The sequence below is a fragment of the Diplocloster modestus genome, from assembly GCF_019042245.1.
Taxonomy (GTDB): Bacteria; Bacillota; Clostridia; order Lachnospirales; family Lachnospiraceae; genus Diplocloster; species Diplocloster modestus.
Window position 1 is genome coordinate 1 of the sequence record NZ_JAHQCX010000027.1, and the last position, 57,671, is coordinate 57,671.

Sequence of the window (57,671 nt, forward strand, 5' to 3'; positions counted from 1 at the left end):
AAAATGATACAAAATTTTTAAATTTTAGTTAGACCCTCATAGATTGAATACCCTATGAGCTTAACTAACTGACATTGGCCGTGAATAGTAACAATAAAACAGGAAATGGACCAGAAATTGAAAAAAACACTTTAAAAGTCAGCAGGATTTGATATAATGTACATAATATGTAATATTTTGGAGGTTAACGGATGAGTGACTTGTATTTCGAACATATTGTTAAAAGAAAGACCCCAACGCTGTTGGTAGTGGCAAAGGGTGTTATGCTGGGCATAACCGTAGCGGCATTTGTAATGGGCGTGCTGGCCTCACCGATCTTATTAATTGCCGGAGTAATTCTTGGAATTGTAGATTATTTTGTATTTCCCCGCTGGGATGTAGAGTTTGAATATTTATTTGTAAATGGTGAGATGGATGTGGACAAGATAATGTCCAAAAGTAAGAGAAAGAAGATGGGTAGTTTTGAACTCTCCAGAACGGAACTGGTAGCCCCGTACAATTCCCATGATTTCGATTCCTACCGCAGCAAACAGATGAAGACCCTGGATTTCTCAAGCGGTATTCCGGATCATAAAATATATGGAATGGTGGTGGAGGGCGATCAGGAGCTTCTGAAGATTCTGTTCGAACCCAACGATAAGATTCTTCAGGCCATGAAGAGTATGGCCCCCAGAAAAATTATAATCTAATATAGTTTCCTCCTTTTCGAAATCAGCCGTCAGAATCGGATAGATCGGAGAGGTGGAAACTTTTTTCATGGAAAGGTGCCTGATTTTCAGAGGGCCCTGCCGCAGTTCCAATCCCTGCATGCCGCAGTTCCCGCCCCAGAAAATGCAGTTGACAGACCATGGGTTTTTTGCTAGACTAGGGAACAATAACATTAAGTATAAAATTACCATATAGAAGAAAGAGAGGAAATGAAATGGGTAAAATCATTGGAGAGGGAATAACATTTGATGATGTGCTGCTGGTTCCGGCATATTCACAGGTGATTCCCAACCAGGTGGATTTGACGACAAAATTGACAAAATCCATACAGCTGAACATTCCGATTATGAGTGCGGGGATGGATACGGTGACCGAGCACCGGATGGCCATAGCGATGGCGAGACAGGGTGGTATCGGAATTATCCATAAGAACATGAGTATCCAGGATCAGGCTGAAGAAGTGGACAAGGTTAAGAGGTCTGAGAATGGGGTCATAACAGATCCCTTTTATTTATCCCCGGAACATACACTGGAGGATGCCAATGATTTGATGTCGAAGTTCAGAATATCCGGCGTGCCGATCACGGAGGGAAAGAAATTGGTCGGGATCATTACAAACCGGGATCTGAAATTCGAGACCGATTTCTCCAAAAAGATAAAAGAGTCCATGACGTCAGAGGGATTGATTACCGCCAGGGAAGGGATCACTCTGGATGAGGCGAAGAAGATCCTGGCAAAAGCCAGAAAAGAGAAACTGCCGATCGTTGACGATGATTTTAACCTGAAGGGTTTAATTACCATTAAAGATATAGAAAAACAGATCAAATATCCGCTGTCAGCGAAGGATTCCCAGGGGCGGCTGCTATGCGGAGCGGCAGTTGGCATTACCTCCAATGTGCTGGAGAGGATTGATGCGCTGGTGGAGGCCAAGGTGGATGTGGTCGTTTGTGACTCCGCCCATGGGCATTCGGAGAATGTGCTGCGTTCTGTACGGATGATCAAGGAGAAATACCCGGATCTGCAGGTGATCGCAGGAAATGTAGCTACGGGAGATGCGACCAGAGCATTGATCGAAGCCGGCGTGGACGCCGTAAAGGTCGGAATCGGTCCTGGCTCTATCTGTACTACGCGTGTGGTCGCAGGTATCGGCGTTCCTCAGATCACTGCTGTGATGGACTGCTATCAGGTGGCTAAGGAATACGGTATCCCGATTATTGCCGACGGCGGTATCAAATACTCCGGTGATCTGACGAAAGCGATCGCTGCCGGCGGCAGTGTATGCATGCTGGGCGGTATGCTGGCAGGCTGTGATGAAAGCCCCGGTACCTTTGAATTGTATCAGGGAAGGAAATATAAAGTGTATCGCGGTATGGGTTCTATTGCGGCCATGGAAAAGGGCAGTAAGGACCGTTATTTCCAGGAGGATGCCAAGAAACTGGTTCCGGAGGGCGTGGAAGGCCGTGTCGCATACAAGGGCACGGTGGAAGACACCATCTTCCAGCTGGTCGGCGGATTGAGGTCCGGTATGGGATATTGTGGCGCTGGAGATATTGAGACGCTGAAAGAATCCGGGAAATTCGTCAAGATTTCTGCAGCATCCTTGAAGGAGAGCCATCCTCATGATATTCATGTGACCAAAGAGGCCCCGAACTATAGCATAGACGAGTAAACAAAAAGCGGTGACAGACAGCAATATCAGCTTGATATATTATATATAGAAGGAAACAGTAAAAGGAAGTATGACCTGCAGCCTGTAAAGTACAGAGAAAATCTGGCTTTGGCTGCAGGTCTTTTGCTTCGATCGGTGAGTAGAGATATAGCGGGCAGTTGACGTCACAGGGAGAAACGATTGACGAATTCAGAAAAAATTAAGGAAATAGACATATTTTGCACGATGAATTTTACCGGTTTATCCGCTATAATAAAAAATAGTAACGCTCGAAAATACCTCGCTGACTATTTTTCATGCATCGCACGTAAGTGCCTAAATACAGGCACTAAGTGCTCATAGCGATAAAAAAATAGTAACAATAGAAAAGGGGAGCCGCTATGCTGCCGGAAAAAGAACTCTATAAGAAGCAGACGAGGGTGATGCTGTATGAAAACGCCCGGACAGCCAAAAAACAAAAGAAGCGCAAAGAAATGCTGCTGCATGCGCTGTCGGCTATAGCAGTGTTGGCTGTAGTTGTCACAATCATTGTGGCGGTTACGAAGTGGCTGACTCCGGTGGGAGATGCTCCTGTGACAGAAAGCCGGTCTGAAGGGAAAATGACGAAGGCAGTGACAAAGAGACCGAACCTGGATGTACAGCTGCTTACTCCAAATCCGTATTCCAGGCCTCAGACCCCTACGGATCCGATTACCGGTATTGTGATCCACTATACCGCGAATCCGGGAACTACGGCTCAGAATAACAGGGACTATTTTGAAGGCCTGAAGGATTCCGGGGAAACGAATGTCAGCAGTAATTTTGTAATTGGTATGGATGGGGAGATCATTCAGTGTGTACCCACCTCGGAGATCGCCTATGCGTCCAACGACAGGAATCATGACACGGTTTCTATCGAGTGCTGCCACCCGGATGTGGACGGGAAATTTACGGAGGCTACTTATGATTCGCTTGTTGAGCTTACCGCCTTTTTGATGGGGAAATTTGAACTGGGCATCAATGATGTGATCCGGCACTATGATGTGACGGGAAAAGATTGTCCGAAATACTTTGTCGAGGATGAGGATGCCTGGATAAAGTTTAAAAAAGATGTTGTATCTTATATAGAAGAAAATGGAGTTGTTCCAACCGCTTCACCCGCATAAAACCTATAAAAACCTTCCGTCTCCGGCAGATCCGGGACGAAAGGTTTTTTGAACTCTTATAGAAGGAATATCTAATCCAGATTCAGCTTTCTGGAAATCAGATAGTTGGAAAGCAGATAGAAAATTATGATAAAAACCAGGGTCTCTACAATACTTAATGCCATAATGCTGCGATAGTATTCAAATGTCATAGTCTGCACCGGTAATCCCTTCAGAGTCGACAGGCCGAAAACCAGCATGGAGATGACGCTGAAAATCTGGCTTATCACATAGATGACGAGATAGGCAAGAAAAGAACCTAAAACCTTGTGCTTATTCATCAGCTGGCCGATGCAAATGGATGCATAAAAGGATAAGAATAAATAAATATTAGCAATTAACATATACAGGCATAATATCAATATTGAAATCATTTCGTTTCCGCCGCCCAAAAACATGGTGGAAAAGACCGCTTTCAGTTCTGCCCAATCAGCGGCAGATATATGATTCAGCCATGGCTGATTTACCAGAAGAATAAAGATAGAAAAAATAATAAAAACACAGTCCAGTATACTCCATAACACCGCTACAATTAATTTGGAGTTCAGATGCTGGGAAGCTTTTACCGGAAGGGTATGCATCAGATATCCCTCGCTGGTAAACAGATTCTTGTAAAAGCGCATCACCAGAACCACAATCGTGATAATACCGATGGCAATGATTCCAAATATATATAACATTACCATCAAGGTTCCGACAATCGGAGCATTCTGAGGCAGCTTCAGAGCGATGGACAGCCTTCCGAGAACGGTAACCACGAGAAGTGCCAGATGTAGGGGAAACAGGATTTTAGATACAGAGATCAGGTCATATTTAATTAATTTTCCTAACATTTGAATACCTCCCGGAACAGGGTGTCCACAGATTTTCCCTGTTTGAATCTGATATCATCCACCTCGGTAGTTAACCGTATCTTACCGTTCTGAATAAACACCACATCATCCAGAATATTCTCAATATCTGAAATCAGGTGGGTGGAGATAAGGATGGTTGAATCGGTGCGGTAGTTCTGAATAATGGTCTGCAGAATATAATCTCTGGCCGCTGGGTCCACACCGCCGATGGGCTCATCCAGACAATACAGGTCCGCATCCCGGCTCATTACCAGAATCAGCTGTACTTTTTCCTTAGTCCCTTTGGACATGGTCTTTAATTTATCATGTGTGTCGATATCCAAATGATGAAGCATCTCTTTGGCACGGCTTCTGTCGAAATCCGCATAAAAATCTCCGAAGAAATCAATGATTTCGCAAACCCGCATCCAGTCGTTCAGATAAGTCCGTTCCGGCAGATAGGATACCATTTTTTTGGTCTCTACCCCGGGAGCCTTCCCGTCGATGAGTATCTCACCGGACGTGGGGGACAGAAGACCGTTGATCAGTTTGATCATCGTGGTTTTTCCGCTTCCATTGGGGCCCAGAAGTCCGACGATTCGTCCCCGTTCTATATTCAGATCGACCTCAGAAAGCGCGGCCTTGTATTCATAAACCTTGGTCAGTCCGTGGCATTCGATAATATTGCTCATGTTAACCTCCTGTGACGCGCAAGCTGCGTCCTGTTCAATTTTTTTCCTCCCCCAGTACCTGCTGAATAAATTGGAAAGTCTCTTCCTTTTTAAATCCCAGATTATTCATTTTTTCCAGAAATAATGAGATCTGCTCTTTGGCTAGTTCTTGTTTCATATTTTGTATCATTTCCCGATCCTCCGTTATAAATCTGCCGCTGGTACGCTGGGAATAGAGTAAACCGTCACGTTCCAGTTCAGATAAGGCTTTTTGCATTGTATTGGGATTGACAGAAGCCTGCGCGGCCAGTTCACGGACAGAAGGGAGTTTGTCGCCTGCGTGGTAAATGCCGGAGACAATGTCCGTTTGTATCTTTTCTATAATTTGAGCATAAATAGGGCGATCAGAATTCAGCATCCATGTCATTCTTACACCTCCTTGTGCGTGTGGATTAACTGTATTATTAACTTAATACAATAGTACATTTGAAATGAAATTTTGTCAATAGGGTTTTTGCAATTTACTGGATATGTTTGGCAAACATGTGGAAGGTGGCAAGGAAGAAAAAGGAAAAATCGTCAGAATGGGGATTGTGGAAGACAAAAGAACATATTATAATAAAGAATAGTAGCGCTCGAAAAAGCCTCGCTGACTATTTTTCATGCATCGCACGTAAGCGGCATAAAACAGCCGCAAAGTGCTCATAGCGATAAAAAATATATGTTTTAGAAAGGAGGAAGCCAGATGATTAAGGATGATTACATTCCATTTACCATCGGAAGGCAGAAGCACATCGCGCTGATCGCCCATGACAGCAAGAAGGCGGAGCTGGTAGAATGGGTGGAAGAGAATAAGGAAATCCTGAAGAACCATTTCCTGTGTGGTACGGGTACCACGGCCAGATTGATTTCAGAAAAGACGGATCTTCCGGTCAAGGGTTATAACAGCGGGCCGCTGGGCGGTGATCAGCAGATCGGTTCCAGGATTGTAGAAGGAAATATAGACTTTGTCGTATTTTTCTGGGATCCCTTGGAGTCACAGCCCCATGATCCGGATGTGAAGGCGTTGCTGCGTATCGCAGTGGTCTATGATATTCCCATTGCCAACAATCGGGCGACAGCGGATTTTATGCTGACATCCAGGTATATGAACACAGAATACGACCGCATGGTGATCAATTATAACAAAACCATCCAGGACCGTATGAATCAGTTCAAAAAATAAGAGAACTCTGTAAGCAGAAGCTTTCAGAGTTCTCTTATTTTCCAGAGTTATATTATCGGGACTGCTGTAAGATCTTGTCCAAAACTTCCGGGTCAAAGGTGCCGGAACGCAGCATTTCGATTTCATATTTGTAGGGAGGAAATACGGTCTTTTTGTCATCGGGAAGGGGGACCCAGGGCGTTTCCAGGATTTTGGGAATGTCCAAAAAATCAGAATGATGGACGATACGATGCAGCGCATCGAAACCAATCGTGCCGAACCCCAGATTTTCATGCCGGTCTTTGGCTGCACCGGCTATATTTTTACTGTCGTTAATATGAAAGACGGCAATCTGATCTTTCCCCAATACTTTATCAAACTGATCGATGACCCCTTCAAAATCATGAATAATGTCATATCCGGCATCGTTGGTGTGGCAGGTGTCGAAGCAGACCCTTAATTTATCGTTATACGTTACCCCGTCGTAGATCTGGGCCAATTCCTCAAATGTTTTACCGATCTCGGAACCTTTACCGGCCATAGTTTCCAGAGCGATCCTACACTTGGTGTCCGCGCACAGCACTTCGTTCAGTCCTTTTACGATCTGATTGATTCCAGTCTTTGTACCTGCACCTACATGAGCGCCGGGATGCAGTACCAGAATCCGGCTTCCCATGGCCTCGCTGCGGCGCAGCTCCTCGGCCAGAAAATCCACTGCCAGCTCGAAGGTTTCCGGCTTTACGGAGTTACCGAGATTAATAATATAAGGGGCGTGGATAATGATATCATCGATCCCGTGTTCCTTCATGTATTCCCAGCCGGCTCTGATATTCAGTTCCTCAACAGGCTTTCGCCTCGTGTTCTGAGGCGCTCCTGTATATACCATAAACGTATCCGATCCATAGGAAACGGCTTCTCTGGCAGAATTTAAAAACATATCCTTGCCGCTCATACTTACATGGGAACCTATTTTCAACATTCGTTTGCCTCCATACGTACATCCAGGTACTCAGTCTTTTTTTACAAATTTAGATTTGGGCTGTTTGCAGATCGGACAGACATAGGACTCCGGGAGTTCTTCAAAGGGAACCTCGCCGTCATACACATATCCGCACACACTGCACACATAGGTGGCTTTTGAACCGGCCTCCTTTTCTTCTGGAATATAGGTCGGCGCATTCTTCGGACTCTTGCCCTTCACCACTTTATGATAATAGGAATAGGTCATAGCAGGTACGTTCATAAGCAGATCCCCATCCATGATCTCAGCCAAAAACACCGTATGGGTACTGGTTTCCATGGTATCGATGATCCGGCAGGTCAGATAACCGCAGGCATCAGAGACAACAGGGAGATCATCCTTCATTACATGGTCTACGGCAGCAAACTTATCTGCATTTTTTCCGGACTGAAAACCGAAAGTGCCGATAATACCCGGATCGGATTCCTCTGAAAGGATAGACACTGCAAATGTTCCGTTTCGTTTCATACAAGAATTTGTATAATTATCGTGATTCATACTCACTGCTACGGTAGCAGGAGAAGAAGTGATCTGCATAATACTATTTGCGACACAGCCCGTAGGACGGTCTCCATCCAGAGTAGAGACAATATAGACCCCATAAGACAGATTGTGAAATACATTAACGTTCATAATACTTCCTCCTTATTTTATAATAACAGTAATCATTACTGAAATTATAACATAAACTGGAAAAATAGCAAGAAGTTTTCAAAGTTTTTAACATAAATTTTATTATACAGTATTTTATCAGATTTATGCCGGGCGATCAGCACTTTTTTATTGCTGTATCGTTAGAAATTAAAGAACCTGGTTGAAAAAAAAGGTCATTCATATTATAATCTTGAAAGATGTGGTAAATAAGGCCAAAGGGCCGTCAAAAACAAGAATTACAGGAGGAACCTATGAAAAAAATCTTAGATCTGATTACAGAAGAACTTTCGGGAGCATTTGCCGCCGGCGGATATGATGCTTCCTATGGAAAAGTGAATCTGTCCAATCGCCCGGATTTGTGCGAATATCAGTGTAATGGTGCCATGGCCGCTGCGAAAAAGTACAAAAAGGCTCCGATTCAGATCGCGGAAGATGTAGTGGGACAATTAAAAAACAGCGCTGCATTTTCGATGGTCGAAGCGGTAAAGCCCGGATTTATAAATATGAAGCTGAACGGTGAATTCCTGATCAACTATCTGAACCAGATGAGCGGGGAAAAAGACTTAGGTTTTGAGAAAACCGCCCATCCCAAGACGATCGTACTGGATTACGGCGGTCCCAATGTGGCCAAGCCTCTTCATGTAGGGCATCTGCGCTCTGCGATTATAGGAGAGAGCATCAAGAGAATCGGCCGTTTCGTGGGACATAACATGATAGGGGACGTTCACCTGGGCGACTGGGGACTTCAGATGGGACTAATCATCACCGAACTGAAGAAACGGAAACCAGGACTGGTATACTTCGATCCCTATTATTCAGGAGAGTATCCGGCGGAGCCGCCGTTTACGATTAGCGAGCTGGAAGAGATCTATCCGGCTGCCAGCGCCCGCTCGAAAGAAGACGCGGCCTATAAGGAAGAGGCTATGGAGGCTACTTACCAGCTGCAGCACGGTAATCAGGGATATATCGCCTTATGGAATCACATCCTGAATGTATCCGTATCAGATCTGAAGAAGAATTATGAAAAATTAAATGTGACCTTTGATCTCTGGAAAAAGGAATCCGATGCCCAGCCCTATATTCCGGACATGGTTCAATATATGAAAGACAACGGTTATGCCCGTATAAGTGACGGCGCGCTGGTGGTAGACGTCAAAGAGGACAGCGATACCAAGGAGATTCCGCCCTGTATGATCCTGAAATCCGACGGCGCTTCTCTTTACAATACGACAGACCTGGCCACCATTGTAGAGCGTATGAAACTGTTCCATCCCGATGAAATCTTATATATAGTAGATAAACGCCAGGACCTTTATTTCACACAGGTATTCCGCTGCGCGAAAAAAACAAAGCTGGTGGAAGCGGATACCAAACTTACGTTCCTGGGATTCGGAACCATGAACGGCAAGGACGGAAAGCCGTTTAAAACCAGAGAAGGCGGCGTGATGCGTCTGGAAGACCTGATCGGAGATATCAATAACCAGATGTTTAAAAAGATCAGCGAGAACAGAAACACAGCCGAGGACATCGACGCCCAGGAGACAGCCAGAATCATCGGACTCTCCGCGATCAAGTATGGGGATCTGTCCAATCAGGCTTCCAAGGACTACGTCTTTGATGTGGAGCGCTTTACCTCTTTTGAAGGCGACACCGGCCCGTACATTCTATATACCATAGTGCGGATCAAGTCTATTCTGAAAAAATACATGGCGCAGGGGGGAACCCTTGATAACCTCACAATCGGAGAACCCGCAAATGAGAGCGAAAAAAATCTGATGCTGTCCCTGACCGGATTCATCCAGGCGATCGAGACTGCCTATGCGGATCACGCGCCCCACAAAGTCTGCGCGTATATCTATGAACTGGCCAATGCCTTTAACTCCTTCTACCACGAAACCAAAATCCTGGGAGAAGCAGATCAGGCCAGAAAAGAAGGAATGCTGGCTTTACTGCTCCTGACCAGAAACGTACTGGAAACCTGCATCGACCTGCTGGGTTTCGAAGCCCCGGAACGCATGTAGACATTCTTAACAAAGGAAAGGAATCATCAAAATGATACCTGGAAGCAGGAAAGAACTGGCAAACCTGGTGACGGAAACCACACTGGAAGTCTATGAAGATCTGACTCCCCAGTTAATAGAGAGGCTGGAACAAGTGAAGCACAGCAAAGAGCTGAGCGAGGCACAGAAAAACGATGAGGTAATGCTGGACATGATGGGATTTGTAAAATCCTGCACCAACGAAATCATCATCGATGTTCTGGCTCAAATATTCGGGCTGGAATAAAGCCAAAGACCGACAGGAAATCTGAAAATAAAGAATAAAGAATTGAAAATAGAAGGACGCAGGCGGGAACTAAATTTATCATCCCGCGTTGCGTCCTTCATATTTAATATAAAATACAAAACATATGACCAAAAAGTAAGCGTACAAATCGATAAGGTAAGCGTACAAAACGATAAAAAATTAATTGTTGGACATTTGTTTCACATACTGCAAAGCCTTCTTCACCGGTGGAATAGACATAAGTACTATTGTCAAAAGGGCTTCAGCCCCCATATACGAAGCATTATACAGAACAGAATACACAACCGGATGCATCGTTTCAGGTGCATAAGAAGCGAAGAAAATGATACCTGACAGAGCCGAGCAGAAAAACCGGCCGAAGACGCCCACGAGATACCCCAAAAACAGGCCATGTTTCTTATTACTGAACAGCCCGGAGAGTCCCAGAACCCCAAAAGCCAGAATATAATCCAGCAGAAGCTGCGGAAGCGTCATAATATAAGGATCAATCAGCATCTGCAGCAGCCCATAAGCCACACCGGTCATCAAGCCAACCTTCACACCATACCAATAACCGATCAGACAGATAAACATCATACTGAACAAGGTAACCGAACCACCCATGGGCATATCAAACAATTTCAGCATAGAAGTAACCGTAGCCAAAGCGATCGCCAGCGCAGAAAAGACAAGCTGCTTTGTCTTAATTGCATGCTGCTGTCTTTTATTCTTACCGATCAGTCCAATAGCCGCCACCAGAATAAGCAAAACAGCAAATAAAGCCACATATCCGGCGGTAGTCAGTTCGTAGATCATGGTACCGTAGCCATCATCCACAAGATTTGCAAAAAAACTCATAAAAAAACCTCCTTCGTGTAAAAACGTACAGGAGGAGTCCACTTTGGTGCTTCCCTACGCCGGTATTAACCGGATCAGGTAATGAGGGTTCATGCATAAAATGCATTGTCTCAGCCAAATGCTCCCCTAGCCGTATATCACTATCTACGGCACTATTATAGGGACTCATTCAAGATTTGTCAATATATCATGCTAAGTTCCCGCCACCAAGTTTCCGCCACCCCTCAAAGCAAGGTATCATTTTCAAGACCAATATGGTATGATGAAAACAAATTTATTTTCGCAGAAGATAGGATTGGCTGAGGAGGAACTTTATATGTTTGATATTATTTTGTATGATTTGGACGGCACTTTGACAGATCCGAAGGAAGGAATAACGAAAAGCGTGCAGTATGCGCTGAAATATTTTGGGATTGAGGAGGAGGACCTTTCGAAGCTGGAACCCTTTATCGGTCCGCCGTTGAAAGAGCAGTTTATGGAGTATTGCGGTTTTGATGAGGATAAAGGGGAAGAAGCGGTATGGAAGTACAGAGAGCGGTTCTCAGTGAACGGGTGGAAAGAGAATAAGATATATCCCGGTGTAGCCGATATGCTGCGGAAGCTTTCCCAGGAGGGGAAAGTTCTGGCGGTGGCATCTTCCAAACCGACTCTCTTTGTGGAGAAAATATTGGATTATTTTGAGATTACCGGATATTTTACGGAGATCGTGGGCAGTGAGATGGACGGCAGCAGGACTCGGAAAAGTGAGGTGATCGGGGAGGTGTTTTGCCGGCTGCAGATCGACGAGAAGAATAAGGACAGGGTTGTGATGATCGGGGACCGGAAACATGATGTGATCGGAGCCGTGGAAGCAGGTGTGGCCTCTATTGGGGTTACCTACGGATATGGCGGTTATGAAGAACTGGCCGGAGCGCATGCGGATTGGATTGTGAATTCGGTGGAAGAGCTGACACAGCTTTTATTAAAATGAGGAGGAGCGGATGGGAAAAGAACCGGTATACGTAAGAATCTGGAAGCTGCTCTATCCGCTGGGAATCAAGTATCTGGCGGAAGTGGTGGTGACGCTCGCCGGGGCTGGTATATTCGCAGTGGCAACGCTGGCTGCAGGGGAGGATGCCGGCCGCGAATATGAGCTGGTCAGGGAATACAGCAATGTGATCCTGCTGGTTAGCAATGTATTGCTGCTCCCGGTTATGTGGATGATTTTTCGGCGGGATGAGGAGCAGGGACTGCACGAAAGGGCCATGTATGGGAAAATTTCCGGTTTCTGGGTTGTTTTGCTGGCGGTCTGCGGTTGTGTCGGATTCAATGGACTGATCGCTTTCAGCCCTCTGCCGGTCTGGTTTCCCCAGGGGAAGGAAGTCCTGAGTACTCTTTACGGAGGGAATAAATGGATTGTGCTGCTGAATGTGATCGTGGCGGCCCCGCTGGCAGAAGAGCTGTTGTTCCGGGGTATTGTGTATAGCAGATTGCGGGAATACACCGGGCGTTTTAATGGTATATTATGCAGTGCTTTTATTTTCGGATTACTGCACGGGAATGTTCTGCAGTTTGTCTATGCGTTTCTTCTGGGGCTTATTTTCGCTTACCTGTATGAGGTATATGGCTCCATTAAGGCGCCGGTGGCAGCGCACTGCACGGCAAACCTGTTTTCCGTTCTAATGACGGAGACGCCGCTTGGGCGTATTCTGGAGAATCCGGCAGTTTCTTATCTGGCTGTCGCGGCCGCATGGGTGACAGGAGCTCTGGTTTTGGTGATGATGCGTGGCAATAGAAGTAAAAAGGAAGGAGAGTGCTCTATGGCAAAAGGACGCAGGAGAATGGAAAATGACAGGCTGCTGATCGAGGTGGATGATCTGGGAGCGGAACTCACCAGGATATATGATAAATATAATAAAAGAGAAGTAATCTGGGAGGGAGATCCTGCTTATTGGAAGAGACACGCGCCTATTTTGTTTCCCTTTATTGGAAAGGTGAATGGTAATGTCTATCGCTATCATGGTAAGGAATATCCTTCCGGACAGCACGGATTTGCCCGGGATTTACCATTTGAACTGAAGGATCAGGGGCCTGATTTTGTCAGCCATACACTGGAAGCCAACGATGATACGATGATGGTCTATCCGTTTTTGTTCCGGCTGAAGGTTACGCATACTTTAAAAGGCAACCGGCTGAAGGTGGCGTGGAAGGTGACGAATTACGGGAACAGCACGATGTATTTCAGTGTTGGCGGACATCCGGCATTTCAGCTGCCTGTAGATTCGGCTTTAGGCTGCGCCGGCTGGAAGATTCGGCTGGGGGAGGGTAAGCGCCCTGTGTACCGGCTTCTGAACGCAGAGGGGTTGTGTGATATGAGTAAGACGTATCCACTGGAGCTTTCCGATGGAGTGTATACCATCGATGAGCATACCTTTGCCCGTGATGCGCTGATCTTCGAAGGGCAGCAGATTAAAAGAGCGGGGATTGAGTTCCCGGACGGTACGCCGTATGTGAATCTGATCTGCGAAGATTTTCCGTATCTGGGAATCTGGTCGGCCCAGGGGGCCCCGTTTATCTGCCTGGAGCCCTGGTTCGGCAGATGCGACGATGCTGGATTTACCGGAGAGCTGGCGGAAAAGGCAGGTATACGGAGCTTGGGGTTTGAGGAAAGCTTCCGGGCGGAATATACGATTGAGATATGCTGATGTGTGGAAAAGAATAAAATGAGAAACGCCCCGGCTATGGGGCGTTTCTTACATTTTTATGAGGGGGGAGATAGTGAGTGTGTGATCAACTATCTAAATATTATTATAAGAGGTAAATATGTTTAAAGTATGACCAGAGTATAAAAGAAAAAGAAAATTTCTAAAAGATTTCTAAAAATTAAATAAATTGATTTCAAGATCTGAATCAACTATACTAAGACTATAACATGAAATGAGGAAGTACAAAGCATGCCATTTTTAAGGACAGATAAAAAGGATCGCGTATATGATGAAAATTGCGGTAATTGATGACGATGTATATATTGGTGATATGCTGGAAGAACTGCTGCGGCGGGAAGGCTACCAGGTCCTGCGGGCGTATTCCGGCACGGAGGCACTGCTGCTCCTCACGAAAACCAGGCCGGATCTGATTCTGCTGGATCTGATGCTGCCCGGCCGAAGCGGAGAGGATGTGCTTTCGCAGATCAGAGGGATACCGGTGATCATTCTGAGCGCAAAGGCGGATGCCCAGGATAAAGTGAAGCTGCTGCTGGGAGGAGCTGTGGATTATGTTACAAAACCATTTGATACGGGAGAGCTGCTGGCGAGGATTTCGGTGCAGCTTAGGAATGCGGCGCTGTATGTGAGCCATCCGGTCCTGACCTTTGAAGATCTGACTCTCCATGTGGATACACATCAGGTTCAACACGGGGAACATATGATCAGGCTGACCAAGACGGAATATGCCATTTTAAAACTGCTGCTGCAGAATCCGGTGGTGGAGACGCCGTCGGTCTATTTGGAGTTGACTGCCCAGGAAAATATCAGGGAGCAATACCGTGTTTTGGGGCTGCCGGATTTTGCCGGGGTAACAGAGCTTCTGAAGCTGGTGGGACTATCCGATACCGGTAACAAAAAAATCAAGAATTTTTCGCTGGGTATGCGCCAGCGGCTGGGAATCGCGATTGCCCTGGCGGGAGATCCTGACTTCCTGGTGCTGGATGAGCCGGTGAACGGCCTGGATCCCCAGGGAATCATAGAGATCCGGGAACTGATCCTGAAGCTTAACCGGGAACATCAGATAACATTTCTCATCTCCAGCCATATTCTGGATGAACTTTCTAGGCTGGCTACTCATTACGGCTTCATCGACAACGGACATATGGTAAAGGAAATCAATGCGGAAGAACTGGAGGCAGCCTGCCGCAAATGTATGCGCCTGAAAGTGACGGATGCCGCCGTTCTGGCACGGGTGCTGGACCGTATGGGGCTGGAATATACGATTCTGGATGATGGGCAGGCCGATATTTTCGGCAGCGTAAATATCACTAAGCTTGCGGTCGCCCTGGAGGCGGAACATTGCGAGATCACCTCGCTTCACGAACACGACGAGTCCCTGGAGAGCTATTATGTGAGCCTGATGGGAGGTGACAGCCGTGAATAAGCTGTTAAATGCTAATTTCAGCAGGCTTTTCAAAAGCAGAATACTTTTTGTATGTGCCGGTTTTATGGCAGTCTATGCAGTTGCGGCCTGCCTGTTCTGTAATTATTACGGAATAGGAGTCGCCGTTGACATGCTGCTTCTAAGCGGTTATGGACTGGGAGGCGTGATTACGGTAGCCGGTTTTATTATGGCAGTCCTGTGCAGCATTTTCATAGGAACGGAATACAGTGACGGTACGATCCGCAATAAACTGGTTGTGGGACATGGCCGGATGCAGATCTATCTGGCTAATTTTATTACCTGTGCCCTTGCCGGTATCGTGTTGAATCTGATCTACGGTATCCTCATCTGCGCCGTCGGGATACCGATATTCGGCGGTTTTCAGATTCCGCCGGATACTCTGCTCGCTATGATTCTGGACGGATTGCTGGTCATGGTTTCCTATGCCGCTATTTTTAACCTGTTTACCATGCTGCTGGGAAACAAGACGACGGCATCCGTCATCAGCCTGATCGGTGTGGTGGTTATCATGTGTCTGTGCGCCTATCTGATCCTGCGGCTGGCGGAGCCCGAGATCACAGAACTCTACAATATGGTCGATGGGGAATATGTAGTGACCAGAGGACCAAACCCTTATTATATAGAAGGTTTTAAAAGAACCGTGAGCCAGTTTGTGATCGACCTGATGCCTTCCGGCCAGTCACTTCAACTCTCCAGAATGAGCGCACTCTATTACTGGCCGCTTTTGTTATACTCCCTGGGGGTGATCCTGGTTACGAATACGGTGGGAATTCTGGCATTTCGAAAAAAAGATCTGAAATAAAGGAGAACCTATGGATATCTGGTTATATGCCCTGTGCGGGATACTCACACTGATCATCGCGCTGCTGCTCCTCTATATCCTGCAATTGAAAAAGGCGGTAAATGAAATCTGTGAAGAGTTTGACGACAGGGTAAAAACCGATACGAATATCCTGATCGATATTTCCAGCAGCGATTCCAGTATCCGGCATCTGGCAGCAGCCATCAATCAGCAGCTGCGGCTTTTGCGCAAGGAACGCCACCGTTATCAGCACGGAGACAGGGAACTCAAAGAAGCCATCACCAACATATCCCATGATCTTCGTACTCCACTCACCGCCATCTGCGGCTACCTGGATCTTGCAAAACGGGAAGAGACAAATGAGCAGGTATCCCGTTACCTGAATATGATACAGAACCGGACCCAGGCACTGAAACAGCTGACCGAAGAGCTGTTCCGGTATTCTATCATCATGTCTGTCAGGGAGGACAATCCTGAGGAAGCGGTCAGCATAAACGCAGTCCTGGAGGAGTCCATTGCCGCTTTCTATGGAGCGTTCAGGAAGAAAAATATCGTTCCGGTGATTTCCATGCCGTCCACAGAGGTCATACGCAGCATGAACCGAAGAGCCCTGTCCAGGATTTTTGAAAACATTATCAGCAATGCGATCAAATACAGTGACAATGATCTGAGGATCACTATGGATCAAAACGGCAGTATTTCATTTACCAACACCTCAAAGGCCCTGGATTCCATATCGGCAGGGAGACTGTTCGACCGGTTTTTTACCGTTGAGAACGGACGCGGTTCAGCGGGGCTTGGGCTGTCTATCGCAAAGATCCTGACCGAACAGCTGGGAGGGAGTATTCGGGCTGTGTATGCTGGAGATCAGCTGACGATTATGTTAGATTTTGCAGTGCGGGACTGAGGTGCAGCGCAGGCCGGGTTCAGGGATTCTTTCCCGTCGGATTTGAAGTCCGCCGGGGGAAGCGTCTTTTGAATCCGGCTTTTTTGTTTTTACTTGGAATATACGGTAAACGGGTTTTCCGGGCATAAAATCGGTCTAGGAATTCTTGTTTGGGTATGGTATCCTATGTAAGGATAACACATAAAATAGTAGAAAGATGCCGGAGGCGTTTAAATGATAGAGTTAGATAAATTGTTGGAGAGGCTTGAGTACCGCTGCGAGACCGGGGTCACGGATGTCCGGGTAAGGGCGGTCCGTTATGATACCAGAGAGATTGAACCGGGAGATTTGTTTGTGTGCATTAAGGGAAACCGGGCGGACAGCCACGATCTGATCGGGGAGATTGTAAGCAGAGGCGCCAAAGTGATTGTGGCGGAACGAAAGATCCAGGTCCCGGATGGGGTTACGGTGATCCAGGTCAGGGACAGCCGCTATGCACTGGCGCTGATTTCGGCTTCTTATTTTGGTTATCCGGCTGAAAAGATGAAACTAATTGGTGTCACCGGGACGAAGGGGAAGACGACGGTGGCCTATATGCTGCGGGAAATGTTGAAAAATGCGGGGTATCAGACCGGTCTGATGGGGACGATCGTGACCGCTGTGGGAGATGAGGAGCAGGCCGCCGGGAATACGACGCCGGAATCCTATCTGATTCAGGAACTGCTGGCGAAGATGGTGGAGGCCGGCTGCGGGTATGTGATTATGGAAGTGTCGTCCCAGGGCCTGAAGCTTCAGCGGACGGCGGGGATTTTGTTCGATATCGGTATTTTTACAAATCTGGGGCCGGACCATATAGGACCGGCGGAGCATAAGGATTTCGCGGAGTACGCACAGTGTAAGAGCAGACTGTTCCGTCAGTGCCGCGTTGGTGTGGTAAACGGTGACGATGAATATCTGGATCTGATCCTGCGCGGACATACCTGTGAGGTGGTTACCTATGGAATGGGGCCGGAGAATGCGTATCTTGCATCAGATCTGGAGCTGTATCAGGAGGATGGCGCGCCTGGTATCCAGTTTCAGGTGAGCGGCCGGCTGGAATCGCGGATGAAGGTGGATATTCCGGGCAAGTTCAGTGTCTATAATGCGATGGCAGCCATCGCGGCCTGCGCGCAGCTGAAGCTGCCTGCAGATGTGATGGGCAGGGCGCTTAAGACGGTGAAGGTGAAGGGCAGAGTGGAAGTTGTTCCGGGCCCCTGGGACTTTACGGTGATGATAGATTATGCGCACAACGCGATGAGCCTTCAAAGTCTGTTGACGACACTGCGGGAGTATGAGCCCCACCGCCTGGTGTGCTTGTTCGGATGTGGGGGGAACCGCTCGAAACTGAGGCGTTATGAGATGGGGGAAATGTCAGGAAAACTTTCGGACTTTACGGTAATTACTTCAGATAATCCCAGATATGAGAAGCCGGAGGAGATTATTGCGGATATCAGGACCGGTATGGAAAAGACCGACGGCGCTTATATAGAGATTCCGGACCGCAGGGAGGCGATCGCCTGGGCATTGCGCCATGGGCAGAAGGGAGACATTCTGATTCTGGCAGGGAAGGGACATGAGGATTACCAGGAGATCTGCGGGGTGAAGTATCCGATGGACGAGCGGGTCATTATCCGGGAAATTATACAGCAGGGCGAAAGCGTGTCATAGGGAACGTGCAGCAACATGGATGTACAGCAGAGTAAATGAGGTGAGCAGGTGGCGGTTTATGCCGATGTGATAGTTGATATAACGAATGAAAAACTGGACCGGACATTCCAGTACCGGGTACCGGAAGAGATGGAGGAAAGAATCGTTCCGGGGGTGGAAGTGGAGATCCCGTTTGGCAGAGGAGACCGGCTGATCCGGGGATATGTGGTGGAGACTACGGACCGGCCGGCTTATGATCCTGTGAAGATCAAAAGCATCAAACAGATCGTTCCGGGCAGGGTTCCCATTGAGTCCAGGCTGATTGCACTGGCTGCCTGGATGAGGGAGCGCTATGGTTCCACCATGATCCAGGCGCTGAAAACGGTAATACCGATCAAAAAGGAGATAAAAGCGCAGAAAAAGCGTCTGATCCGGCTAAACCTGTCTGCAGACCAGACACAGGCCTATCTTGATGAACTGAATCGAAAACACTGTACGGCAAGGGCCCGGCTGGTGCAGGAGCTTATACATCAGCCGGAGCTCAACTATGAGCTGGTGACGAAGAAGCTGCATATTACCCCGGCGGTGATAAAGGCTCTGGAGGAACAGGGAATCCTGTGTATACAGACAGAACAGTTATACCGGAATCCGGTGCGGCCGGCAGAGCGGCAGGAGAAACGGGTAGTGTTAAATGACCAGCAGCAGGCCGTCGTTGACCAGGTAACAGAAGACTGGGGGCGCGGATTTCGGCGTACCTATCTGGTGCATGGGGTGACGGGCAGCGGTAAGACGGAAGTATATATGGAAATCATTGCCCGTGTAGTGGCCGACGGGCAGCAGGCCATCGTTCTGATTCCCGAGATCGCGCTTACATTTCAGACGGTTCTGCGTTTTTATCAAAGGTTCGGAGACCGGATATCGATTATGAATTCCAGACTGTCAGCGGGAGAGCGGTATGATCAGTTCGAGCGGGCGAAAAATAAGGAAATCAGCGTGATGATCGGTCCCAGATCCGCGCTGTTTACCCCATTTCCCAACCTGGGTGTGGTGATTATAGACGAGGAACACGAACTGACCTACAAAAGTGAAAATGTACCCCGCTATCATGCCAGGGACGTGGCCATCCACCGGGCTGAGACGGAAGGGGCTATGGTGGTGCTGGGGTCGGCGACGCCCAGTGTGGATTCCTATTATAAAGCCCTCCGGGGAGAATTTGGCTTATTCCGGCTGACGGACCGGGCAAAGAAAAATGCGCTGCCCCACGTATACGTGGAAGATCTGCGGGAAGAACTTAGAAGTGGGAACCGGTCGATCTTCAGCGCCAGGCTTCAGGAACTGCTCCAGGACCGGCTGCTGAAGAAAGAGCAGGTAATGTTGTTTCTGAACCGCAGAGGTTACGCGGGGTTTGTGTCCTGCCGTTCCTGCGGACATGTGATGAAATGCCCCCACTGTGATGTCTCATTGTCCATGCATAATCATGGCAGGCTGGTCTGCCATTACTGCGGCTATGAGGAGCCGGCGGTGAAGAAGTGCCCTGAATGCGGTTCCCCGTATATCGGCGGTTTTCGGGCCGGAACGCAGCAGATTGAGGAGCTTTTGAAAAAGCAGTATCCAGAGGCGGGAGTTCTCAGAATGGACGCGGATACGACCAGAAATAAGGACGGGCATGAAAAAATCCTGGCTGCATTTGCGAACAGGGAGGCGGATATTCTGATAGGAACACAGATGATTGTGAAGGGGCATGATTTTCCGGCGGTGACACTGGTCGGAGTGATCGCGGCGGATCTGTCGTTGTATACGGGAGATTATCTGAGCAGTGAGCGCACATTTCAGCTGCTGACGCAGGCAGCAGGGAGGGCTGGCAGAGGAGATGTGCCCGGTGAGGTTGTGATCCAGACTTACCAGCCGGAGCATTATGCGGTGGTGACGGCTGCGGCCCAGAATTATGAAGAGTTTTACCAGCAGGAGATTCTGTACCGCACGATTTCCGGCTATCCGCCGGCTGCCCATCTGCTGGCCGTGCTTTTGTCCGGGGCAGACCAGGAAGAACTCAGCCAGGCTGCCGATGTGTTGATCCAACAGGTGCCCCGGGATCTGGAGGGACTTACGGTGATCGGTCCGGCGGAACCTGCCGTGGCCAGGATTAACGATATCTATAAAAAAGTGATCTACCTAAAACATAAAAAATATGATACACTGACAGAGGTAAAAGATCATCTGGAACGGTTTGCGAAGGAGCAGCCGCTTCTTGAAAAAATAAATATGCAGTTTGATTTTAATCCAATGCATGCAGGTTAAGGAGTGAACGAAATGGCAATTCGGAAAATAAGAGTAATGGGCGATGAGGTACTTACGAAAAAGTGCCGGGAGGTCAAAGAGGTGACCCCAAGAATCCGGGAGCTTATCGATGATATGTTTGAAACCATGTATTCAGAATACGGTGTCGGACTGGCCGCCCCTCAGGTAGGGATCTTAAAGCAGATCGTGGTGATTGATGTGGACGACGATAATCCGCTGGTTATGATCAATCCAAAGATCCTGGAAACGAGCGGGGAACAGATCGGTGACGAGGGATGCTTAAGTCTGCCCGGACAGTACGGCCAGGTGACGAGGCCGGATTATGTCAAGGCTATGGCTTATGATGAAAATATGAAACCTTATGAGATAGAGGGAACCGGACTTCTGGCCCGGGCCATCTGTCATGAGACGGACCATCTGGAAGGAAAAATGTTCGTGGAGCTGGTGGAAGGGGAACTTCACGGCCCGGAAGAAGAGGAGTGAAGCGGTAATGAGAGTTGTATTTATGGGAACGCCGGATTTTGCGGTGGGAACGCTTGAAAAACTGTCGGAGGCCGGATACGAGGTGGTGGGTGTGGTCACACAGCCTGATAAGCCCAAAGGCCGAAGCAAACAGCTTTCTGCTTCCCCGGTGAAGCAGAAAGCATTGGAACTGGGCATACCGGTCTATCAGCCGGTACGGGTGCGCAATGCGGAGTGCATTGAGGAAATCCGCAAATTTCAGGCAGATGTATTCGTGGTGGCGGCGTTTGGGCAGATCCTGCCCAAAGAACTGCTGGAGATGCCAAAATTCGGCTGTGTCAACGTACATGCCTCCCTTCTGCCGGACTATCGGGGAGCGGCGCCGATCCAGTGGGCGATCATCGACGGTCAAAGCAAGACCGGCGTGACCATCATGCGGATGGATGAAGGTCTGGATACCGGGGATATGATTTTGAAACGGGAGGTTCCCATTGATAAAAAGGAAACGGGAGGCAGCCTCTTTGATAAGCTGAGTGTCGTAGGAGCCGGGCTGTGTGTGGAAGCGCTGCGTCAGCTGGAAGCCGGGACAGCGGTATTCGAAAAACAGGATGAGAGCCATACCAGTTATGCGAAAATGATGAAAAAAGAGCTGGGGAATATAGACTGGAATAAAGATGCCGCTTCCATCGAGCGTCTGATCCGGGCATTGAATCCCTGGCCCAGCGCTTATACCAACCTGGATCAGGCCGTTTTAAAAATCTGGGATGCGGAAGTATTAGATGAGACTGGCGATGGAAAACCAGGTGAAATCATAAGAATAGAAAAAGATGCGGTCTGTGTGCAGACCGGCAATGGTGTGCTTTCTATAAAAGAGGTACAGCTGGCCGGCAAAAAACGCATGGCTACAGATGCGTTCCTGAGAGGTTATCCGGTAAAAGAGCATGTAGTCCTGCCTTCCTGAAATATGAAGTGAATGCTGATCCATCCCGATTGACCTATTGGGGACATGTCCAAATCAGTCTGGGACATGTCCATTCCAGTTTGGGACATGTCCAAACGGATTGGACATGTCCCCATTCAGTTCAAATCAGAAATGTTTCCTGAAAATTCTATGAAATATTTATGAAATCCAGGATTTTAGGGTATGACTGTTGTATAATAAAAAATAGTAGCGCTCGAAAAAACCTCGCTGACTATTTTTCATGCATCGCACGTAAGGCCCAAAATACGGGCACAAGTGCTCATAGCTATAAGAAAAATTCATGGAAGTAAAATTAAAGGAGGAAGTTTACATGCCTTTTTATTATTTTTGGGACCCAACTTATATATTAGTAATCATAGGTCTTATCTTATCTCTGTGGGCGTCATCCAGAGTAAAATCCACCTATGCCAAATACTCCAGAGTCCGCAGTATGTCCGGTATGACCGGCGCAGATGCGGCCGCCAGGATATTACACGCGGCGGGTATCTATGACGTGCAGATCCAGCACGTGTCCGGAAATCTGACGGATCATTATGATCCGAGAAATAAAACGCTGAACCTGTCGGATTCTGTGTACGGTTCGCCTTCTGTAGCGGCGGTGGGAGTAGCTGCCCATGAGTGCGGGCACGCCATCCAGGACGCTAAGAGTTACGCTCCATTGAAAATCAGAGGCGCGTTTGTCCCGGTTGCGAATCTAGGCTCCGGGCTGTCCATGCCGCTGATTCTGATCGGACTGATCTTTGGGGTAAATTCTCAGTGGGCGATACTGGTGGACATCGGGATTATCTTGTTTTCTCTGGCGGTTTTGTTTCAGCTGATCACTCTGCCGGTGGAATTTAACGCGTCCCGCCGTGCGATACAGATGGTGGAATCTACCGGGATACTGTCCGGAGACGAAGTGGATGGTACGAAGAAAGTGCTGTCGGCAGCTGCTCTGACTTATGTGGCCAGCGCCGCCGCTGCTATGCTTTCTCTCTTACGTCTAATCTTACTGTTCGGAGGAAGAAACCGTGACTAATGCGGTAAATATAAGAGAACTGGTGCTCGGAATTCTCATGGAAGTCACCGGGAAGGGGACTCACAGCCATCTGGTGATCCGTGACGTCTTATCCAAGTACCAGTATCTGGGAAAACAGGAGAGATCCTTTATCACCAGGGTTTCCATTGGAACCCTGGAGCAGATGATTCTCATAGATTATATTATCGATCAATTCTCCAGTGTGAAAGTTAAGAAGATGAAGCCGGTGATCCGGAATATATTAAGGAGTGCGGTCTATCAGTTAAAATGGATGGATAGCATTCCTGATTCTGCTGTGTGCAATGAAGCGGTAAAGTTAACGAGAAAAAAGGGGTTTCAGGGGTTGTCGGGATTCGTAAACGGCGTGCTGCGAAGTATAACCCGGGGGCTGGCAGAAATCCGGTATCCCGATGAGAAGGAAAATCCGGCGGAATATATGGGCATCCGGTATTCCCAGCCATTGTGGCTGACGCAGATGTGGCTTGCGCGTTTTGGACCTGAGACCACGGGACAGATCCTGCGCGCATTCCTGGATGAAAGCCCGACCTGTATCCGCTGCAGCACCGGGAAGATCCGCGCAGAAGAATTGGCGGATAAGCTGAATCTACAGGGGATAGAGACAATACCTTCTCCTTATATAAAGGAGGCCATGGAAATCCGGGGTTATGATCATCTGGGCGCTCTGCCGGAATTTAAGCAGGGACTATTCCAGGTGCAGGACGTAAGCTCTATGCTGGCTGTCCGTATTGCGGCCCCCGCAAAAGGGGACATTGTATATGACGTCTGTGCCGCGCCGGGCGGAAAGAGCCTGTATCTGGCGGAATTGATGGAGAATACCGGCATGGTGACGGCTAGAGACCTGACTCCCTACAAGGTGGGATTGATCGAAGAAAACATCCAGCGCAGCGGCCTTACGAATATCCGGGCGCAAGTGTGGGATGCCTGTGTTTTGGATGAATCCGCGGTGGAGACGGCGGATCTGGTGCTGGCTGACCTGCCTTGTTCCGGACTGGGGGTCCTGGGAAGAAAGCCGGATATAAAGTATCATATGAGCCCCGGGCAGATGCAGGAGCTTTGCAGGCTTCAAAGAGAAATTCTAGGCACGGTACATAACTATGTAAAGAAAGGCGGGGTCCTAGTTTACAGTACATGTACCATAGACAGAGAAGAAAATGAAGAGAATCTGGATTGGTTTTTGAACAAATTTCCATTTCATCTGGAAAAAATCGATCCTTATCTGTGTGAAGAGTTAAGAAACGGTACCACGGCCCGGGGATATCTGCAGCTTCTTCCGGGTGTGCACCGGGCAGATGGATTCTTTATGGCGAGGTTACGAAAAGATGGAGAATAGAGGGAAGAAGGAAAATAAGGGGAAGATGGATATTAAATCCCTGAACCTGACGCAGTTGACGGAATACATGGAGGAGCTGGGCGAAAAATCTTTCCGGGCGCGGCAGGTGTATCAATGGATTCATGAAAAGCTGGTTACGGATATAGACGAGATGAGTAACCTGTCAAAGGAGCTGCGGGGTAAACTCAAGGAGAACTGTGAGTGGACTTCCCTGGAACTATTAGAAGAGCAGACATCACAGATCGACGGCACGAAGAAGTTTTTATTCCGGCTGCCAGACGGTAACGTCATCGAGAGTGTCTGGATGCAGTATAAACACGGCAACTCCGTGTGTATCTCCTCCCAGGTCGGCTGTAAGATGGGCTGCCGGTTCTGCGCATCGACGATCGGCGGGCTGGTCAGGAATCTGACGCCTGCCCAGATGCTGGATCAGATCTATCGCATACAGGCGCTCACCAAAGCCCGGGTGTCCAACGTGGTCGTCATGGGGACCGGTGAACCGCTTGATAATTATGATAATCTGCTGGCATTTCTTAAGATATTGACCGACGAACACGGGCTTCATATCAGCCAGAGGAATATTACGGTTTCCACCTGCGGGATTGTTCCGAATATCTACCGTCTGGCGGAGGAAAAGCTCCAGATTACGCTGGCCCTTTCCCTGCACGCATCCAGTCAGGAAAAGCGGCTGGAGCTTATGCCGGTGGCGAACAAATACGCCCTGGATGAGGTGTTAAGGGCATGTGATTATTACGGGGAACAGACGGGCAGAAGAATGACATTTGAGTATAGCCTGGTGGGCGGGGTCAATGATTCCAAAGAAGACGCTGCCCGGCTTGCCAAACTGGTCAAACCGCTCCATGGACATGTAAATCTGATACCGGTCAACCCCATCAAAGAGCGGGATTATGTCCAGTCCGACCGGACTGTAGTGGTGGATTTTAAAAATAAACTTGAAAAATGTGGAATAAATGTTACTATTAGAAGAGAAATGGGCAGAGATATTGACGGCGCCTGCGGGCAGCTGCGCAAACATTTCATAGACAGACAGGAAGAGAAAGGTGGGGGAGAAATGTGAAAGCATTTGCAATCACTGATGTCGGAGAGATACGCCAGACAAATCAGGACTATGTATTTGCAACAGAACATCCGGTTGGAAATCTTCCGAACCTTTTTGTAGTGGCCGATGGCATGGGAGGCCACAACGCCGGAGACTTTGCGTCAAAGTATACTGTGGAACGGCTGGTCTACGCGATCAGACATGATGAGGATACAAATCCGGTCAGGATATTGAGAAAGGCTATCGACTTTGCCAATCAGGAGCTGGTAAAGCGGGCCAGGGAAGACGAGACCAAAAACGGATGCGGGACTACGCTTGTGGTTGCCATCGTGCTGAAAAATTATCTGTATGTGGCCAATATTGGAGACAGCCGTTTATATGTGATCGGTGACGACATCCGACAGATTACCAGGGATCATTCCCTAGTGGAAGAAATGGTGCGCCTCGGGGAACTGAACAAAGAAGAGGCCAGAAATCATCCGAAACGAAACGTGATTACACGGGCGATCGGGGCGGATGATAGCGTGATTATAGATTTTTTCAGCCGGAAGCTGTCATTGGGGGATTTGGTGTTGATGTGTTCGGACGGTTTGTCTAACATGCTGGAGGATGAGCAGATCCGGCAGATTATGAGACAGCCGCTGGATATAGAGGCGAAAGCTTTGGAACTGATTCAGAAAGCGAACAGAAGTGGCGGCAGAGATAACATATCTGTTGTCATTATAGAACCAGAAATAGAGGAAGCGGAAGGCTGAACGTAAGTTCATCCATCCCTAATCCTGTATGCAAAAGAAGATTTTTGGAATCTTTTTTTGTAGAATTTATCGCGAAGTAAATGCGCAACTGGAGGTAAACATGTTAACAACAGGTATGTTTGTCGGCGGCCGCTACGAGATCATAGAAAAGATCGGAACCGGCGGAATGGCTGACGTCTATAAAGGAAAAGACCGTAAATTAAACCGTTATGTCGCAATCAAGGTGCTGAAGAATGAGTTCAGAGGCGACACCACGTTTGTGGCCAAATTCAAGGCGGAAGCTCAGGCGGCCGCGGGGCTGGCGCATCCGAACATTGTAAATGTCTACGATGTAGGGGATGAGGACGGGGTCTATTATATCGTTATGGAACTGGTTGACGGGATTACCCTGAAGGAATACATTGAGCGTAAGGGCCGTCTGTCCTCCAAAGAGGCGATCAGTATCGCGATTCAGGTGTCCATGGGATTGGAGGCAGCGCACAATAACCACATTATACACAGGGATATCAAGCCGCAGAATATTATTATTTCTACGGATGGAAAAGTAAAAGTCACGGATTTCGGTATTGCAAAGGCTGCGTCATCCCAGACGATCAGCTCCAGTGCCATGGGTTCCGTTCACTATACATCACCAGAGCAGGCCAGAGGCGGTTACAGTGATGAAAAAAGTGATATTTATTCCCTGGGTGTCACTATGTATGAGATGGTGACCGGCCGGGTGCCTTTTGACGGTGATACGCCGGTAGTGATCGCTGTGAAGCATCTGCAGGAGGAGATGATATCTCCCAAGTATTTTGCGCCGGAACTGCCCTTCAGCCTGGAACAGATTATTATCAAAATGACGCAGAAAAGCCCGGACCGGCGTTACAACAATATGTCGGAAGTGATTCAGGACTTAAAGCAGGCACTGGTCAGTCCGGAAGGGGATTTTGTAAAAGCGAGCCCCATAGATCAGACCGCCAAAACTGTTATGTTCACCAGAGATGATGTGAAACAGATCAAGAGAGAAACCGGAAGAATTCATGTGCAGCCGGAACAAATCTATGACGATGATGAATATGACGACGAGGAATACGAGGATGACGAATACGAATATGAGGATGATGACTACGAGGATTCCGACGGAGACGATGAGGACGACGATGAAAAAGAAGTGAATCCGAAGCTGGAAAAAATCATGACCATCGGAGGTATCGTAGCAGCAGTGATCATCGCGCTGATCGTGTTGTTCCTGGTGGGCAAGATGGTCGGAATCTTCTCCTTCGGTTCCAATAAGGACAAAGACAAAGAAAATCAAGAACCGCAGACCACTGCGTCTGCCGAGACTGATCAGGTAGAGATGCCGAAGTTAGTGGGAATGCAGGAGGAAAAGGCCCAGGCAAAACTAAAAGAAATGGAGCTGGGATATAAGACGACCTACAAGGAATCCAATGATTATGAGGAAGGCGAAGTCATGGAGCAGAGCGTAAAGTCCGGCGACATGGTGAAAAAACATACGACCATTCAACTGACCGTATGCAGCGGGGAATCGTATGTTCAGCTTATTGATGTCAGCGGTCTGTCGGAAGAGAAAGCGAAGCAGAAGCTGGAAGACGAAGGTTTCAAAGTTACCATTGAGGAGGGCTATAGCGATGATGTGGAAAAAGGAAATGTCATCAGCACGGATCCCAAAGCCGGTTCCGATGTGAAACCAAACCAGTCTATCCGGATGACGGTCAGCAAAGGGAAAGAGATTCGGGAAGTAGTGATGCCTAATTTTACGAACATGACGATGGAACAGGTAGACACGTTGATAACGCAGAATAAATTGAAATGGGGAACAGTCACGGAACAGTTTAATTCCAGTGTGGAAGAAGGACGCGTGATCAATCAGAGCCCCAGTCAGGGCACCACAGTAACGGAGAGAACCGAAGTAAATGTAACAGTCAGCAAGGGACCGGAACCTACGCCTACCCCGACACCGGATCAGGAATGGGTGAGCGTCCGGGTTCAGTTAAATGATGATGTGGGTGCTTATACAGGCGGTGCTGCCAGAATGGTGGTAGAGCAGACTTTGTCGGACGGATCCAAACGGACGGTTGACGTATTTTCCAACCAGACCTTCGGTATTCCGTTCAGCTATGTGCTGGAGCCGGTGAAGGGAGCCTCGGGCATCTCTAGCGGTAAGGCATATCTGTACGAGACCGATCCGGCCACAAACGAGGAAAAGAAGGTCGGGCAGTGGACGATTACGTTCCAGCCAAATTAAGAAAATCAGGTGGTGAAACGCAGCTGCATGCAGGGTAAGATAATCAAAGGAATTGCAGGATTTTATTATGTGCATCCCCAGAACGGGGATGCACGGCTTATGCCAGGGGGCAGAATCTACGCGTGCAAAGCCAAGGGCATCTTCAGAAAGGATCAGATGAAGCCGTTGGTAGGGGATAACGTAGTGTTCGATATCACCCATGAGGGCGACGCAGAGGGAAATATCACCCGGATCATGCCGCGCAATAATGAGCTGATGCGCCCGGCGGTCGCTAATATCGACCAGGCTATGGTGATTTTCGCTATCAGTAAGCCAAAACCTAACCTAAACCTGTTAGACCGTTTCCTGATCACGATGGAGCAGCAGGGGATCGATACGGTGCTCTGTTTCAATAAAAAAGATATTGCCACAGAAAAGGAATTGTTCCTGCTGCAGCAGACCTATGCAAAATGCGGATATCATATCGTATTTACCAGCGCGAAGGAAGGCGAGGGGCTAAGTCAGGTAAAAGAGCTGCTCTCCGGCAAGACCACTGCGGTGGCAGGGCCCTCGGGTGTCGGCAAATCATCCCTGATCAACATACTCCAGCCTGAAGCGTGTATGGAAACGGGAGCCATCAGCGAGCGAATCGACCGGGGGAAGCATACGACGAGACATTCGGAGCTGATCTGCATTGATGAAAATACTTATATTATGGATACGCCGGGATTCAGTTCCATGTATGTGAATCAGTTTGAAAAAGAGGAACTGAAGGATTATTTTCCGGAATTCCGGGATTACGAAGATCAATGCCGGTTCCAGGGCTGTGTCCATATCCATGAACCGGGCTGCGCGGTCAAGGCTGCGCTGGAGGCGGGGGAGATCAGCAGTATTCGTTATGAAAATTACAAGGAACTATTTGGAGAATTAAAGGAGAAAAGGAGATATTAATTATGTACGCATTAGCACCTTCTATATTATCCGCGGATTTTGCCGCACTGGGAGAAGATGTGAAGAAAGTGGAAAACGCTGGAGCGCAGTATCTGCATATCGATGTTATGGACGGTGACTTTGTGCCCAGCCTTTCCCTGGGAATGCCGGTGATCCGCTCGATCCGTAAAAAATCGGATATGGTCTTCGACGTTCACCTGATGATGTCTCATCCGGAACCATATATTGAAGAATTCGCGGATTGCGGAGCGGATATTATTACCGTGCACGCGGAGGCCTGCCGGCATCTGCACCGGACCCTGCGCCAGATCCGGGACTGTAATGTGAAAGCAGGAGTATCCCTGAATCCGGCCACACCGCTGTCCGTGCTGGAATATGTGCTGGATCAGACGGACATGGTTCTGATTATGAGTGTCAACCCGGGGTTCGGCGGTCAGAGTTATATCGAGAGTTCTACTAATAAGATATGGAAGCTGCGGGAATGGATTAAGAGAGAGCAGCTGAATGTGGATATCGAGGTAGACGGAGGGGTTGGTCTAAACAACGCCAGAACGATTCTGGATGCCGGGGCCAACATCCTGGTGGCCGGGTCTGCGGTCTTTAACGGAGACTGCGCGGCCAATGTCAAGGCCTTTCTGGATATCTTAAACGACTATAATGAGTGATAATAGGGAGCCGCAGTAAATGCGGCACTGGAGGAAACGGTTACACCATACCTGAATTAAGCCGCAGTAAATGCGGCACTGGAGGAAATAGTTACACTATACCTGAATTTATGCCGCAGTAAATGCGGCACTGGAGGAAAATATGAAGCTGGGAATTGTGGGACTGCCGAATGTAGGCAAAAGTACATTGTTTAATTCATTGACAAAAGCGGGAGCGGAATCTGCCAACTATCCGTTCTGTACCATTGATCCGAATGTAGGAATTGTGGCAGTGCCAGACGAGCGTCTGGGAATGCTGGCCAAATTATATGATTCTGTAAAGATTACACCAGCTGTGATTGAATTCGTAGACATCGCAGGTCTGGTAAAGGGAGCGTCCAAGGGAGAGGGCCTGGGAAATCAATTCCTGGCCAATATCCGGGAAGTGGATGCGATTGTACATGTAGTGCGCTGCTTTGAGGATCCCAACGTTATTCATGTGGACGGCAGCGTGGATCCTATGCGGGATATCGAAACCATTAATCTGGAACTGATCTTCTCGGATCTGGAAATACTGGAACGCCGGATTGCAAAAACTTCAAAGGGTGCCAGGATGGACAAAGCTCTGGCAAAAGAGCTGGAGCTCCTGAATAAGATAAAGGGGTACCTGGAAGAAGGAAAGATGGCGAAGGGATTTGAGACGGAGGACGAAGAGGAGCTTGCGTTACTTGCCGGTTATCAGCTGTTGACCTATAAGCCGGTCATTTATGCAGCGAATGTCTCTGAGGAAGACCTGGCAGATGACGGAGCGTCCAATTCTTTTGTGCAACAGGTGCGGGAATATGCGGCACAGGAGCACAGCGAGGTCTTCGTGATCTGCGCGCAGATCGAACAGGAGATTGCCGAGCTGGACGAAGAAGAAAAGAAAATGTTTTTAGAAGATTTGGGATTAAAAGAATCCGGACTGGAGAAACTGATTAAAGCAAGTTACTCCCTATTGGGCTTAATCAGTTACCTGACAGCAGGAGAACCGGAAACCAGGGCCTGGACGATCACCAAAGGTATGAAAGCGCCGCAGGCGGCCGGGAAGATACACTCCGACTTTGAACGTGGATTTATACGTGCGGAGGTTGTAAACTATCAGGATCTGCTGGACTGCGGTTCTACGGCTGCGGCCAAAGAGAAGGGTCTGGTACGATTGGAAGGCAAAGAATATGTGGTAAAGGACGGGGATGTGATCCTTTTCCGCTTTAATGTTTAGTGCCTTAAATGGATAAGAAACCATACGAGCCCGGGGGCGGCCATTGAAGAAAGTGAGTAATACGGCCATTCCGGGGCTTTTTTTACCTATTATTTTTAGAAGGAAAAAGCCAAAAGTCGAAATATGGGAGAAAATGATGTTTTAATTTGTTTGATTTTTGATTTATATGGAGTTAAAATGAATCTGTAGTCAAGAATCGACGGAATAAAGAGGCAGACAGGAGATTTTAGCAATGGACACGTCAATTCTTTTCCCCAATCTGGGGTTACAGCTGGAGCATGTAGGAAAGAGCATCCGTGTATTCGGATTGGATATCGCCTATTATGGGATCGTTATCGGAATAGGTATGGTAGTAGGCATTCTGCTGGTTTGCAGGGAAGCAAAAAGAACCAGGCAAAATACGAATGACTATATAGACCTGGCAATCTATGCGATCATCTTTTCCATTGTTGGAGCCAGACTGTACTTTGTGGCCTTTTCCTGGGACCAGTACAAAGAAGACTTAATGCTGATTTTTAATCTGAGGGCCGGAGGCCTTGCTATATACGGCGGTGTGATTGCAGCGGTCATCACTGTCTATGTGTTTGCAAGGAAAAGAAAATTAAACTTCTGGCAGATGGCAGATACTGGCTGTATAGGTCTGATTGCTGGGCAGATAATAGGAAGGTGGGGGAATTTCTTCAACCGGGAAGCCTTTGGAGGATATACAGACAACCTCCTGGCGATGCAATTACCGGTGACGGCGGTCCGTGCGGGGGACATAAGCGCAGATATAGCGGCTCATATACAGGTCATCCATGGAGTGGAATATATCCAGGTGCACCCCACATTTTTGTATGAGTCCCTGTGGAATCTGTGTATTTTCTTTGTTCTGTTATGGTATCGAAAACAAAAGAAGTTTCAGGGGGAATTGTTTTTGATCTATCTTTTTGGCTACGGCCTTGGACGCGTTTGGATTGAAGGATTGAGAACGGATCAGTTACTGCTTCCGTTTGCAGGGATTCCGGCATCTCAATTGTTATCAGCAATCCTGGTGATCCTTTCGGCAGTTACAATAGTGGTGAGACACAGGCGGCTGAATAAAGGAGGAATGTAGTTATAGTTCGCAAAGAGACAATAGATGAGGTGTATATTATGCAAGATACAGAAGAGTTAAAAGCCAAAATTGAGGAAGCTAGATTAAAGTTAAATGCCTCTATTCAAAGTCGGGAAAATCTGCAGGAAGCTTATGAGAACAGTGTAGAGGTTGACCTATTGATTGAAGAGTACATCAAGCGCTTGCAGGGAAACTGAGATAGACAGGTTTATTAATTTTAATTCAATACTTAGTATGTAAAATAGTTCGTTGAGCAGACCATATGGGCAGGCGGAACCTTAAGGGAAGAAGGTTCCCCTGGCCGGGGGATGCGAGACGGGCTTTTTTTGAAGGGGGGAGATGACTGTCCGAAAAGTATGGCGCATCCCTCCCCCTGCCGAACGGCCATCAGAAGGGATGCGCCATACTTTCCGGACAGCCCAGTTCCTGGTTAAGACTATTTTTTGCGGACTGTCAGCACGATCTAAATGACAAACTAAAGAATATTCAATTGTAACATGAAGTATCAGCAAGATAATACTTACAGCAATTTCTACTATAAATAAGTATCTTCCCCAAAAAATATAAATACCTGGAGCAATCTTTTGGGCATAATTCCAATGCGCCTGAGATTTTCTTGAGGTGGAGGTGTTATATCCATTATGCCTGCTCATATCTGACGCAGGATGTCTTTTTAAAATAACTCCAACTAAAATCATAACAAATGGAACGATAAAATTTAATAATAATAAGACTTGCATAAATAACTCCCTTTATTATCTCGAAAAACACATATAGTTCGCTCTGTCAGACTATTACAAGGCGGCGACGCTACTGTCACCTTTTAATACTACCAACAGTAGCTTAATAATTCAATCTTCATAAAACAATCTTGGCAGCTTCTTAATTCGATATCTTCTTAAATAGATATCTTTTTAAAACGATAACTTCTTAAATTGATAAACAAGTGCTTCTTGTAGAAGTTAAAATTCTTAATATTTCAACCTTACACAATAACAAATCGAAAGCTTCCTATACAAATGGGCTGCTTCTATCAAAAACAGAATACGGATAAAATTCAGATGAAAACCAGATAATACACAACCAGATAATACAAAAGGCACAACTAAGCCAGACTTAAAGCAGTGAAAGAGGGTGGGGGAATCCGGGGGCGCGACGCGGTTTTTGGGGCGGGCTGTGGGGCGTGAGGCCGGCGGAGCTGCCTGTGGGGACGTCATAGGACGGCTGTGTCAGTGCTTAGCAAAAAGTGAAGCCGGCGGACAGTTTCGAACCAGCGTTCAACGCTGGTTCGAAAGGACCTCTGAGTCCAGAACACATCAAGTGTTCTGGGCGAATAGGTCCGGTACTGTCCGCCGGCTTCACTTTTGGCTTAGCAATGACCAGCAAGCAGTCCGCAGACGTCCCCACAGGCAGCTCCGCCGGCCTCACGCCCCACAGCCCGCCCCAAAAACCGCGTCGCGCCCCCGGATTCCCCCACCCTCTTTCACGCCCCTAAGTCCCCTAAGTAAAATAATGTCGAATCAACACATGTGAAATTTGAATTTACTATTGAAATTTCAACCTGATTGGGATAATATATACTCATGAGTGGTAAAAAGTGGTGAATAGTGGTTTTAGATGGTAAGAAAGTGGGACCATCTGAGGGGAGTTGCACGCGGATGTTCATGGGAGAATATAATCATTCCATAGATCCCAAGGGCAGGCTGATCATTCCTTCCAAATTCAGAGAGATACTCGGAGATGAATTTGTGGTGACAAAGGGATTGGACGGCTGCCTCTTCGTATTTCCCAACGATGAGTGGCAGGCTTTTGAAGAAAAGCTGCGTACCTTACCGATGGCCAATAAAAATGCCCGTAAGTTCTCCCGGTTCTTTATGGCCGGAGCTACCACCTGTGAGTTGGACAAGCAGGGAAGAATCCTGCTGCCCTCTACCTTAAGGGAATTTGCCGATCTGGAGAAGGATGTTGTTCTGGCAGGACTGCTGAACCGGATTGAGATCTGGAGTAAGGCCAGATGGAATGAAAATAATACGTATGATGACATGGATGACATTGCGGAACAAATGATGGATCTGGGCTTAAATATCTGATAGGGATTAAAGAGGGAAGATTATGGAATTTACACATACGTCCGTTTTATTGAAAGAAACGATCGACGGTTTGAATATCCGGCCGGATGGGATATATGTTGACGGTACCCTGGGAGGCGGCGGACATGCCTATGAGGTATGCCGGCGATTGTCGAAAAACGGCCGGTTTGTCGGAATCGATCAGGATGAGGCGGCAATTGACGCGGCCGGCAGAAGATTGGTGGAATTTGAAGAACAGGTGGACATCGTTAGGAGTAATTACTGTGAGATGCCGCGGGTCATGAAGGAGCTGGGCATCCAAAAGGTGGACGGTATCGTCCTGGATCTGGGCGTTTCCTCCTATCAGCTGGACGAACCTGAGCGGGGATTTACTTACCGGGAAGATGTGCCGCTTGATATGCGTATGGACAGGCGACAGTCCCAGACCGCCAGGGATATTGTAAATGAATATTCCGAGATGGAGTTATACCGGATGATCCGGGATTACGGAGAAGATAAATTTGCGAAGAATATAGCAAAACATATAGTGGCGGCCAGAGCGGCAAAGCCCATCGAGACGACCCTGGAGCTGTCGGAGATTATTAAAGCGGCGATCCCGATGAAATTCAGAGCTGTGGGAGGGCACCCGGCGAAGCGGACTTTTCAGGCGATCCGTATTGAACTGAACCGGGAGCTGGAAGTGTTGAAAAACTCTCTGGACGATATGATTGAACTGTTAAACAGCGGGGGTAGGATTTGTATCATTACATTTCATTCCCTGGAAGACCGGATTGTGAAGAATATATTCCGGACCAGCGAGAACCCATGTACCTGTCCCAGCGATTTTCCGGTATGTGTATGTGGTAAAAAACCGAAAGGCAGGGTAGTGACCAGAAAGCCGGTCCTGCCGTCAGAGGAGGAACTGTTGACAAACAGCCGCAGCAAGAGCGCGAAGCTGAGAATATTTGAAAAAGGTGAAGTTTAAGAAAAGATTGGAAGTGTAAAGAATGGCAGCGAGAAAGAAGCAGAATACAACTTACCAAAGAAGAAATTACATAGAAGGAAATACCGTCAGAAAGCTGGAGGTACTGCCGGATCGGCAGGAGACACAGGCACCGAGGAAAAAGACTGGGGTAAGTACGCTTCGAAACAGAGAAAAGGCCCTGTACATGAACCCGGGATACGTTCTTTTCCTGTCTGTTGCCACGATTCTGGTGCTGGCTACCTGCGTGAATTATCTGAAACTGCAGTCCACGCTTGCCGCACAGCTTAATGATATTTCCACACTGGAAACACAGCTGAATACATTGAAGGCGGAAAATGATGCGGAGGAAAACCGGGTGACGGCGTCTGTGGATCTGGAGCATGTGAAAGATGTGGCTATGAATGAACTGGGTATGGTCTATGCGACTCAGGACCAGGTACGGCTGTACGATGACAAGAGCAGCGACTATGTGAAGCAGTACGAGGAGCTGCCGGAAGAGGAAAACACGATTAAAAACATATTAAAAAAATAAAAGCAGGTGAATTTTGTGGCGAATAATAAGAAGAAAGATAAAAAATTCACCCGCACAATGCAGAAAAAGCTGGTAGTATTATTTGCCGGTATTATTGTGGTATTCATTGGACTGAATGTCCGGATTGCCCAGATAAACGCAGAGAGCGGTGATGAATATACGAAGAGTGTATTATCCCAGCAGGAATATACAAGCACTGTGCTGCCGTACCGGCGAGGAGATATCGTGGACCGGAAGGGAACCGTGCTGGCCACCAGTGAACGGGTATACAATGTGATTCTGGATACGAAGCAGCTGCTGGCGACAAAAGACGACGAACATATCAACAAAGTGATTACGAGTTTGGTGTCCAGTTTCCAGTTGGATGAGACACAGATCAGACAATATATTTCCAAAAATCCTGACAATGCATACTATATCCTTAAGAAACAGCTGACCAAAGATGACAAAGACGCGTTTGAAGATCTGTTCCGGGTAAAGAAGGACGATAAGTCCACGGCAGCAGACAAGAAGAACGCGGACGATACAAAAGATGGTAAAGCTAAGGATGACGAAGCGAAAGATGGCGGAACAGAAGACGGTACAAAAGGTGATGATGCAGACAGCGCGGATCAAACGCCGGATGGCAGTACCGGGGGTGCAGCGTCTGCGGATATAAAGGCAGATGATACGGATACCGGCGCATCTGATTCTGGCGAAGAGGAAGAAGAGGAGTCATCCGTATCCATAAAGGGAGTATGGTTTGAAAAAGATTATGTGCGCAAATATCCCTACGGATCCCTGGCGGCTGATGAAATCGGCTTTACCTCCAGCGGAAACGTGGGAAACGGTGGGATGGAAGGATATTATAATTCCACGTTAAACGGCATAAACGGACGTGAATACGGATACCTGAACGATGAGCTGGAGCTGGAACGCACCGTGAAGGAGGCCATCGACGGCAATACGCTGGTTTCGACACTGGACGTCAATATCCAGTCGATTGTCGAAAAATATATCAGGGAATTCAACGAGGCCCACAGGGATGAAGCCAGACCGGGAGACGGCAGCAAGCTGACCGCGGTCATGATGATGAACCCGAATACCGGAGAGGTACTGGCCATGGCCAGCACGCCGGAATGGGATCTGAACAATCCAAGGGATCTGACGCCATTTTATTCGGAAGAAGAGATCGCGGCCATGGACGATGACACCAGGATGGACGCGTTAAATAAGATCTGGAGAAACTTCTGTATCAGTGATACTTATGAGCCGGGTTCCACTTCCAAGCCATTTACCATCGCCTCAGGGCTGGAGACCGGAAAACTGAGCGGAAACGAGACCTTTGTCTGCGACGGAAAACAGGTAGTGCCGGGAGCTCCAAAGGGAATCGCCTGTGTAAACAGATATGGACACGGGCTGCTGACCATTGAAGGTGCCATCAACGTATCCTGCAATGATGCCCTGATGCAGATGGCCGCCATAATCGGGGCGGATAATTTCTGCAGATACCAGGAGATATTTGGTTTCGGGCAGAAGACACGAATCGATCTGCCGGGAGAGGCTTCGGGGATGCTCTATACTGCGGATAAGATGAAGCCGGTGGATCTGGCCACCAATTCTTTCGGACAGAATTATACTGTTTCCATGATACAGCAGATCTCCGCATTCTGCTCCGTAATCAACGGCGGTTATTACTATCAGCCCCATATGGTTTCCAGAATTCTGGACGCCAACGGCGGTACTGTGCAGAATATAGATCCTATTTTGTTAAAACAGACGATATCGGAAAAAACATCAGACACGTTAAAACAATATTTATATACTACAGTGTCCGGAGAAAAAGGAACAGCCAAAAAAGCGGCGGTACCGGGATATAAAGTGGGCGGCAAAACGGGAACCGCAGAAAAATATCCCCGTGAGGACCGGAATTTCCTGGTATCCTATCTGGGATACGCGCCTTATGATAAACCGCAGGTCGCCATTTATGTAGTGATCGATGAACCGAATGTGGAGGAACAAAATCATGCCAGCTCTCTGGCCTGTGAGATGGCCAGCGGCATCCTGACAGAGGTTTTGCCATATATGAACATATTCCCGACGGAAGAAATCCCGACGGATACGGCTGGAGACGGTCAACAGGATCCGGCAGCGCCCCAGGAGGGTCAGACGGATCCCAATGCACAGGATGGCCAGAACCCGCAGGATAATGGGACAGAAGGTCAGAACCCGGAAGAAGGCGGCCAGGAAGGCCAGAATACAGGCGAAAACGGCCAGGAGGGGCAGAACCCGGAAGGCAGTCAGGAAGGGGGAAGCCAGGAAGGCCAGAATCCGGAGGACGGCGGCCAGGAGGATGACGGAATCCCTTATTCGCCTCCTGACACGCAGCAGTCCCAGGAGCCTGACCAGAACCAGACTGCAGAATGAAAAAATAGCAGCGCTCGAAAACGCCTCGCTGACAATTTTTCATGCATCGTACGTAAGCGGCTGAAAAACAGCCGCTAAGTGCTCATAGCTATTTAAATACATAACCTCATAAAAGTTGTAATAGATTATAGTAATAACTTTTATGAGGTTATACGATGTTAAGAAACAAAACCTATAACCGTAAAAAAATCCTGATCATCTTTCTGTGCTGTTTTCTGGTGCTGGGAGCGCTGGCCGGAAGGCTGATCTATCTGATGCTGTTCCAGTCGGAATATTATCAGGAACAGGCAGATGCGCTTCACGAGAGGGAGCGCAGTATAAAGGCGGCCAGGGGAAAAATTATAGATGCCAATGGCACCGTACTTGCCACAAACCGGACGGTGTGTACCATATCCGTTATCCACAGCCAGATCAAGGAACCGGAGGTTATCATCTCCAAACTTTCGGAAATCCTGGGAATGGATGAGGAGACCGTCCGCAAACGGGTGGAAAAAAACAGTTCCATTGAACGGATCAAGACAAATGTCGACAAAGAAATCGGTGATGAAATCCGGAATTTAGGTTTAGCCGGTGTCAAAGTGGACGAAGATTTTAAGAGGTATTATCCATACAGTACACTGGCCTCAAAAGTGCTTGGGTTTACCGGAAGTGATAACCAGGGAATCATTGGCCTGGAAGTAAAATATGAGGAATATTTAAAGGGAATCGATGGCACTATATTAACATTGACAGACGCCAGAGGAGTGGAGATCGCGGATGCCGGGGAAGACCGCATAGAGCCGGTGCCGGGAAACGATCTGTACATCAGTCTGGATTCCAATATACAAAAATACTGCGAGCAGGCAGCGCAGAAGGTGATGGAACAAAAATCAGCCGACGCGGTATCAGTTCTGGTCATGAATCCCCAGAACGGAGAGATCATGGCGATGGTAAATGTACCCGAGTTTGACCTGAACGATCCGTTCACCCTGAACACCAGTGTGGATACCACAGGAATGACAGAAGAACAAAAGCAGGACCTGCTGAATCAGATGTGGAGGAACCGATGTATTAATGATACATACGAACCAGGTTCCACCTTCAAAATCATCACGGCTGCCTCTGGTCTGGAAGAGGGGGTGGTACATTTGGATGACCAGTTCTCCTGTCCGGGGTTCCGTGTTGTCGAGGACCGGAGAATCCGATGCCATAAAGCAGGCGGACATGGAGGAGAAACCTTTGTCCAGGGTATCATGAATTCCTGTAACCCCGTGTTTATCGACGTAGGCCTTAGGCTCGGCGTAGACAATTTTTACAAATACTTCAATCAGCTGGGGCTCCTGTCGAAAACAGGAGTGGACCTTCCCGGGGAAGCGGCCACCATCATGCACAAAAAAGATAATGTAGGTCCCGTAGAGCTGGCGACCATATCCTTCGGCCAATCTTTCCAGATCACCCCGATCCAGCTGGCCACCACGGCCAGCAGTATCATCAACGGCGGTACCCGCATTACCCCGCACCTGGGGGTGGAAGTAAAGAATACCGACGGGGAACCGGTCAGAACCCTGACCTACCCGACCAAAGAGCACATCATTTCCGAGGAAACCTCCGAGACCATGCAATATCTCCTTGAACAGGTCGTAAAAGAAGGTTCCGGGAACAAAGCCTATATCCCCGGCTACAAGATCGGCGGAAAGACAGCCACGTCCCAGACCCTGCCCCGGAGTGCTCACAAATATATCTCTTCTTTCCTGGGGTTCGCACCCGCGGATGATCCGCAGGTCCTGTGCCTGCTCATCATCAACAATCCCCAGGGCATCTATTATGGAGGGACCATCGCGGCTCCCATCGTAAAAGATATCTTCGGCAACATTCTGCCTTATATGGGTATCGAGCAGCGTTTTACCGAAGAGGAAACCCAGGAAAATAACATTGGCGAGATCACCATGCCGGACCTGATGGGAAAAACCAAAGAAGAAATGCAGGAAATCCTAAAGGAGTTCGAGCTCAGTGTCTCCTGCATCGGAGAGGACGGAACCGTAACGGACCAATTCCCTCTGGCCGGTGAGACCATCAGCAAGACCAGCAATGTAATCGTTTATCTGGAGTAGCAGGATCCTGACCTTAAGGGCGTTCTTGAAGAAGAAGCTTGCGAAAACAGAAGAAAAGTACTATACTTGTGAAATTATGGAGAGATACGCAGGATGAGGATCAGTGGGGAGATAAGCTTGCGGTACATAGCATCCGGTCCGCGGATGCACAGCAAAAGAAGTTAAGAGGTGTGAAGATGACGAATCATGTAGTTATGCCGGTTGTGATCGCTTTTTTGATCAGTGTGGCGCTGGGGCCGATTATTATTCCGTTTTTGAGGCGTCTGAAAGTTGGGCAGACAGTAAGGGACGAGGGACCGAAATCACATTTGAAGAAAACCGGTACGCCTACAATGGGCGGTTTGATTATATTGTCCAGTGTGGTTGTAACGTCATTGATCTATATTAAGGACTATCCGATGATCATACCGATTTTGTTCGTGACGGTTGGATTTGGGATTATCGGGTTTCTGGATGATTATATTAAGGTGGTGCTCAGAAGATCGGAAGGGCTGACGCCGATTCAGAAGTTTTTGGGCGAAGTGCTGGTGACCGGGGTATTCGTCTTTTATCTGATTCGGTTTACGGATGTTCAGCTGACATTGTTGATTCCGTTTTCGGATGGGAAATACTGGAATCTGGGGTGGCTTACGATTCCGTTTATGTTCTTTGTGATTATCGGGACTGTGAACGGCGTGAATTTTACGGATGGCCTGGATGGGCTGGCTTCCAGTGTGACGGTTCTGGTGGCTACGTTTTTTACGGTGGTGGCCGTAGGGACCCGCAGCGGGATTGAACCGATTACCTGTGCGGTTGCCGGCAGCCTTTTGGGATTTTTGCTGTTTAATGTGTATCCGGCCAGCGTGTTTATGGGAGATACGGGATCTCTGGCCTTGGGTGGTTTTGTGGCCGCCACGGCGTATGTGCTGCAGATGCCGTTGTTCATCGCGATAGTGGGATTTATTTATCTGGCTGAGGTTTGTTCGGTAATTATACAGGTGGCTTATTTTAAAGTGACCGGCGGGAAGCGGATCTTCCGTATGGCGCCGATCCACCATCACTTTGAGCTGGGCGGCTGGTCGGAGACGAAAGTAGTGGCGGTGTTTTCCGTAATAACGGCGCTCTTGTGCCTGGTGGGATTGATCGCGGTCTCATAATAGCGGCGGAAATGGAATCGGTTATAGATGGATCAGTGGAGAATAGAATCGATTTGAAAATAGAATCGGAGGATAAGGACGATGGATTTACAAGATCAGAAAGTACTGGTGATCGGATGCGGAATCAGCGGAATGGGAGCCGCCAGGCTTCTAGGCCGCGCTAAGGCAGATGTGATCCTGTATGACGAAAATGATAAGAGGGATGCGCAGGAGATTCTCGGCGGACTGCCGGATGGGACGAAGGCGGAGGTAATTCTGGGAGAATGGTCCAGAATACGGATCGGGGAGCTTAAGCTGGCGGTCATAAGCCCCGGAGTACCTATGGATATTCCGATGGTGGAGCAGCTCAGGGAAAAGGGCGTCCCGGTATGGGGAGAGGTGGAGCTGGCCTGGCAGATGGGACACGGAAAGGTGATGGCGGTCACCGGAACCAATGGAAAGACGACCACGACCGCTTTGCTGGGAGAAATAGTTAAAAATGATACGGCGGAAGCTTTTGTCGTGGGAAATATTGGTACAGCTTATACGGAGGTGGCTTCTGAGACGACCAGGGATTCTGTCATCGTGGCTGAGATGAGCAGTTTTCAGCTGGAAGGAATCGTGGAGTTTCACCCGGTGGTCAGCGCGGTTCTGAATATTTCACCGGATCATCTGAACCGACATCACACCATGGAGAATTACATAAATGCGAAGAAACGGATCGCGGTGAACCAGACGGAAGAGGATACCTGTGTGCTGAATTATGAGGATGAGGTAACCAGAAAATTCGGAGAGGAGATCCGCGCCAGGGTCTTATACTTCAGTAGTAAAAGGAAGTTGGAACCTGGAGTTTATCTCAGTGATAATGTGGTTTATTATAACGATGGGACGGAAAATGTTTCTATTTGCAACGTTTTGGAATGTAATCTGCTGGGCCTGCATAATTATGAAAATATCATGGCGGCCGTGGCGTGCGCCGTGTCTTTTGGTATTCCGACGGATGTGATCCGTAATACAGTGACAGCATTCCGGGCGGTGGAACACAGAATCGAGTTTGTGACGGAGAAGAACGGGGTGGTATATTATAACGACTCGAAAGGTACGAATCCGGATGCGGCGATCAAAGGAATTCAGGCCATGACCCGGCCGACCTGCCTGATCGGCGGCGGCTATGATAAGGATTCCTCCTATGAGGAGTGGATCCAGGCCTTTGACGGAAAGGTAAAGCTTCTCGTGCTGATTGGAGCGACCAGAGAGAAAATTGCGGAAGCAGCCAGGGGCTGCGGCTTTGAAGCGATTACATTCGCAGATACACTGGAAGAAGCAGTAAACATCTGTGCGACTGAGGCCCGACCCGGAGATGCGGTATTGTTATCGCCGGCCTGTGCCAGCTGGGGGATGTTCACGAATTACGAAGAACGAGGAAAGATGTTCAAAGAATATGTGAATAACCTATAGGAGTTGAGTGCATGGACCAGAATCGCAGTGACCATATGAAACCCAGGTATAGGAAGGAGGCGGCGGCCTCCGGGCATACCTATATGCCTTTGAAAACAAGGCAGGAAACACCCTCCGGGTATACCTATATGCCTTTAAAAACAAGGCAGATTAAGGAAAGCGCGAAACAGGCGGGATATGTGGATTTGGGCTTGTTATGTATCGTATTAATCCTGGTGGGATTCGGGCTGGTCATGCTGTACAGCACAAGCGCTTATAATGGGCAGATCAAATTCCAGGACGCGGCGTATTATTTAAAGAAACAGCTGTTTGCCACGATTCTGGGTGTCGGCGTGATGATGGTGGTGGCAAATATTGATTATCATTTCTGGGAAAAATTTGCGGTTCTGGCTTATATCGTCTCTTTGATCCTGTCAGGCCTGGTGCTGGTGGTGGGAAGTGAAATCAACGGTTCGAAACGATGGTTGGCTTTGGGGCCGCTGTCCTTTCAGCCTTCGGAATACGCCAAAGTGGCGGTCATATTGTTTCTGGCATTTCTGATCGGCAGAAATGTGAAAAGAATGGGTAAGATAAAGACCATGTTTCTGATTATGCTCTCCATTCTTCCCATTGTGGGTCTGGTGGGCACCAACAACTTAAGTACCGCTATTATCATTCTGGGAATTGCGGTCATCCTGATTTTTGTAGCCAGCCCGAAATATATGCAGTTTATCGGCATGGGCGCGCTGGGCGTCGGATTCATAGCTATCTTCCTAAGCCTGGAATCCTACCGGCTGGAGCGTCTGGCGATCTGGAGAAACCCGGAGGCTTATGAGAAGGGATATCAAACCCTTCAGGGGCTATATGCCATCGGTTCCGGAGGAGTGTTCGGCAGAGGACTGGGAGAGAGTATGCAGAAATTGGGATTCGTCCCAGAAGCGCAAAACGATATGATATTTTCCATCATCTGTGAGGAACTGGGGCTGGTGGGGGCCGTGCTGGTGATCCTGCTGTTCCTGCTGCTGATCTGGCGTCTGATGGTGATCGCGGGAAATGCCACCGATTTGTTCGGGGCTTTGATTGTAACCGGTATTATGGGGCATATGGCCATTCAGGTCATTTTGAATATCGCAGTGGTGACCAATACTATTCCGAATACAGGAATTACCCTGCCGTTTATCAGTTACGGCGGCACATCTGTTTTGTTTTTGCTGGCGGAAATGGGGCTTGCCTTAAGCATCTCCAGCCAGGTAAAAGAAGTATCGCCTCCGAAGGCCTAAAGGCTGATGTATGGCCGCAGCAGGGCACGGAGGGCATTGATAAAGTAGTAACATAACTACGGAAACTGCATATGATGGAATATATGAGTAAAATAGTCTGGTTATAAAACAGACTCTGGAGGAATTGCTAGTTGGACAGAATAGAAATTCTAGGCGGTAATCCATTGTATGGAGAAATTCGAATACAGGGGTCAAAGAATTCCGCATTACCCATCATTGCAGCAACGATCCTTCACAGGGGAGTCTGCGTCCTGCATAATTGCCCGAAAATCATCGACGTGCGTTATATGATTCAGATCCTGAAAAAGATCGGCTGTGAGGCCCACTGGGAGACGGATACGCTGGTCATCGACGCATCCGGTCTGGATTCCAGTGATATTCCGGCGGAATATGCGGAAAAGATGCGCTCTTCCATTATGATGCTGGGGAGCCTTCTGGGAAGGACAAAGGAAGCGTCTATCCCTCATCCCGGCGGGTGTGTGATTGGAAAAAGGCCGATCGATCTTCATATCAGCGGCCTGTCCCGGATGGGAGTTGAGTTCCGGGAATCCCGGATCCTGGAGGCAAAAGCACAAAAGATAGTCGGCTGTCCGGTAGAACTTCCGTTTCCAAGTGTGGGAGCTACGGAAAATCTGATTCTGGCTGCGGTCTTGGCTGAAGGAGAAACGCGGATTAAGGGTGCTGCGATGGAACCAGAGATATTCGAACTCTGCCGGTTTTTAAAAGCAATGGGAGCTGATATTCGAGGAGAAGGCTCACCGGAGATAGGTATCCGGGGAGTGAAAGAGCTGCATGATGTGGAGTATACGATTATTCCCGACCGCATCGTGGCAGGTACTTATCTGTGCGCGGCGGCAGCCACAAAGGGGCAGGTGAGCCTGCTGAATCCCCCCGAGGGGCAGCTGAATGCGTTGTTAGAGATTTTGAGGCAGATGGGAGTTGTGTGCAGACAGGAGAAGGGAACTGTCGTGGTAGATGCCACAGAGGGGACCCACGGTGTCGCACTGGTGGAGACACAGCCGTATCCCGGCTTTCCCACCGATATGCAGTCACAACTGATGGCGGCTCTTTCCGTGGCTGACGGAAAAAGCACCATTAGAGAAATGATATTTGAAGACCGCTATAAAGCGGTGGACGGTCTGGTGAAGATGGGCGCTCATATTCAGGTAAGTGGAAAAGAGGCCGCAATCGAAGGGGTAACCGGGCTGACCGGTACTACTGTGCAGGCGGAAGAACTGCGCGGAGGAGCTGCGCTGGTAATCGCGGGCTTATGTGCGCAGGGAATGACATATATTGAAAACCGGGTATTTATCGACCGGGGGTATGAGGATATCTGCCGTGATCTGAGAAAACTGGGAGGTAATATCCGAAGCAGGGTCGACAGTTGACCTGTATGTGCTGAAAACCGCACAAATGGAGGAACGGTTGAACGAAAAGATGTTCACCCATACCTATATGTGCTGAAAACCGCACAAATGGAGGAACGGTTGAACGAAGAGATGTTCATCCATACCTATATGTGCTGAAAACCGCACAAATGGAGGAAAACAATGAAGGAAAATGCACAAAAGGGAAGGGTAAAAACAAAATGGATAATAATCCTGGTTTTCATCTGCCTGACAGCTGTTGCCGTAGCGGCGGCGGTTGGCATCTTCCATGTTACGGAGGTGGAGGTCCAAGGGAACGTACATTACACAGAAGAGGAAATTAAGGAATTGGTCATGGATGACCGATACAGCACGAATTCGCTGTATCTGATGTTTAAATATAAATATATGGACACACAGCCAATTCCTTTTATAGATACCATAGAGATCACCATGCTTTCACCGAGCAAGATCAGAATCAAAGTATATGAAAAGAGTGTTGTGGGATATATCGAATATCTGGGCACGAACATGTACTTCGATAAGGACGGTGTCGTGGTGGAAAGTTCGGATCTGGTGATGGAAGAGGTACCGCTGATAACAGGGTTGTCCTTTGACAGCATCGTCCTGTATAAGAAACTTCCGGTGCAGAATCAAAAAGTATTCCGGACCATAGTGGATCTGACGCAGATGCTGGACAAGCAGAACTTAAGGCCGGACCGGATTGAATTTACGGATGATATACAGATGAACCTGTTTTTTGGCAGCATAAAAGTTATGCTGGGAAAGGATGAGAATCTGTTTGACAAGATCGACGTCTTAAAAAGCGCCCTGCCCATCGCCCAGCAGGAAGAGATGGTGGGAATTATGCATATGGAGGAGGTCAGCGAAACACAAAGAGATATAAAATTTGAGCGTACGGAATGAAAAAAATCAAATCAAAATCAAATTGTAGGTTGATTATTCTATTAAAAGATTATATTATATAAGATAGTAAGTGCTAGGAATGCGAGCTAAAGGAGGAACTACCTTGTTAGAAATAATGACAAACGATGCGGAATCAACGGCCAGAATCATTATTGTAGGCGTGGGAGGCGCCGGCAACAATGCGGTCAATCGAATGATAGATGAAAAAATAGGCGGTGTGGAATTTGTAGGCGTGAATACGGACAAGCAGGCATTGCAGCTTTGCAAGGCACCCACTGCATTACAAATAGGAGAAAAGCTCACCAAGGGTTTGGGGGCAGGCGCACAGCCGGAGATCGGTGAGAAAGCAGCAGAAGAAAGTGCGGAGGAGATTAAAGACGTATTAAAGGGAGCAGATATGGTGTTCGTCACCTGCGGTATGGGCGGCGGGACAGGAACCGGAGCTACTCCGATCATAGCCAAATGTGCCAAAGATATGGGAATCCTGACAGTCGGCGTCGTGACGAAACCATTTCGTTTTGAAGCCAAGACTCGTATGAATAATGCACTGGAAGGGATTGAAAAGCTTCAGCAAAACGTGGACACGCTGATCGTGATCCCCAACGACAAGCTTCTGGAGATCGTAGATCGCAGAACTACCATGCCGGATGCGCTTAAGAAAGCGGATGAAGTGTTACAGCAGGCCGTACAGGGTATTACGGATCTGATTAATCTGCCCGCGCTGATTAATCTGGATTTTGCCGATGTCCAGACGGTTATGGCAGATAAAGGAATTGCTCATATCGGTATCGGTAAGGCCAAGGGGGATGATAAGGCGATCGAGGCAGTAAAGCAGGCCGTGGCCAGTCCTCTGCTGGAGACCACTATTACCGGTGCTTCCCATGTAATTATCAATATTTCCGGGGATATCACGCTGATGGACGCAAACGACGCCGCCAGCTATGTACAGGATATGACCGGAGAAGATACGAATATCATATTCGGAGCTATGTATGATGACAGTGTGACGGATGAAGCCAGCATTACGGTCATCGCTACTGGTCTGCGCAATTCTTCCATCATCGGACAGGGCGCGAATATCATGCCGAAGTTTTCTTATCAGCCGCCGAAGATGAATGTTCAGAATGCCCAGACTGCAAATACGAACACAGCTAATGCTAGAACAGCTATGCCGAAGGTACAGCCTACGGTAAATACACAGCCGCTGCCCGGGCTTCAGATTCCCAAGCAGCCGGAGGTCAATACCAGAGAGTCTGGTATTAAGATTCCGGAGTTCCTGCAGAAGAACAGAAATAAATAATCCGTTTTTCTACGGGTGATTTTGTTCTGTATTTTCATGATAGTAAATATCATATAATATGACGGAGAATATCTATAAATCATATGTCATAGGATTATTCTGTCTTAGAAATGGTTGATCGGGGTTGTTGTATGGCTTAATTCTGCCGTATAACAACCTCTTTATTCTGGATTTTCTATTTCGTATCCTGTTATTTTCGTATCCTGTTATTTTCGTATCCTATTATTTTCACATCTTGTTGTTTACAAAATCTTATTATCTTTATACTTGTCATATTCATGTCCCATTATTAAAATGTCCTGCTTACTCTATTTTTCTATTATTCTTAAGTTTTGAGTCTTAGTAAGCGTCACGTTCAGGCTCTGGGTATTTTATTCCTACATTCTGTTTCCGTCGAATTACATGATCTGTGTTCTTTTTCTTAAATACTCCAAAACAATCCAATTCATTTGCTCGAGGAACCGCTGATTCCGTCGAGTGGGCACAAATGTACGCCGTCCCCGTCGAAAACCCCAGAAAGAAACTGCGAATCGACACCGTGCTTTTGACAAATTTTCGTGTGACCGGGTCTTATAATGAATATTGCTTAAAGCCAGAACAGCATCACAAAATCCGTAAGGGAAGGATGTGTGATCTTGTATTATGAGCTGTACATAGATGTCTATTTTCTCATCAATCTGGTTATGGATTATCTGCTTTTGCTGTTAGTCAGGAGTATCCTAAAATGCACTGCCACGCATCTTAGAATGCTTCTGGGAGGATTGACCGGAGCAGCCGGCGCCTGCGGTATTGTGCTCCTGCCCGCGTCCCTTCTGATTGGCAAGCTTATATTGACGTATGGGATATTACCCGTATGCATGGTAAAAATCGGGCTTCAACTGAAGGGGAAGAAGCTCATGGTGAAAGGAATTGTGCTCTTTTATCTGGTCTCCTTTTTAACCGGGGGCGTTTACCAGTGGCTGTACGAGCATACCTCATCCAAAACCGGATTCAGGACCTTTCTGTTTTTTTCAGTGGCCAGTTATGCACTGATCCAGGCAGGAATGGGAGTTTACCGGCATTTTATGGCCAAAAATGGAAATATTTATCCGGTAGTGCTGTTTTGGAAGGGAAAATGCTGTCACACCATGGGGTTACTGGATACGGGAAACAGCTTAAAAGACCCTGTCAGGAATAAGCCGGTTTGCATTATAGAATATGATGCTCTAAGCGAACTTATGACGACAGAAATGTGCAGACAGGTGGAAGATATGCTGAAGCTGCGCATTTGCGAAACACAGGAGTACGAACCGGACGGGAATTTTTATTACATTCCCTATCATGCGGTGGGTAAGACCAATGGTCTGCTGCCGGGCTGCTCCATCGATTATCTGCGGATCGATCTGGATGGAGAGGCGAGAATAGTAAAAAAACCGGTGTTGGGGATCTGCGCGGAACAGGTTTCCTCACAGAAGCGGTATCAGATGATCTTGCACCCACAGCTGCTGGAAGGATAAGAATCGTAAACGAGGAGGAGAAATAATGATGATTAAAGTAGCGATACCAGGACATTTTCAATTTCGGGTGTGCCCGAGTTTCCAGAATATACTGTTTACCAGGCAGGGAGACGTTCACTACATAGGCGGCACCGAGGTACTTCCCCCGCCGCTGGAACCCGATAAGGAAGCGGAAATCATCGCGGATCTGGGAACCGAATTTGACGCGGATGCGAAATCCGTGCTGATCGAGCACAACCTGCGGCTGGTCGTCTACATAGCCAAAAAGTTTGATAACACAGGAGTGGGAGTGGAGGACTTAATCTCGATTGGAACCATCGGCCTGATCAAAGCGATTAACACCTTCAATCCCCAGAAAAATATCAAGCTCGCGACATATGCCTCCCGTTGTATAGAAAATGAGATCCTGATGTACCTGCGTCGGAATAACAAGACCAAGATGGAAGTTTCCATCGACGAGCCGCTGAATGTGGACTGGGATGGAAACGAATTGCTGCTGTCCGACATCCTGGGCACCGACGAGGACGTGATCTACAAGGATATTGAAAATGAGGTGGAGCGCAAACTTCTGCAGAAGGCCATCGAAAAGCTGACGGAGCGGGAGAGGACCATCGTGGAACTGCGTTTTGGGCTTAACAATGCTTATGGGGATGAGATGACCCAAAAGGAGGTAGCCGATCTGCTGGGGATCTCGCAGTCCTATATTTCCAGGCTTGAAAAAAAGATTATCAAGCGGCTGAAGAAAGAAATCGTGAGATTCCAGTAGTGACCTGTTGAGAGTCTGGAGCGTTAGCAGGCCTGTAATTGCGCAAGGCCCCATAAGATAAAAGGGTAAGACGTGCGGGAGCGGGAAGCGGGATGGAGAACACCGGCTTCCCGCTCCCATTGTATTTTCTTGGAAATTGTTATTCTGATCAGAATCATAGGATAATGGATTTTATCTCCTGTCTTTTCTTTTAAACGAATCAAATCGATTAAAATTCCTTACTATAATTGATAACTTAAATACATAAGTTTTATGTTATCATATCTATCTAAATTTTCCATTTTTTTCATTCTTTTCCAATCATCCAAAGATCCAATGTTACAATTCACAGCCAGTCCCCTCCCAGTTCGCTGTGAATTGTAACGATACGGTTAATATGATTCACGGCGTATACAGCCGCCTACGACAAACAAGTGTTACATAAGTCGCATTAACAACAAGGAGTGGTCGGTTGAGTTATAGAAGTTTTATAGGTGAGAAGGTAACATGGAACTAGAAAAGGAAGGAGCGGGCGATAAGGATGAATAAACTGATTGTGATGTCGGTGGATGCCATGGTGGATGAGGACATGGAGATGATCGAGAGTCTGCCGAACTTTGGACGTCTGCTTGAGAGGGCAGCCAGGGTACGGGGAGGAATGCGGGGAATCTATCCGGCTCTTACATATCCTTCGCATGTTTCTATGATTACGGGGACTTATCCGGAGGTTCATGGAATTTATCATAATGAGGTGCTGGATCCTTACAGCCGGGAGATGGACTGGTATTGGTTCCGAAGGCAGATACGGGTGGGGACGGTGCTAGATGCGGCGCATGAGGCGGGAATGAGTACAGCGTGTCTGGGGTGGCCCTGTATGGGGGATGACCCGGCTTCCGACTGGAATGTACCGGAGATCTGGCCTAAGCGAGGGGCCGACAATCTGGAAGAGGTTCTTTGCAGGTCTGCGTCCGAAAGTGTGCTGGGAGAACATGGGGTTTTGAGACGGTATCTGCATGTGTACCGGAAGCTGGGACGCTTTTTTGTGGATCAGGCTATGGTTAGCTGCGCCTGTGAACTGATCCGGAGAGAACAGCCAGATGTTATGTTTTTACATGTAGCATATTTGGATCATGTCAGGCATGGATGCGGGCTATATGGAGGGCAGGTGGAGAAGGCGCTGATGGTCCATGATGACTGGCTGGGCAGGATTATGGATGAGGTGGAACGGGCCGGGATTTATGAACGGACGAATTTTGCCGTTGTCAGCGATCATGGACAGCTGCCGGTGGAACAGATGTTTCAGCCGAATGTTTTGCTGGCCGGGGAGGGATTGATCCGGCTGGATGGGGAGGGAAATGTGACAGACTGGGATGCCTATTGTAATTCTGCGGCGCTGTCGGCGCAGGTGCATGTCAGGGATCCGGAAGATGGCGGGGTCAGGAGGAAGGTGGAGAAGGTTTTAAGGGAGATAAGCCAGAATCCGGTGTATGGAGTGGAAGCGGTTTTTACGAAGGAGGAAGTGAGAAGGGAACAGCATCTGGATGGTGATTTCCTATATGTTCTGGAGGGACGGTATGGGACTGGCTTTGGCAATGCATCTATGGGGCCGGCATTGGTGAAGCCGGATCATTCGGACTATAAGTTCTGTGTTTCTTCCCATGGGCATTTGCCCTATAAAGGGCCGCAGCCGGTATTTTTTATGAGCGGGCCTGATGTGAGAGCGGGAGCGGTTATGGAAAGACAGCGGATTATAGATGAAGCACCAACTTTTGCCCGGATGCTGGGAGTATCTATGAAAGAGGTACAAGGTCGCTGTATGAAGGAATTACTGATCTTATAATGGTAATTTGGAAAGATGAAGAAGCATGGGAACAAAGGCGATTATAGGCAGGAAATGAAGGTGGAGAAGCGTGAGACGAAAGACGATTATGGGAGGAAATAAAGGTAGGACCTCGGACACAAAAGTGGTCGGGGACAGTAGTATGAAGTTGAGACGGCCGAATGGGCTGGTGACGGAAACCAGAAAAAACTGGAGATTGTTTTTGATGATTGCTCCGGCGGTGCTCTTCTTTCTGGTGTTTAATTATGGGCCTATGGTGGGGATTTATTACGCGTTTACACAGTACAGTTTCGGTGATGGTTTGCTGGGGAGTCCTTTTGTGGGGCTTACTAATTTTAAGATTCTTCTGCAGAATGGCAGCCTCGGATATCTGACGAGGAATACGGTGCTGTATAATCTGGTGTTTATTGTGGTTGGAAATGTGCTGGAGGTGCTGGTGGCGGTGTTGATACACCGGCTGACTTCCAGTAAGTTTAAGAAATTTTCCCAGTCGGTGATTTTGTTCCCTTATGTGATTTCTTTTGTGATTGTGCAGGTGTTCGCTTATGCCATGCTGAACGGGAATTCGGGTGCGCTGACACATTTTATCAGGGAAGGGCTGGGGGCTTCGGGCTTTAACGCTTATACCACACCGTCGATCTGGAAGTATGTGATTGTACTGGTGTATTTGTGGAAACATACGGGATATGGGATGATTATTTATCTGGCGGCGCTGAGCGGTATCAGCAGGGATTATTATGAGGCGGCTCAGATCGACGGGGCAACGGCGGTCCAGCAGATCCGGTATATTACGCTTCCGCAGCTGGTGCCTACCTTTATTACGCTGCTGCTTCTGGCCATCGGCAATATTTTGCGGGGACAGTTTGAACTGTTTTATCAGCTGGTTGGAACGAACGGACTTTTGTATGAACAGACGGATATATTTGATACGTTTGTGTTCCGACTGCTTCAGAATTCTTTTGATGTGGGGCTTGGAACGGCCGCCGGTTTGTATCAGTCGTTTTTTGGACTGGTGGTAGTGCTGGCCTGCAACTATTTTGTGAAACGGTCTGAGCCGGGATACGCTTTGTTTTAAAAGGGGACGGGAGCATATGAAGAAAAAAATAACAGCGATCGACGTGTTCTCTTACGGGTTTATTTCAGCTTTAACACTGGTAAGCCTTCTGCCCATGTTGATGATTGTCGTGGCATCTTTTACAGATAATAATACGATTTTGAGAGAGGGTTACTCTTTTTTCCCAAAGCAGTGGTCGGCCCATGCTTATCTATATATTTTTGCTTCCGGCGGGGATGTAGTGCGCTCTTATGGAGTGACAGTCCTGATTACAGCTGTGGGATCAGGGGCAGGACTGTTTGTGACGGCTCTGGCGGGTTATGTTTTGAATTGTAAGAAGTTTAAGTACCGGAATAAATTTTCATTTTTCTTTTATTTCACAACTCTGTTTTCAGGCGGCCTGGTTCCCTTTTACATTATGGTGGCTACGGTTCTGGGATTGAAGGACAGCCTTCTGGCAGTGATCCTGCCGGGGCTGACCAGCCCGTTTCTGATTATTATTATGCGGAGTTTTATTACAACGACGATTCCGGATTCTCTGATGGAATCCATGAGAATGGATGGGGCGACGGATTTTACTATTTTTGGCAGACTGGTTCTGCCGCTGATGAAACCGGCTCTGGCTACAGTGGGATTGTTTTTGGCTTTGAATTACTGGAACGGCTGGTATCTGCCGATGTTGTTTTTAAACCGGCCCAGGGATTTCCCGATCCAGTATTATTTGCATACTATGATGTCGGTTCAGAGGATGGCTGCCACATCGGGGGCAGCGGTTCAAGGAATGCAGTTTCCCGGTGAATCCATTAAGATGGCGATGGCTGTAGCAGCAACAGCTCCGATCTTGTTTGCTTACCCTTTTGTGCAGCGGTATTTCGTGGAGGGGTTGACGGTAGGGGCTGTAAAAGAATAAACTTTATGAAGGAGGATTTTGTAATGAGGAAAATGTGGAAGAAGGTATTGACGGCAGGCCTGTGTGTGGTGACGATGGCTATGCTGCTTACCGGCTGCGGCTCGGATGGAGCGGCCGGCGGACAGAATCAGGGATCGACGGATTCCGGAACAGGCGGGACGACGGCCAGTGCAGCAGACGGGGAGACGGTGCATTTAAAGATCGCCACCTGTGTCGCTCCACCCAATAACATGGACAAGATCGTAGAACAGGCCAATGAGATTCTGCGGGAAAAGCTGAATATTACCATCGAAGTGGTTCCGCTGGCCTTCGACAGTTCAAAGTATAACCTGCTGCTGACAACGGGAAATGATGTGGATCTGATCTATACCGCTACCTGGGCAAAATTTCAGACCAATGCGCTGGATGGGGCTTATCTGCCGCTGAAGGAGCTGATCCGGAAGGAGGTACCAAAGCTTTGGAGCTCTATCCCGGAGGATTCATGGAAAAAATGCGAGATTGATGGAGAAATCTATAATATCCCCTCCACTTCCGATGATTTACTGGAGATCGGGTTCACCTACCGGGAGGATTTGAGAAAGAAATATAATCTCCCGGAGATAACGGATGTGGCATCCATGGAGGCATATTTTAAAGGGATCCAGGAAAACGAATCCACGATGGTGGCCTGTTCCGACCGGGGAGGAAGAATCAATGAGATGTTCCAGATCTTAAACGGCTGGTATGCCATGAGTAATGACCTGGCTTATGATTTGAAAGGGGATCAGGGGGTTGTAGTTTATTCCAAGACGGATTCTTTTAAGCAAGGGGTGGAGACAGCCAGAAAATGGGTGGAGAATGGCTGGATTGACAGCGATATTATCTCCACGGATGTGGATTCTGCAGGCCAGTTCCTGTCGGGGAAATATGCGAGTACCATTTCCTATGCTACAGGTGAGTCTTTTAATCTGATCTATTCGCCGGCGTTGGTGTCGAATCCGGACTGGGAGATTAAAATGGTAAATTTTGGAGCCATGGGTCAGAGAGTGCTGCAGAAGCACCCGATGCACACGGCATTTGGAATGCCAAAAGCCAGCCCTCATCCGGTGGAAGCGCTGAAATTTATGCTGGAACTTCGGACCAATGAGGAGCTGTATCAGTTACTGGACTGTGGAATTTTAGGTGAGGATTATGAAGTGGCGGACAGCGGAAATTATAAATCCTTAAATTCTGCGCAGCATCCTGCGTTTACCAAAGAGGGTCTGGGCCTGACCGGATTTTATTACAGTGTGCCGGAGTTAAGCCTGAAACCGGAGCATTACGAGTATGTGGCGGATGTGTATCAGACGATGGAACCCTTTGTGGTGGATAACACGATAATGGGCTTCCCAGCAGATGATACGGCGGTAAAGGCAGAGGTAACCGCGGTGAACCAGCTGATCTCCCAGTATCTGAACCCGCTGATTAACGGGATGGTGGATGATACCGACGCAGGGATCGAAGATTTGAATAAGCGTCTGGATGAGGCCGGAATTGAAAAAATCCATGAGACGATTCTTATGCAGGCCAATGATTATATGGCGGTGATACAAGGAGAATAAGATGGTAGAAATCAGCTTCCGGAACGCTTCGGGAAGCTGATTTCTGTAGTTTGACAGTGCCGGACGGAATCAGCTATAATTTAGAAAAAAGGGGAAACAGGAAGAAAGCCGATGACAGTTGATGGGAACAGGGGAAAGAAAGTTGTTAACAGACAGGAAAGTTGGTATGAACAGAGAAAAGAAAGTCGGGGTTAAGCGGGATAAGAAAAGCCTGATGAAAAGGATCAGTCCGACCCTGTGGGCACTGATGGGGGCTCTGTTAGTGGGAATACTGCTGAATTTCGCTGCTATTTTTTATACAAGGTACGAGCAGCATCAGTATGCGCTGATGGCGGTAAAGGCCAACATGGATTCCGTGGACAGGGAGATCAGTGCGATTACCAGGAATCAGGCAAAGATGATTATAGACTACACCCAGGGAGAAGGCGCATTGTATACACCTTTAAAAATGCTGCTTTATGCTCCTCCGGACTCCGCGGAACAGCAAAAAGGCCGGGAACAGTTAAACAATGCATTTTCCGTGTATTTTTTTGACTATGCGGCAAAGTTTCATTTCTTTCTCTATCTGCCCGGCCAGGATGCTTATATTCCCTGTGAAGGTGCTGCTGTAGAGCAGGAACCTGCGGATACCATCGTTTCCCTGATCCAGGAGGGGACGATCAATGAGTATGCCAAGGATACAGAATGGTCCATCGTGGAGCGGGAAGAGGAAACATATCTAATCAAGACCCTGAAATACCAGGATATCTGGTTTGGGTATTGGCTGACGGCAGACAGCCTGATACATCTGATGAACAACATTAGCGACGTGGGGGATGGCAGTCTGATCTTGACCACACTGGATGGACAGAACCTGACCGGGATCCCACATAAAGTGGACAAATATATGGACCGGATCGGTTTTTTTTCCGAATATATCGAGATACAGAAGAAATTCCAGAAGATTCCGTTTGCCATCCGCTACTTTGTGCCGGTATCCAGGATCTTTCAGAATATCCTGTGGTTCCAGCTGATCCTGACTTCCGTCACCATCATTACGGCCCTGGGGCTGGTTCTCTATTTTTTCTATACGGTGCGGCATATCGTGAAACCGATTCAGTCTTTTTGCGAAGGCCTATCATCCTATGGGGGGGAAGAACTGCCGGAGCTTGACAGCGCCAGGATATTGGAACTGGAGCAGGCAGACATGCAGTTCCGCAATCTGGCGGAGCAGATCAAAAGCCTGAAAATCTCGCTCTATGAAAAACAGATGGAACAGCAGCGGGAGGTAATCGAATTCATGAAACTTCAGATCAAACCGCATTTCTACCTGAATTGCCTGAATCTGGCTTATAATCTGGTGGAACTGGAAAAATTCCAGGAGTGCAAGCAGATGCTTCGGTTGACTTCGGAATATTTCCGGTATCTGCTGAAGAGTGATATGAGAAAGGAACTGATCCGGGATGAACTGGCATATGTGAGAAATTATTTGAATATCCAGAGTATCCGGTACCGCCGGGCGTTTGCTTTTTATATCGAACAGGACCCGGGTACGTGTGATTGCTATATTCCTCCTTTGATTATTCAAACCTTTGTGGAAAACGCGGTGAAAAATACGGTGGCGCTGGAGCGGCCGGTGGATATATCTGTTACGGTCATGGAAGAGGAAGCGGGGGACGGTCCGGTCATCAATATATTCATCACCGATACGGGGGATGGCTTTCCGGAACAGGTTCTAAAACAGCTGCAAAACGGCGAATCCATGGAAAGAGCAGATGGAACGGGCATCGGGATAGCCAACAGTATCAAGCGGCTGCAATACCATTTTGGCGGCCAATATAAG

The 57,671-nt window shown here is 48.0% G+C and carries 50 protein-coding genes and 1 riboswitch (1 of these 51 running past the window's edge); of the genes, 43 read left to right on the forward strand and 7 right to left on the reverse strand.

Features of this window, described 5'->3' with window-relative positions:
- Positions 1–191: 191 nt before the first annotated feature.
- The 3 genes from KTH90_RS23640 to KTH90_RS23650 all read left to right on the forward strand — a co-directional run bounded on the left by KTH90_RS23640 (position 192) and on the right by KTH90_RS23650 (position 3,522).
- The gene (locus KTH90_RS23640) at positions 192–689 is read left to right on the forward strand and encodes a DUF6106 family protein (protein WP_158354471.1); all 498 of its coding nucleotides are present in this window, start codon (positions 192–194) and stop codon (positions 687–689) included.
- Between the two features lie 233 nt (positions 690–922).
- Entirely contained in the window at positions 923–2,377 is a 1,455-nt protein-coding gene (guaB, locus tag KTH90_RS23645; protein WP_158354473.1) for an IMP dehydrogenase, read from the forward strand.
- Between the two features lie 380 nt (positions 2,378–2,757).
- On the forward strand, positions 2,758–3,522 hold the full coding sequence (locus KTH90_RS23650) for a peptidoglycan recognition protein family protein (protein ID WP_238727548.1): 765 nt from the start codon (positions 2,758–2,760) through the stop codon (positions 3,520–3,522).
- A gap of 71 nt (positions 3,523–3,593) precedes the next feature.
- On the opposite strand, the gene KTH90_RS23655 is transcribed toward KTH90_RS23650, so the two are convergent.
- The 3 genes from KTH90_RS23655 to KTH90_RS23665 are packed head-to-tail and all read right to left on the reverse strand — an operon-like array spanning position 3,594 to position 5,492.
- Positions 3,594–4,394 (reverse strand): hypothetical protein, encoded by an 801-nt coding sequence (locus tag KTH90_RS23655; protein WP_158354475.1) that lies wholly within the window; start codon positions 4,392–4,394, stop codon positions 3,594–3,596.
- Entirely contained in the window at positions 4,388–5,086 is a 699-nt protein-coding gene (locus KTH90_RS23660; RefSeq protein WP_158354477.1) for an ABC transporter ATP-binding protein, read from the reverse strand. Before KTH90_RS23660 ends, KTH90_RS23655 begins: the two co-directional genes overlap by 7 nt.
- Positions 5,087–5,120: 34 nt before the next feature.
- Entirely contained in the window at positions 5,121–5,492 is a 372-nt protein-coding gene (locus KTH90_RS23665) for a GntR family transcriptional regulator (RefSeq protein ID WP_158354479.1), read from the reverse strand.
- A 318-nt stretch (positions 5,493–5,810) separates the two neighbouring features.
- Between KTH90_RS23665 and KTH90_RS23670 the strand changes: the two genes are divergently transcribed.
- On the forward strand, positions 5,811–6,290 hold the full coding sequence (locus KTH90_RS23670) for a methylglyoxal synthase (RefSeq protein ID WP_158354481.1): 480 nt from the start codon (positions 5,811–5,813) through the stop codon (positions 6,288–6,290).
- A 52-nt stretch (positions 6,291–6,342) separates the two neighbouring features.
- Here the strand turns inward: KTH90_RS23670 and KTH90_RS23675 are convergent, their stop codons facing one another.
- On the reverse strand, positions 6,343–7,248 hold the full coding sequence (locus KTH90_RS23675; protein ID WP_238727549.1) for a deoxyribonuclease IV: 906 nt from the start codon (positions 7,246–7,248) through the stop codon (positions 6,343–6,345).
- 30 nt (positions 7,249–7,278) lie between these two features.
- Positions 7,279–7,923 (reverse strand): flavin reductase, encoded by a 645-nt coding sequence (locus KTH90_RS23680; RefSeq protein WP_238727550.1) that lies wholly within the window; start codon positions 7,921–7,923, stop codon positions 7,279–7,281.
- Positions 7,924–8,195: 272 nt separating this feature from the next.
- Here KTH90_RS23680 and argS point away from each other — a divergent pair, with 272 nt between their 5' ends.
- Positions 8,196–9,965, forward strand: coding sequence for an arginine--tRNA ligase (gene argS / locus KTH90_RS23685; protein WP_158354485.1), 1,770 nt, complete (start codon positions 8,196–8,198; stop codon positions 9,963–9,965).
- Positions 9,966–9,996: 31 nt separating this feature from the next.
- Positions 9,997–10,230 (forward strand): hypothetical protein, encoded by a 234-nt coding sequence (locus KTH90_RS23690; protein WP_158354487.1) that lies wholly within the window; start codon positions 9,997–9,999, stop codon positions 10,228–10,230.
- Between the two features lie 180 nt (positions 10,231–10,410).
- On the opposite strand, the gene thiT is transcribed toward KTH90_RS23690, so the two are convergent.
- Positions 10,411–11,088 (reverse strand): energy-coupled thiamine transporter ThiT, encoded by a 678-nt coding sequence (gene thiT, locus KTH90_RS23695; protein WP_158354489.1) that lies wholly within the window; start codon positions 11,086–11,088, stop codon positions 10,411–10,413.
- A 34-nt stretch (positions 11,089–11,122) separates the two neighbouring features.
- Positions 11,123–11,226, reverse strand: a riboswitch (TPP riboswitch).
- A gap of 178 nt (positions 11,227–11,404) precedes the next feature.
- Here thiT and KTH90_RS23700 point away from each other — a divergent pair.
- The 19 genes from KTH90_RS23700 to KTH90_RS23790 all read left to right on the forward strand — a co-directional run bounded on the left by KTH90_RS23700 (position 11,405) and on the right by KTH90_RS23790 (position 32,913).
- The gene (locus KTH90_RS23700; protein WP_158354491.1) at positions 11,405–12,058 is read left to right on the forward strand and encodes an HAD hydrolase-like protein; all 654 of its coding nucleotides are present in this window, start codon (positions 11,405–11,407) and stop codon (positions 12,056–12,058) included.
- Positions 12,059–12,068: 10 nt separating this feature from the next.
- A complete protein-coding gene (locus tag KTH90_RS23705; protein ID WP_238727551.1) occupies positions 12,069–13,772 on the forward strand; it encodes an aldose epimerase family protein in 1,704 nt (567 codons plus the stop codon).
- Between the two features lie 286 nt (positions 13,773–14,058).
- Entirely contained in the window at positions 14,059–15,216 is a 1,158-nt protein-coding gene (locus KTH90_RS23710; protein WP_238727552.1) for a response regulator, read from the forward strand.
- A complete protein-coding gene (locus KTH90_RS23715; RefSeq protein WP_238727553.1) occupies positions 15,209–16,039 on the forward strand; it encodes an ABC transporter permease subunit in 831 nt (276 codons plus the stop codon). Before KTH90_RS23710 ends, KTH90_RS23715 begins: the two co-directional genes overlap by 8 nt.
- A 10-nt stretch (positions 16,040–16,049) precedes the next feature.
- The gene (locus KTH90_RS23720) at positions 16,050–16,946 is read left to right on the forward strand and encodes a sensor histidine kinase (RefSeq protein WP_158354499.1); all 897 of its coding nucleotides are present in this window, start codon (positions 16,050–16,052) and stop codon (positions 16,944–16,946) included.
- A gap of 216 nt (positions 16,947–17,162) precedes the next feature.
- Positions 17,163–18,632 carry a UDP-N-acetylmuramoyl-L-alanyl-D-glutamate--2,6-diaminopimelate ligase gene (locus tag KTH90_RS23725; protein ID WP_238727563.1) on the forward strand — a complete coding sequence of 490 codons (1,470 nt, stop codon included), beginning with the start codon at positions 17,163–17,165 and terminating at the stop codon, positions 18,630–18,632.
- A gap of 66 nt (positions 18,633–18,698) precedes the next feature.
- Positions 18,699–20,909, forward strand: coding sequence for a replication restart helicase PriA (gene priA / locus KTH90_RS23730; protein WP_238727554.1), 2,211 nt, complete (start codon positions 18,699–18,701; stop codon positions 20,907–20,909).
- A gap of 12 nt (positions 20,910–20,921) precedes the next feature.
- Positions 20,922–21,392, forward strand: coding sequence for a peptide deformylase (def, locus tag KTH90_RS23735; RefSeq protein ID WP_158354501.1), 471 nt, complete (start codon positions 20,922–20,924; stop codon positions 21,390–21,392).
- 7 nt (positions 21,393–21,399) lie between these two features.
- Positions 21,400–22,332 (forward strand): methionyl-tRNA formyltransferase, encoded by a 933-nt coding sequence (gene fmt / locus KTH90_RS23740; RefSeq protein WP_158354503.1) that lies wholly within the window; start codon positions 21,400–21,402, stop codon positions 22,330–22,332.
- 331 nt (positions 22,333–22,663) lie between these two features.
- The gene (locus KTH90_RS23745) at positions 22,664–23,371 is read left to right on the forward strand and encodes a zinc metallopeptidase (protein ID WP_158354506.1); all 708 of its coding nucleotides are present in this window, start codon (positions 22,664–22,666) and stop codon (positions 23,369–23,371) included.
- Complete coding sequence (gene rsmB, locus KTH90_RS23750; RefSeq protein WP_158354508.1) at positions 23,364–24,722, forward strand: 16S rRNA (cytosine(967)-C(5))-methyltransferase RsmB; 1,359 nt, start codon at positions 23,364–23,366, stop codon at positions 24,720–24,722. Before KTH90_RS23745 ends, rsmB begins: the two co-directional genes overlap by 8 nt.
- Positions 24,712–25,800, forward strand: coding sequence for a 23S rRNA (adenine(2503)-C(2))-methyltransferase RlmN (rlmN, locus tag KTH90_RS23755; protein ID WP_158354510.1), 1,089 nt, complete (start codon positions 24,712–24,714; stop codon positions 25,798–25,800). The genes rsmB and rlmN overlap by 11 nt, the downstream gene beginning before the upstream one ends.
- Positions 25,797–26,537 carry a Stp1/IreP family PP2C-type Ser/Thr phosphatase gene (locus KTH90_RS23760; RefSeq protein ID WP_158354512.1) on the forward strand — a complete coding sequence of 247 codons (741 nt, stop codon included), beginning with the start codon at positions 25,797–25,799 and terminating at the stop codon, positions 26,535–26,537. Before rlmN ends, KTH90_RS23760 begins: the two co-directional genes overlap by 4 nt.
- 100 nt (positions 26,538–26,637) lie before the next feature.
- Positions 26,638–28,785 carry a Stk1 family PASTA domain-containing Ser/Thr kinase gene (pknB, locus tag KTH90_RS23765; RefSeq protein WP_158354514.1) on the forward strand — a complete coding sequence of 716 codons (2,148 nt, stop codon included), beginning with the start codon at positions 26,638–26,640 and terminating at the stop codon, positions 28,783–28,785.
- Positions 28,786–28,812: 27 nt separating this feature from the next.
- Entirely contained in the window at positions 28,813–29,715 is a 903-nt protein-coding gene (gene rsgA, locus KTH90_RS23770; protein WP_238727555.1) for a ribosome small subunit-dependent GTPase A, read from the forward strand.
- Positions 29,716–29,717: 2 nt separating this feature from the next.
- A complete protein-coding gene (gene rpe, locus KTH90_RS23775) occupies positions 29,718–30,380 on the forward strand; it encodes a ribulose-phosphate 3-epimerase (RefSeq protein ID WP_238727556.1) in 663 nt (220 codons plus the stop codon).
- 142 nt (positions 30,381–30,522) lie between these two features.
- On the forward strand, positions 30,523–31,620 hold the full coding sequence (gene ychF, locus KTH90_RS23780) for a redox-regulated ATPase YchF (RefSeq protein WP_158354519.1): 1,098 nt from the start codon (positions 30,523–30,525) through the stop codon (positions 31,618–31,620).
- 232 nt (positions 31,621–31,852) lie between these two features.
- Positions 31,853–32,716: a prolipoprotein diacylglyceryl transferase gene (lgt, locus tag KTH90_RS23785; RefSeq protein WP_238727557.1), complete on the forward strand. Its 864-nt coding sequence runs from the start codon at positions 31,853–31,855 to the stop codon at positions 32,714–32,716.
- A gap of 38 nt (positions 32,717–32,754) precedes the next feature.
- Positions 32,755–32,913, forward strand: a complete 159-nt coding sequence (locus KTH90_RS23790) for a Spo0E family sporulation regulatory protein-aspartic acid phosphatase (RefSeq protein ID WP_158354524.1) — start codon at positions 32,755–32,757, stop codon at positions 32,911–32,913.
- Positions 32,914–32,994: 81 nt separating this feature from the next.
- Here the strand turns inward: KTH90_RS23790 and KTH90_RS23795 are convergent, their stop codons facing one another.
- On the reverse strand, positions 32,995–33,456 hold the full coding sequence (locus KTH90_RS23795; protein ID WP_158354526.1) for an SdpI family protein: 462 nt from the start codon (positions 33,454–33,456) through the stop codon (positions 32,995–32,997).
- Between the two features lie 918 nt (positions 33,457–34,374).
- Here KTH90_RS23795 and mraZ point away from each other — a divergent pair.
- The 18 genes from mraZ to KTH90_RS23885 form a co-directional block, all read left to right on the forward strand.
- A complete protein-coding gene (mraZ, locus tag KTH90_RS23800; RefSeq protein ID WP_158354528.1) occupies positions 34,375–34,806 on the forward strand; it encodes a division/cell wall cluster transcriptional repressor MraZ in 432 nt (143 codons plus the stop codon).
- A gap of 22 nt (positions 34,807–34,828) precedes the next feature.
- Positions 34,829–35,770 (forward strand): 16S rRNA (cytosine(1402)-N(4))-methyltransferase RsmH, encoded by a 942-nt coding sequence (gene rsmH / locus KTH90_RS23805; RefSeq protein ID WP_158354531.1) that lies wholly within the window; start codon positions 34,829–34,831, stop codon positions 35,768–35,770.
- 22 nt (positions 35,771–35,792) lie between these two features.
- Positions 35,793–36,302: a cell division protein FtsL gene (locus KTH90_RS23810; RefSeq protein WP_158354534.1), complete on the forward strand. Its 510-nt coding sequence runs from the start codon at positions 35,793–35,795 to the stop codon at positions 36,300–36,302.
- A gap of 15 nt (positions 36,303–36,317) precedes the next feature.
- Positions 36,318–38,708, forward strand: coding sequence for a penicillin-binding transpeptidase domain-containing protein (locus tag KTH90_RS23815; RefSeq protein ID WP_158354536.1), 2,391 nt, complete (start codon positions 36,318–36,320; stop codon positions 38,706–38,708).
- Positions 38,709–38,863: 155 nt separating this feature from the next.
- Complete coding sequence (locus KTH90_RS23820; RefSeq protein ID WP_158354538.1) at positions 38,864–40,798, forward strand: penicillin-binding transpeptidase domain-containing protein; 1,935 nt, start codon at positions 38,864–38,866, stop codon at positions 40,796–40,798.
- Positions 40,799–40,974: 176 nt separating this feature from the next.
- On the forward strand, positions 40,975–41,934 hold the full coding sequence (mraY, locus tag KTH90_RS23825) for a phospho-N-acetylmuramoyl-pentapeptide-transferase (RefSeq protein ID WP_158354656.1): 960 nt from the start codon (positions 40,975–40,977) through the stop codon (positions 41,932–41,934).
- An 81-nt stretch (positions 41,935–42,015) separates the two neighbouring features.
- Positions 42,016–43,371, forward strand: a complete 1,356-nt coding sequence (gene murD / locus KTH90_RS23830; RefSeq protein WP_158354540.1) for a UDP-N-acetylmuramoyl-L-alanine--D-glutamate ligase — start codon at positions 42,016–42,018, stop codon at positions 43,369–43,371.
- A 149-nt stretch (positions 43,372–43,520) separates the two neighbouring features.
- Complete coding sequence (locus KTH90_RS23835; RefSeq protein ID WP_408626309.1) at positions 43,521–44,630, forward strand: FtsW/RodA/SpoVE family cell cycle protein; 1,110 nt, start codon at positions 43,521–43,523, stop codon at positions 44,628–44,630.
- 131 nt (positions 44,631–44,761) lie between these two features.
- On the forward strand, positions 44,762–46,018 hold the full coding sequence (murA, locus tag KTH90_RS23840) for a UDP-N-acetylglucosamine 1-carboxyvinyltransferase (protein WP_158354542.1): 1,257 nt from the start codon (positions 44,762–44,764) through the stop codon (positions 46,016–46,018).
- A 162-nt stretch (positions 46,019–46,180) separates the two neighbouring features.
- Positions 46,181–46,924 (forward strand): cell division protein FtsQ/DivIB, encoded by a 744-nt coding sequence (locus tag KTH90_RS23845; RefSeq protein ID WP_158354544.1) that lies wholly within the window; start codon positions 46,181–46,183, stop codon positions 46,922–46,924.
- A 103-nt stretch (positions 46,925–47,027) separates the two neighbouring features.
- The gene (ftsZ, locus tag KTH90_RS23850) at positions 47,028–48,224 is read left to right on the forward strand and encodes a cell division protein FtsZ (protein WP_158354546.1); all 1,197 of its coding nucleotides are present in this window, start codon (positions 47,028–47,030) and stop codon (positions 48,222–48,224) included.
- Positions 48,225–48,859: 635 nt separating this feature from the next.
- Positions 48,860–49,720, forward strand: a complete 861-nt coding sequence (locus tag KTH90_RS23855) for a sigma-E processing peptidase SpoIIGA (protein ID WP_158354621.1) — start codon at positions 48,860–48,862, stop codon at positions 49,718–49,720.
- Between the two features lie 25 nt (positions 49,721–49,745).
- Positions 49,746–50,486, forward strand: a complete 741-nt coding sequence (sigE, locus tag KTH90_RS23860; protein ID WP_158344548.1) for an RNA polymerase sporulation sigma factor SigE — start codon at positions 49,746–49,748, stop codon at positions 50,484–50,486.
- 520 nt (positions 50,487–51,006) lie between these two features.
- Positions 51,007–52,305: an alkaline phosphatase family protein gene (locus KTH90_RS23865; RefSeq protein ID WP_158354623.1), complete on the forward strand. Its 1,299-nt coding sequence runs from the start codon at positions 51,007–51,009 to the stop codon at positions 52,303–52,305.
- A gap of 70 nt (positions 52,306–52,375) precedes the next feature.
- Complete coding sequence (locus tag KTH90_RS23870; protein ID WP_238727558.1) at positions 52,376–53,380, forward strand: ABC transporter permease; 1,005 nt, start codon at positions 52,376–52,378, stop codon at positions 53,378–53,380.
- A gap of 16 nt (positions 53,381–53,396) precedes the next feature.
- The gene (locus KTH90_RS23875; protein ID WP_158354625.1) at positions 53,397–54,269 is read left to right on the forward strand and encodes a carbohydrate ABC transporter permease; all 873 of its coding nucleotides are present in this window, start codon (positions 53,397–53,399) and stop codon (positions 54,267–54,269) included.
- A 23-nt stretch (positions 54,270–54,292) separates the two neighbouring features.
- Positions 54,293–55,849 (forward strand): extracellular solute-binding protein, encoded by a 1,557-nt coding sequence (locus KTH90_RS23880; RefSeq protein WP_238727559.1) that lies wholly within the window; start codon positions 54,293–54,295, stop codon positions 55,847–55,849.
- A gap of 166 nt (positions 55,850–56,015) precedes the next feature.
- A protein-coding gene (locus KTH90_RS23885; RefSeq protein WP_238727560.1) for a sensor histidine kinase crosses the window boundary here: on the forward strand, positions 56,016–57,671 show its 5' portion. It continues 108 nt past the right edge of the window; 1,656 of the gene's 1,764 nt are visible here — the first part of the coding sequence; its start codon is at positions 56,016–56,018; the stop codon falls past the right edge of the window.

What these genes read in the sequence shown, in the direction of transcription:
- thiT (WP_158354489.1), bottom strand. Translation starts at nt 11,088, where the DNA reads ATGAGTTTTTTTGCAAATCTTGTGGATGATGGCTACGGTACCATGATC.
- KTH90_RS23705 (WP_238727551.1), top strand. Translation starts at nt 12,069, where the DNA reads ATGGGAAAAGAACCGGTATACGTAAGAATCTGGAAGCTGCTCTATCCG.
- KTH90_RS23650 (WP_238727548.1), top strand. Translation starts at nt 2,758, where the DNA reads ATGCTGCCGGAAAAAGAACTCTATAAGAAGCAGACGAGGGTGATGCTG.
- KTH90_RS23690 (WP_158354487.1), top strand. Translation starts at nt 9,997, where the DNA reads ATGATACCTGGAAGCAGGAAAGAACTGGCAAACCTGGTGACGGAAACC.
- KTH90_RS23655 (WP_158354475.1), bottom strand. Translation starts at nt 4,394, where the DNA reads ATGTTAGGAAAATTAATTAAATATGACCTGATCTCTGTATCTAAAATC.
- rsgA (WP_238727555.1), top strand. Translation starts at nt 28,813, where the DNA reads ATGCAGGGTAAGATAATCAAAGGAATTGCAGGATTTTATTATGTGCAT.
- KTH90_RS23875 (WP_158354625.1), top strand. Translation starts at nt 53,397, where the DNA reads ATGAAGAAAAAAATAACAGCGATCGACGTGTTCTCTTACGGGTTTATT.
- KTH90_RS23660 (WP_158354477.1), bottom strand. Translation starts at nt 5,086, where the DNA reads ATGAGCAATATTATCGAATGCCACGGACTGACCAAGGTTTATGAATAC.
- KTH90_RS23865 (WP_158354623.1), top strand. Translation starts at nt 51,007, where the DNA reads ATGAATAAACTGATTGTGATGTCGGTGGATGCCATGGTGGATGAGGAC.
- KTH90_RS23810 (WP_158354534.1), top strand. Translation starts at nt 35,793, where the DNA reads ATGGCAGCGAGAAAGAAGCAGAATACAACTTACCAAAGAAGAAATTAC.
- rlmN (WP_158354510.1), top strand. Translation starts at nt 24,712, where the DNA reads ATGGAGAATAGAGGGAAGAAGGAAAATAAGGGGAAGATGGATATTAAA.
- def (WP_158354501.1), top strand. Translation starts at nt 20,922, where the DNA reads ATGGCAATTCGGAAAATAAGAGTAATGGGCGATGAGGTACTTACGAAA.
- KTH90_RS23640 (WP_158354471.1), top strand. Translation starts at nt 192, where the DNA reads ATGAGTGACTTGTATTTCGAACATATTGTTAAAAGAAAGACCCCAACG.
- rsmH (WP_158354531.1), top strand. Translation starts at nt 34,829, where the DNA reads ATGGAATTTACACATACGTCCGTTTTATTGAAAGAAACGATCGACGGT.
- murD (WP_158354540.1), top strand. Translation starts at nt 42,016, where the DNA reads ATGGATTTACAAGATCAGAAAGTACTGGTGATCGGATGCGGAATCAGC.
- KTH90_RS23665 (WP_158354479.1), bottom strand. Translation starts at nt 5,492, where the DNA reads ATGACATGGATGCTGAATTCTGATCGCCCTATTTATGCTCAAATTATA.
- KTH90_RS23675 (WP_238727549.1), bottom strand. Translation starts at nt 7,248, where the DNA reads ATGTTGAAAATAGGTTCCCATGTAAGTATGAGCGGCAAGGATATGTTT.
- KTH90_RS23795 (WP_158354526.1), bottom strand. Translation starts at nt 33,456, where the DNA reads ATGCAAGTCTTATTATTATTAAATTTTATCGTTCCATTTGTTATGATT.
- KTH90_RS23670 (WP_158354481.1), top strand. Translation starts at nt 5,811, where the DNA reads ATGATTAAGGATGATTACATTCCATTTACCATCGGAAGGCAGAAGCAC.
- KTH90_RS23680 (WP_238727550.1), bottom strand. Translation starts at nt 7,923, where the DNA reads ATGAACGTTAATGTATTTCACAATCTGTCTTATGGGGTCTATATTGTC.
- guaB (WP_158354473.1), top strand. Translation starts at nt 923, where the DNA reads ATGGGTAAAATCATTGGAGAGGGAATAACATTTGATGATGTGCTGCTG.
- ychF (WP_158354519.1), top strand. Translation starts at nt 30,523, where the DNA reads ATGAAGCTGGGAATTGTGGGACTGCCGAATGTAGGCAAAAGTACATTG.
- KTH90_RS23745 (WP_158354506.1), top strand. Translation starts at nt 22,664, where the DNA reads ATGCCTTTTTATTATTTTTGGGACCCAACTTATATATTAGTAATCATA.
- KTH90_RS23820 (WP_158354538.1), top strand. Translation starts at nt 38,864, where the DNA reads ATGTTAAGAAACAAAACCTATAACCGTAAAAAAATCCTGATCATCTTT.
- pknB (WP_158354514.1), top strand. Translation starts at nt 26,638, where the DNA reads ATGTTAACAACAGGTATGTTTGTCGGCGGCCGCTACGAGATCATAGAA.
- KTH90_RS23790 (WP_158354524.1), top strand. Translation starts at nt 32,755, where the DNA reads ATGCAAGATACAGAAGAGTTAAAAGCCAAAATTGAGGAAGCTAGATTA.
- KTH90_RS23710 (WP_238727552.1), top strand. Translation starts at nt 14,059, where the DNA reads ATGATGAAAATTGCGGTAATTGATGACGATGTATATATTGGTGATATG.
- mraY (WP_158354656.1), top strand. Translation starts at nt 40,975, where the DNA reads ATGACGAATCATGTAGTTATGCCGGTTGTGATCGCTTTTTTGATCAGT.
- fmt (WP_158354503.1), top strand. Translation starts at nt 21,400, where the DNA reads ATGAGAGTTGTATTTATGGGAACGCCGGATTTTGCGGTGGGAACGCTT.
- KTH90_RS23720 (WP_158354499.1), top strand. Translation starts at nt 16,050, where the DNA reads ATGGATATCTGGTTATATGCCCTGTGCGGGATACTCACACTGATCATC.
- lgt (WP_238727557.1), top strand. Translation starts at nt 31,853, where the DNA reads ATGGACACGTCAATTCTTTTCCCCAATCTGGGGTTACAGCTGGAGCAT.
- KTH90_RS23845 (WP_158354544.1), top strand. Translation starts at nt 46,181, where the DNA reads ATGAAGGAAAATGCACAAAAGGGAAGGGTAAAAACAAAATGGATAATA.
- argS (WP_158354485.1), top strand. Translation starts at nt 8,196, where the DNA reads ATGAAAAAAATCTTAGATCTGATTACAGAAGAACTTTCGGGAGCATTT.
- KTH90_RS23700 (WP_158354491.1), top strand. Translation starts at nt 11,405, where the DNA reads ATGTTTGATATTATTTTGTATGATTTGGACGGCACTTTGACAGATCCG.
- mraZ (WP_158354528.1), top strand. Translation starts at nt 34,375, where the DNA reads ATGTTCATGGGAGAATATAATCATTCCATAGATCCCAAGGGCAGGCTG.
- KTH90_RS23880 (WP_238727559.1), top strand. Translation starts at nt 54,293, where the DNA reads ATGAGGAAAATGTGGAAGAAGGTATTGACGGCAGGCCTGTGTGTGGTG.
- sigE (WP_158344548.1), top strand. Translation starts at nt 49,746, where the DNA reads ATGATGATTAAAGTAGCGATACCAGGACATTTTCAATTTCGGGTGTGC.
- rpe (WP_238727556.1), top strand. Translation starts at nt 29,718, where the DNA reads ATGTACGCATTAGCACCTTCTATATTATCCGCGGATTTTGCCGCACTG.